Here is a 56,236-nt window from a genome sequence, read left to right on the forward strand (position 1 = left end):
CAGTTGCTGACGCTCGCCGGCTATGATCGCGGCGTGGTCGACGGCGTCATCATTGCCACCGTCGTGCCGCGCGCACTCCACAATCTGGAGGTGTTGGCGACGAAATATTTCGGCCGCGCGGCGCTGATCGCAGGGCGGGGTGCGGTCGAATGGGGCATCGCGATCGATGTCGACGAGCCTGCATCGCTCGGCGCCGACCGCGCGGTGAACACCATCGCGGCGCATGCGCTCCATGCGGGCGACCTGATCGTGATCGATTTCGGCACCGCGACGACGTTCGATCTGGTCGACTATTCGGGCGCCTACAAGGGCGGGATCATCGCGCCGGGCATCAACCTGTCGCTCGATGCGCTCGTCACGGCGGCCGCCAAATTGCCGCGGATCGCGATCGAAGCGCCCGAAGAGACCAGCGTGATCGGCCGTAACACGGCGTCGCAGATGCACATCGGCATCTATTGGGGCTATGTCGCGATGATCGAGGGGCTGGTACACCGCATGAAATCCGAAGTGGGCCGGCCGGTGAAAGTGATCGCAACCGGCGGATTGGCCACGCTTTTCGAAAAACAGACCGACGTGTTCGACGCGATCGAGCCCGATCTGACCATACAGGGGCTGGCGATGCTGTGGGATCGCGCCCATATCGAGACGGCAGCGCTCGCGCCGTGATGGCCCGCGGGCGCAAAATCATTTCCTAGAAAGCAAAGAATGACTCCCAAGAACGAACTTCTCTTCTGTGCGCTCGGCGGTTCGGGCGAAATCGGCATGAACGTCAATCTCTATGGCACCGAAGGCAAATGGGTGATGGTCGATCTCGGCATCACCTTCGCCGATCCGGGCTATCCCGGCATCGACGTGATCCTGCCCGATCTGCAATTCATCGAGGAACGGCTGGATGATCTGGTCGGCATCGTGCTGACCCACGGCCATGAGGATCATATCGGCGCGCTGCCCTATCTGGCCGAGGATCTGGGCGTCCCGCTCTATGCCACGCCCTTCACCGCGGGGCTGATCCGCGGAAAGCTGGAGGAGGAGGGCATCGCCAACCGCGTGAAGCTGCGCGTGATCGAGCCCGGCGCCGACTTCAAGGTGGGGCCGTTCGGTTTTCAGTTCGTGCCGATGTCGCATTCGATCCCCGAGGCCAATGCCCTGCTGATCGATACGCCGCACGGCCGCGTGTTCCACACCGGCGACTGGAAGATCGACGCCGCGCCGGTGATCGGCAACCCCGCCACCGCCGCCCAGCTCGCCGCGATCGGCGACGAGGGCATCGACGCGCTGGTGTGCGATTCGACCAACATCTTCAACGCCGAGGCCTCGGGATCCGAGAGCAGCGTGCGCAAGGGGCTGGCGGAATCGGTCGCCAAGGCCAAGGGGCGCGTGCTCGTCACCTCGTTCGCATCGAACGCGGCGCGGCTGGTAACGCTGGGCGAGGTCGCCAAGGAGACGGGACGCAAGCTGTGCGTCACCGGCCGTTCGCTCGATCGGATCCTGAAGGTTGGCCGCGCCTGCGGCTATTTCAAGGATTTCCCCGAGACGGTCGATCCCGAGACGGCGATGCGGCTGCCGCGCAACAAGGTGCTGATCGTGGCGACGGGCGGGCAGGGTGAGCCGCGCGCCGCGCTCGCGCGCGTGGCCGACGGCAGCCACACCATCACGCTCGAACAGGGCGACACGGTGATCTTCTCCTCCAAGCAGATCCCCGGCAACGAAGTGGCCATCGGCCGCATCCAGAACACGCTGGCCGGCCGGGGCGTGTTTCTCGTCACCGAGCGCCAGGCGCACGTCCATGTCTCGGGCCATCCGGGCCGCCCCGAACTCGCGCAGATGTACGATTGGATCCGGCCCGACGTGCTGGTGCCCGTGCATGGCGAGATGCGGCACCTGATGGAGCATGCGCGCTTCGGCAACACCGAGGGCGTGCCGCAGAGCTTCGTGCAGACCAATGGCGACGTGATCCGGCTGGCACCGGGCCCAGCCAAGAAAATCGGCACGGCGGCGATCGGCCGGCTGGTGCTCGACGGCGACGTGATCCTGCCCGCCGACGGCAATTCGATCAACGAGCGTCGCCGGATCGCGATCAACGGCCAGATCTCGGTCGCGCTGGCGACCCGGGGCGGCCAGTTGATCGGCGATCCCGAGGTGCGCGTGCAGGGCGTGCCGGTCGAGGAGGATCGCGCGGCGTTTCTGGTCGAGGCGGTCGATGCGGTGCGCGCCACGCAGCGCGGCGGCCCGCGCGACACCGAAAAGATGCGCGAGGCGATCCGGCTGGCGGTGCGCAAGGTCGCGGTGCGCTGGACGGGCAAGAAGCCGATCGTCGACGTCCTGATGATCCAGGCCTGAGGCGGGGCGGGCGGCGATGCGCTGGACGTCGGCGGTCGCGATCTACGTCCTGTTCTGGGCGTTCTCGGTGTTCCTCGTCCTGCCGTTCGGCGTCCGTACGACGGACGAGGTGGGCGGCGAACACATCCCCGGTCAGGCGGAGAGCGCGCCCCATGAGTTCGACATGAGGCGATTGGCGAAGCGCGTGACGTTGGTGGCGACGATCCTGTTCGTGCTGTTCCAGGTGAACTATCACTTCGAATGGATCACGCCGCTGTCGTTCGATTTCTTCGGGGCGCAGCGGGCGCTCGCCCGGTGACGGAAATGCCCGTCGCAGTTTAGAGCGGAGTGACATGAGCTTGATCGGATCACGAAATCCGTTCGTGCTGAGCTTGTCGAAGCACGCTTTCTGCGCGCGCCTTCGCATTCTGAACAGGCTCTTCGACTAGCTCGGGGCGGACGGAATAAAGTAACGCCATCAAACTCTAGCGGATTGATTTACGCGGATTTTACCTGTGACGGGCATGAAGGGCGGATGCGATGCTCCCTTCCGGTCCTGTTTGCCCTTCAGGGAGCGGTGACGATCAGCGGTCTGTTCGCGCTGGCCGTCCAGCCGGCGCCCGATGCGGCGCTGCTGGCGGTGCCTCTGTCCGACGCTGCGGCGGACGGGATCGTCCGCATCGCGACGCACCATGGCGCGCAATTGATCGGCACCGGGCCTTTGGCCGGCTGGATCGTGCTGCGCGGAGGCGATGACGGGTTGCGCGGCGCGCTCCGCAGGATCGGCGTATTGCTGGTCGCGGCGCCGCCGGCCGGTTGCGGAACGGGAACGCCGGCATGATCGCGCTTGCCCCCGATCCGGCCCTTGCAGATCTCACCGGGGTCGATCCCGTGATGGTCGATCGGCGCGCCCCGATCGCACCGATCGATCAACTGCGGCAGCGCGGGGTGGCGGGGATCGCGGTCGCGGGGTGGGCCACGCTCCTGGTGCTCGTCCTGACGAGCATGGCGCTCGGGCACGACTCGGCAGGCGGCGTCGCGCTGGTCGGATGCGCGCTCAATCTCGCGCCGAGCTGGGTCGCGCTGCGCGGCCGGTACGATGCCGAGGCCCGCGCGATCGTGGGAACGCTGGCCGCCTCGATGCCCGCGCTGCTCGTCTATGTGTTGCAGGGCCAGGCGTGGCAGATGGACGGGCACATGTATTTCTTCGTCGCGCTCGCCGCGCTGACGGTGCTGTGCGACTGGAAGCCGATCGCCATCGCCTCGACGCTGATCGCGGTCCATCATCTGCTGCTGGAATGGCTGGTGCCGAGCTGGGTGTTCGCCGGATCGGGCAATTTCGCACGCGTGTTGTTTCATGCGCTCGCGGTGATCCTCCAGTGCGGGATTCTGGGGTGCGTGACGCTTTGGCTGGAACGCCTGCTGAACGGCCAGGGGGCCGCAGTCGCGGCGAGCCGGGTGTCGGCGGCCGAGGCCGATGCCGAGCGGTTGATCGCGCGCGATGCGCTGCGTCAGGCGCGCGACGCGGAAGCCATGGCGCTGTCCGAGCGCAGCCGGTCCGACACGATCGAGGCCGACGCCAATCTGCGGCGCCGCGCCGAGGTCGAGGAGGTCGCCGCCCAGTTCGAGGCAAGCGTAGCGGGCGTGGTGGTGGCCATGGAGGCCGCCGCCGCGCAGCTCGAGGGGTCGGCGATCCATCTGAACGAGCTTGCGGGCGATGCCGGCCAACAGGCGAGCGCCGCGGCGGTCGGCGCGGCGGCGGCTACGGCCGACATCCGCCAGGTCGCGGCGTCGATCGCCGATCTCGGCCAATCGGTCGGGACGATCGCGATCGCGGCCGAGCGGCAGGACACGCTCACGCGCACCGCGCATGATTGTGGCCTCGGTGGCGGCGAGACGATCGCGCTGCTGCGCGAACAGGCGGAGCGGATCGGGACGTTTCTCGAGGAAATCCGGCGCATTGCCAGCAAGACCAACCTGCTCGCCCTGAACGCCACGATCGAGGCGGCACGGGCCGGCGAAGCGGGGCGCGGTTTTGCAGTGGTCGCCAACGAGGTGAAGTCGCTGGCCGGCGACGCCGCACGCGCGAGCGGGCAGATCGGAATGCTGCTGGAGACGATCCGCACCGGCGTCGGATCGTCGACCGCGGCGATGAAGACGGTGACCGGCGTCGTGGCCGAGGTGGCGCAGGCGGCGGGCGGGATCGCGCTCGCGACGATCGACCAGCGCGGCTATGTCGAGGCGATCGGCGAAAGCGCCGCGCGGGCGACCGCCAGCGCGGACCATATCGAGCAGCGCGTCGGCGGGGTGGCCGCCGTCGTCACCACCGCGGGCCTGTTATCGGCCGAGGTGCGGCGAAGCGCATCGGCGCTGTCGGCCAATGCGCGCGATCTCCGCTCGTCCACCGACCGCTTCGTGGATGCGCTGCGCGACGAGGCCTATCGCAGCCGTTCGATCGCCTGAGCCAGCGCCACGTACAATTTGCCCATATCGGACGAAAGCAGGGTAACGCCCAGCGGAGAGCCGTCGCGCTGCGCCAGCACGCCGCGCAGCATCGATTCGAAATCGTGGATGTAGCGGTTCACCGACTCGCGAAAGCCCGCATCGTCGTCGTAGAAGCGCGCGATGTCGCGCGCGTCGCCCGCGTCGAGGATCCGCACCGCACGCCGGGTGAACACCCCGCGGTCGCCCTTGAGATAGGCGGCCCAGGCGCTGTCGGACACCTCGATCGACAGGTTCTTGGTGATGTCGATCGAGGCAGAGTTGAGCGATTCGATCAGCAGCGAGGCGCGCCGCGCGAACGTATCGCGATCCGCCTCCTCGCGTTCGATCCGCGCATCCTCGACGCGCGTTTCGAGGATCGCGCTGTGATCGGCAATCGTCTGCACCTCGGCGGCGAGCCGCGCGGTCGCGCGTGTCGCCGCATCGACCGCGGCGTTCGTCGCATCGCCGATCGCGCGGACCTGACGCTCGACGGTGTCGCCGGTGACTCGGCGCATCGCCTGCGCGGCGGCGCCCTCCAACGCGGCGGCGGCCTCCGGGATCACGTCGGCGAGCGTCTCGCGCGCCTTGTCCGCCGCCGCCGACGCGGTGTCGCGGACGCGGAGCAGGGCGTCGATCAGCTTGGGCGCGGCCTCCTCCGCGAAGCGTTCGGTGCGCTCGATCGTCTCGTCCACCATATGGCCGATCGCGTCGGCCTTGCTGCGCCCGGTGGTCAGCGTCGTCAGCAGCGTGGCGGACAGGTGATCGAGCGTGCGGCGCTGCTCGCCGATCACGCCGGCGATTGCCTCGATCGCGTCGTGCGTGCTTTCCGCCGCCGTCACCAGCGCGAGCAGTTCGGGCCGCGCCTGCACCACGATCGCGCGGCTGGCGCCTACGCGCTGGTCGAGCCGTGCGAGTGCGTCGGGCAGCGTCTCGTCGATCTCGCGCGCCGCGGCGTCGAGCGCGATGAGCAAGGTTTCGGTCGTGCCGATCGTCCGCGTCGCCATCGTGTCGCCGACGCGCAGCGCTTCGGTCATCGCCTCCGCCGATCCGCCGAGCGCGCTGATCGAGGCCGCGAGCATCTGCGACCGGTCGATTCCCTGATGGTGGAGCGAATCGATCTGGCGTTCGACGCGCGCGATCCCGCCCTCGAGGTCGCCGACCATCGCGTCGCCGGCCACGCGCTGCGACTCTAGCCGCTCGCCGATCCGCTCGATCACCGCCTCGGCGGCAGTCATCCGCGCCGCGAGCGCCTCGGCACCGTCGCGCATCGCATGGTCGAGCGTCGCCTGATTGGCGCCCAGCATCGCGAGCATCGCATCGCCCTGAACGGCGATGCCGTGGCGCGCCTGGTCCACCGCATCGGCGGTGCGGTCCATCAGCGCGTCGACGGCGCTCGCCATGTCGCCGGTGACCGCTTCGAGCCGCGCGCCGGCCGTCTCGCTCGTCGCCTCCATGCGGACGATGTGCGCGGCCAGCCGCTGTGCCGCGCCGCCCGCCAGCGCCTCGGCCTCGCGCCCGCGTTCGGCGAGTGCCACGAGCTGTGCGTCGAGCGCGGCGGCATGTTCGCCCGCCGACAGCGCCGCCTGGTCGAGCGCGATGGTGACCGCTTCGATCTCGCCCTGCGCGCGCGGCAGCGAGGCGAGCAGCACGCCCAGACTGGCCTGCGCGTCGGTCGCGGCCGCCGTCAGCCGCGCGGTATGCGCATCGGCTTCGGCGATCTCCTGCCCGAGCGCGCGGCCGATCGTGGCGAAGCGATCCTGCGCGGCCTCGCCCGTTGCCATCAATTGCGTGATCTGTTCGGCCAGCGCGCGGCGGTTGCTATCGAGCGCGCGTGCGATCCCGGCCGCGCTCCGCTCCAGGCTTTCCGCTTCGGCACGCATGCCGCGGGCGGTCGCACTGAAACGCCGCGCCTCGGTCCGGCTCGTGCGCTGCGCCAGCAGCCAGAGAATGCCGATGAGCGCCGGAACGACCGCCAGCGCGGCCAGAAATTCGGTCAGCGCCACCGCATCGAGCGTCGCCAGCCGGCCGCGGCACAGCCAGATCATCGTGGCGACCCAGCCGAGCGCGAGCGATGCCGCGGCCAGCGGCGCGATCCACCGGGGCGAGGGCACGGATTCGGGTTCGTCGTACACCGGTTCGGCATAGGGCTCGTTCGCCAGATCGAGGACGGGATCGAACCGCGCGTCGGACATCGACGGCTCGCCCAGTTCGGCACGCATGTCCACGATCGTACGAACCCCCTGATAGCCCCGGCGGCGTTTACCATGAATTTCCGGGGCGGGGAACGCCTGCGCAACCATGCCTTAAGGCTGTCCGGTGCAGGATGCGGCGATGGCCTATGATCCCGGAGCAATCGATGCCGCGCTGGCGGCCGCGGTGGGCGATGCGCCCGCGCTGATCGCGGAGCTGCGCCTGGCGTTTCGTGACAGCGCCGAACTCGCGCTCGCGGCGATGGCGCACGCGGAATCGGGCGATGCGTGGCGCGTTGCCGCCTTTCGGCTGAAGGGGCTGGCCGCGAGCTTCGGCGCGGTGCGGCTGATGGCGCTGGCCGGTGAAGCGGCGGCAGCGCCGGTGCACGACCGTGCGGTGCTCGCGAAATTGAAACGGGCGGTGGCACGGCTGTAACGGCGGATCACGCGGGATCACGCGGCAGGGCGCATCGGACTCTATGCACCGCGGGCCGAAATGCTTAACAGCCGCTCCATGATTGCCGGCCTGCTGTTCGCGACCCACGATGCCGAAGATCGGCCCGCCACCCTTACCGCCACGCTGCCGTTCGGCGGCGTGACGTTGATCGAATATCAGGCGCGGCTGCTGATCGCGGCGGGGGCAGCGCAGATCGTCGTCGTCGTGTCGCGGCTCACCCCCGAATTGCTGGGCGCGATCAGCCGGATCGGTCGGCGCGGCGTCGCGGTCGATCCGGTGCGGTCGGCGGCGGAAGCGGCGGAGCGGCTCCATCCGCTGGCGCGCGTGCTGATGCTCGCCGACGGGCTCGTCACCAGCCAGGCCGCGGTGGCGTTGTTGGCAGGCGACGGGCTGGCGGCCGAAGGCGGCGATGCGTTGCTCGTGGTGGACGAAGACGACGCCGCGCACGGCTATGAGCGCGTCGGCGGCGGTCTCGCCTGGGCGGGCGCGGCGCGGCTGGATGCGGCGCGCATCGGCGAGGTCGCGGCGCTACCGCGCGACTATGATTTCCAGGCGACGCTGATCCGCGTGGCGGCGCAGACCCCGGCGCAGGTCATCGCGCTGCCCCGATCGGTGATGCGCGCCGGGCACGGCATCGAACAGGGCGCGCTGGGGCTCGATCGGCGGGGCCGTGCGGCATTGACGGCGACGGTGTCCGATCGGCGCGGCTGGTTCGACCGCTATGTCGCGGCGCCCGCGATGCGGCTCGCGCTGCCGCCGCTGGTGGCGCGGCGGATCGGCGGCGCGGTGGTCGGCGCGACCGCCGGCGCGATCGGGGTCGTCGGCCTGGGCGCGGTCGGACTGGGGTTTGTCGCGACCGGTCTGCTGCTGGCACTGGTCGGCAGTATCGGCCTCGCGCTCGGCGCGACCATCGGCGACCTGCGCGACGAGGCGAGCGCACCGGCGATGCGGATCGCCGCGGGGGTGTTGCCGGCACTCGCGGCTTTGCTGCTCGGCTTCCATCAGAGCGCCGTCAGCGGCGACGGCGCGGCGCGCGTGATCGCGCTGGCGCTGGTGATCGCGGGTGCGCTGGCGGAGCGCGCGATCCGGCCGGCGCGCCGCTGGCTCGCCTGGGGCAGCCCCGGCGGCTATCTGCTGATCGTGGCGCTCGCCACGCTTCTCGGGTTGCCCCGCGTCGGGCTCGCGCTGGCCGCGCTCTACGCGGCGGCGACGCTGGCGGGAGCGATCGAGGATTTGCGCACAAAGGCTTAGTGTCGTTTTAACGACGGAGCGGCTAGCAGGACGCATGTCGGTCGAACCAGACACCTCAGAGCCGCGCGGCGCTAGCGCCCCGGTCCGCGTGCGCGCCGCCCGATCGCGCGCCGATGCGCGGCTGTCCGGTGCGATCGCGGATTATTTCCTCGCCGATTTGGATCGGCTCGACGATCGGACGCGGGCGATGATCGCGCGGCTGCTGAATGCGCTCATCGAGGGGCTGGCGTTCGATATCCGCCGCCACGCCGCACGCCTGCTCGCCACGCGCGGTGCGCCCGCGCTGGGCGAGGCGGTGTTGAAGGCGCGCGGCGATATCGCTCAGCGGCTGACGCGCGCGGGGCTGCTGCGCGACCGTGCGCTGATGGACGAGCTGATCGCGCGCGTCCGCCAGGATCTGCTCGGCGACGCGCTGCCGTCGGCGGTGGGTGGCCCCGACGAGGCGAGCCTGCTCGTGCGGCTGATCGAGGGGCCGGATACGATCGTGGCGGCCACCGCGTCCGCGCTGCTCGCCGCCCAGTCTCGCCGGCGCTCGGCGAACATCGGCGGGACGGTCGCGCCGAACGAACTGCCCGCCGAGCTTCATCACCGCCTGGTCTGGTGGGTGGCGGCGGCGCTGCGCAGCGACGATGACGGCGCGATCGATCACGCGCTCGCCGAGGCGGCGCAGCGCAGCCTGGGCGCGCATGACGAGGGCGAGCGCGTCGAGGCGGTGGCGATGCGCCTAGCCGCGGCGATCGATGCCGCGCCCGAGGAGCTCCCCATGTTGCTGACCGACTCGATCGGCGATCGGCAGCCGGCGTTGTTCGCGGCGCTGCTGGGCCATGCGCTCGGCTATGATTACGACGCCGTCCGCGCGCTGATGATCGAGCCCGAGGGCGAGCGGCTGTGGCTGGCGCTGCGCGCGGTGGCGTGCGGGCGCGAGACGCTGGCACGCGTGGCGCTCGCGCTTTCCGAAGCCGATCCGCGCCGCGACATCGAGGCCTTCGCCGATGCGCTGGACGACATCGCCGCGGTGGACCCCCATGTCGCCCGCATGGCGCTGGGCCCGCTCGCGCTCCACCGGGACTTTCGCGAGGCGATCGACTCGCTCGCACGTTGTGAGACGCCATGAACGCACCGATCGCCCATCCTGTCGCGCATGCCGTAGTCGATGCCGATGGCCATCTGCTCGACGCCGATCCCGCCATCGTGACGCTGAACGCGCGCGCCGGCGGCACGGTGGGCGAGGCGCTGGCGGTGCCGCAGCTCGCGACGATCGCGCGGCTGGCGCGGCGGTTGGGGATCGTGGTGTCGCGCGGTGTGATCGTGTCGGACGACGAGGCGGATATCGATCTATGGGTGCGCGCGCAGCCGCAGGGCGACCTCATCCGGCTGTCGGTTAGCGGCTGGCGCGAGCTCCAGCCGTGGCGGAGCGTCCCGCGTGGCGCGCAGGCCGAACTGGATTTCCAGCATGCCGATGCCGACTGGCGCTGGGAGACGGACGCGGCGTTGCGCCTCACCTTTCTCAGCCTCGATGCGGGGCCGCGGCACGGCTTCGACGCACTGGCGCTGCTCGGCCGCCCGCTGACTGCGCTGTTCGCGCTCGACACCGATGATGGCGAGGCGATCCCGCTGATCGATTCGCTTGCCCGCCACCGGCCGCTCGATGCGCAGCCTGCGCGGCTGAAGGGTTCGGGGCGGCCCCTGGTCCTCTCGGCCGTGGTGCGGCAGGATGCGCACGGCGCGTTCGCCGGCTTTTCCGGGTCGGTGCGGATGGCGGAGACTGCGCCCGCCGCGCCGCCGCAGCCCGAGCCTGCGCCACTATCCACCACCTTCACCGAAGGGCTGGACAAGGTGCTGCGCTCCCCGCTCGCGCGGATCATCGCCAATGCGGACAGCATCAACGCGCAGGCCGACGGCCCGCTGCGCCAGGATTATGTCGATTACGCCGCCGATATCGCGGGGGCGGGGCGCCACCTTCTGGGGCTGGTCGACGATCTGGTCGATCTTCAGGCGATCGAGCGCCGCGATTTCGCGCTCCCCGTCGAGCCGATCGACCTGGCCGATGTGGCGCGCCGCGCAGCCGGCCTGTTGTCGGTGCGCGCCGCCGATGCCGGGGTGACGATCAGTCGCCCGGCGGCGGGCGACGGGCTGTCGGCGCAGGGCGATTTCCGCCGGACGCTCCAGATCCTCGTCAACCTGATCGGCAATGCGGTGCGCTATTCGCCACAGGGAGCGTCGGTCGACGTGGCCGTCGCGCGCACGCGCGGGCAGGCGATCGCGACGGTGACCGACCGGGGCAAGGGGATCGCGCCCGACGATCAGGCGCGGATCTTCGAGAAGTTCGAGCGGGTCGACACCAGCGAAGTCGGCGGCAACGGCCTCGGCCTCTATATCGCCCGGCGGCTCGCGCGCGCGATGGGCGGCGATCTCGATGTGGAAAGCGCGCCCGGCGAAGGCGCGCGCTTCACCCTCACGTTACCGGCGGCCGATCCGGCGCGCGGCGAGTATTAGCGCCAACCCGATCACCGCGAGTGCCGCACCGCGATCCGCCCACGCCCGCTGTTCGAGCATGAAGCTCGAGGCGGGCCAATGGACGTAACCCAGCCCCTGGCCGATCCAGAGCAATCCCATCAGCGTGGCCAGCACGCCGATGACGATCAGGATCGGCTGGAGGCGTGCCATCACCGCTTGTCCGCCGGCACATATTCGCGCTGCGTCGGGCCGGTGTAGAGCTGACGCGGGCGGCCGATCTTCTGGTCGGGATCGGTAATCATCTCGTTCCACTGCGCGACCCAGCCGACGGTGCGGGCGAGCGCGAAGAGCACGGTGAACATGGACGTCGGGAAGCCGATCGCCGACAGGATCACGCCCGAATAGAAATCGACGTTCGGGAACAGCTTCTTCTCGACGAAATAGGGATCGTTGAGCGCCAGTTCCTCGAGCTGCAACGCCACGTCGAACACGGGATCATTGACCTTCAGCTCGGCGAACACCTCGCGCACCGTCTGCTGCATCACGGTCGCACGCGGATCGTAATTCTTGTACACGCGGTGGCCGAAGCCCATCAGGCGGAACGGATCGTTCTTGTCCTTGGCGCGCGCGATATATTCCGGGATGCGATCGACCGTGCCGATCTCGCGCAGCATGTTGAGCGCGGCTTCGTTCGCGCCGCCATGCGCGGGGCCCCACAGGCAGGCGATGCCGGCCGCGATGCATGCGAACGGGTTCGCGCCCGACGATCCGGCGAGGCGGACGGTCGAGGTCGAGGCGTTCTGCTCGTGATCGGCGTGGAGGATGAAGATCCGGTCCATCGCGCGCTCGATCACCGGATTCACGACATAGGGCTCGGCGGGCACGCCGAACGTCATGCGCAGGAAATTGCCCGTGTAGCTGAGCGAATTGTCGGGATAGAGGAAGGGCTGGCCCAGGCTGTACTTGTAAGCCATCGCCGCCAGCGTCGGCATCTTGGCGATCAGCCGGTGCGAGGCGATGGTGCGCTGCACCGGATCGTGAACATCAGTCGAATCATGGTAGAAGGCGCTGAGCGCGCCGACCACGCCGCACATGATCGCCATCGGATGCGCATCGCGGCGGAACCCGCGGAAGAAGGTCGCGAGCTGCTCGTGCACCATGGTGTGACGCGTGATCGTGCCCGTGAAGGCGTCGAGTTCGTCGGCGGTGGGCAGTTCGCCGTTCAGCAGGAGGTGGCACACCTCCATGAAGTTCGACTTTTCCGCCAGCTCGCCGATCGGATAGCCGCGGTGGAGCAGCACGCCCTCGTCACCGTCGATATAGGTGATTTCCGAGCGGCAGCTCGCCGTCGAGGTGAAGCCCGGATCATAGGTGAACGCGCCGGTCTGGCCATACATCTTGCGGATATCGACCACATCGGGGCCGATCGTGCCCGACAGGACCGGATATTCGAAGTCCTTGCCGTCGAGGGACAGTTTGGCTGCGTCGCTCATGATCGTGATCCTTCCTCGCTTTACGGAGCCATCCGGTCGGCGATCCGGGCCAGGCTCTCGTCGCGCCCGAGCAATGCGAGCACGTCGAAGATGCCGGGCGACGTCCTGCGTCCCGTCAGCGCGACGCGGAGCGGCTGGGCAGCCTGGCCGAGCTTCAAGCCCCGCTCTTCCGCCACCCGGCGTACCGCGTCTTCGAGCGCCTCCGTATCCCAGTGGTGCACCGCGTCAAGCGCGGCGTGCAGCGCCCCCAGCGTCGCCGGCGCGTCGCCCTCCAGCAGCGGGGCCGCATCGGCATCGATCGCGAGCGGTCGCGTGGCGAAGAGGAAGGCGGCGCCGTCCGCCAGCGCGTTCAGATTGGCCGCGCGCGGCTTCATCGACGGCATCGCGCGGGCAAGCAGGTCGACCGTATCCGGCCGGCCGATCCGCGCGGCGACGAGCGTCGCGAGCCGCGAATCATCCGCCTCGCGAATATAATGGCCGTTGAGATTTTCGAGCTTCTTCAGATCGAAGCGCGAGGGGCTCTTGCCCACGCCCGACAGATCGAACCAGGCGATCGCCTGATCCCGGCTGATGATCTCGTCATCGCCATGCCCCCAGCCGAGGCGCAGCAGATAATTGTCCATCGCCTCGGGCAGGATGCCGAGTGCGTCGCGATAGGCGTCGATCCCCACCGCGCCGTGGCGCTTGCTGAGCTTTGCGCCATCCGATCCGTGGATCAGCGGGATGTGTGCATAGACCGGCTCGGGCCAGCCCATCGCGCGGATGATGGGCAATTGGCGGAACGCGTTGTTGAGATGGTCGTCGCCGCGGATCACGTGAGTCACGCCCATGTCGTGATCGTCGACCACCACTGCCAGCATATAGGTGGGCGTGCCATCCGAACGCAGCAGGACGAGATCGTCCAGCTCGGCATTCTGCACAGTCACCGCGCCCTGCACGCGATCGACGATCGTCGTTGCGCCCTCGGTCGGTGCCTTCAGGCGGACCACATAGGGCGCGCCATCGGGCGCTGCGTTTGGCGCGCGATCGCGCCACGGGCTTCGGATGCGCAGCGGCTTCTTTGCCGCCTCCGCCTCGGCGCGCATCGCGGTCAGTTCGTCCTGGGTCATGTAGCAGCGATAAGCATGACCGTTCGCGACCATCGCATGCGCGACCTCGGCATGGCGCTCGGCACGCGCGGCCTGATAGACGGGCGGCTCGTCGGGCGCGAGGCCCAGCCAGTCCATGCCGTCGAGAATGGCGTCGATCGCCTCCTGCGTGGAGCGTTTGCGATCGGTGTCCTCGATCCGCAGCAGGAACTTGCCGCCGTTCGCGCGCGCATAGAGCCAGTTGAACAGCGCCGTGCGGCCGCCGCCCAGATGCAGATAGCCCGTCGGCGACGGCGCGAAGCGGGTGACGACCGCGGCGTTGGGGGCGGCGGCGGACGGGGCTCCGCCAATCCCGGTATCGGTATCGGTTGCGCTCAAGCGCGCCTACTCCCAGACTGTTTGATCGATGGCCTCTTTCGCCGCGGCAGCCCCTAGCATGCGCGTTTCGCGCCGACAATTCGGCGCGGGGGCGGGCGATGCGCTCGAACGCTGGCTGGAGGCGGAGCGCGACCAGCTCGCCTTGTGGGTGCCGGTCGCGATGGGGGCCGGGGTGGCGGCGTGGTACGCGCTGCCCGATGCGGCGGCATGGACGGCGGCGGAGCTGGCGATGCTCGGTCTCGGCCTCATGGCGTTGGCGGTCGGCCGGGGCGGGCGCGCGGCGCGGGCGGCGGCGATCGCGCTGTTGATGGCGGCCTTGGGGGCGATGCTGATCTGGGCGCGCGCGGAGCGTGTCGCCGCCCCGGTGCTCGGCGCGCCCGCCATCGCCAGCTTCGCCGCCATGGTGGAGCGCGTCGAGCCGCTGCCAGCGCGCGACCTCGTGCGGCTGACGCTGGCGCCGCGCGCCGGTGCGACGGGCGTGGACGGCGAACCGGTCGCGCTGCCGGCGCGCGTACGCGTGAACCTCGCCACCGCCGACGCGCCCCGGGGCGTGACGCCGGGCGCGGTGGTGGCGCTGCGTGCGCGGTTGATGCCGCCGGCGCCCCCGACCGTGCCCGGCGCCTATGATTTCGCGCAAGCCGCCTGGTTCGCGCGGGTCGGCGCGACCGGGCGCGGCTTCGCGCCGGTGCGGGTGGTGGCGGCCGGGGCGCCGGGATCGGGGCTGCGCGCCAGCCTTTCGGCGCATATCGAATCGAAGATCCCCGGCAGCGCGGGCGGCATCGCCTCCGCACTCGCGACCGGCGACATGGGCGCGATCACGCAGGACGATTCGGATGCGATGCGTAAGGCTGGGCTGGCGCATCTGCTCTCGGTGAGTGGGTTGCACATCACCGCCGCGGTGGCGGCGACGATGCTGATCGTGATGCGGCTGCTCGCGCTCAGCCCGACGCTGGCGCTGCGCGTCCGACTGCCGATGATCGCGGCGCTGGCGGGCGCGGCGGCGGCAATCGGCTATACGCTGCTCACCGGCGCGGAGGTGCCGACGATCCGGTCCTGCGTGGCGGCCTTGCTGGTGCTGGCGGCTTTCGCACTCGGGCGGCAGGCGATGACGCTGCGGCTCGTCGCGACTGGGGCGGTGGTGGTGCTGCTCGCCTGGCCCGAGGCGGTGGCGGGACCGAGCTTCCAATTGTCGTTCGCCGCGGTCACGGCGATCATGGCGCTGCACGAACATCCGCGCATCCACGCGCTGTTCGGCCCGCACGAGGAGGCGCGGGGACGGCGGATGCTGCGCGAGGGCGGATCGCTGCTGCTTACCGGGCTGGTGGTCGAACTCGCGCTGATGCCGATCGCGGTGTTTCACTTCCATAAGGAGGGGGTGTACGGCGCGATCGTCAATCTGGTCGCGATCCCGCTGACCACCTTCGTCGTCATGCCGCTGGAGGCGCTGGCGCTGCTGTTCGACGGGGTGGGGCTGGGCGCGCCCTGGTGGTGGCTGACGGCGCGGTCGCTCGATCTGCTGCTGTGGATGGCGCGCGCCACCGCGGCGGCGCCGGGATCGGTCGCAGCCCTGCCGGCGATGCCGACCGGCGCCTATGCGCTGACGATCGTCGGCGGCTTGTGGATCGCGCTGTGGCGGACGCGGGTGCGGCGTCTAGGCGTCATCCCGCTTGCGATCGGCGCGCTCTGGGCGGTCACGACGCCCGCGCCCGATCTGCTGGTCACCGGGGACGGACGCCATGTCGCGATGCGCACGCCGGAGGGCGGCCTTGCGCTGCTGCGCGACCGCACCGGCGACTATACCGCGACGACGCTCGGCGAGAATGGCGGCGTGCTGGGGCTGCCCGAATTGCTGTCCGATCGGAGCGACGCCCGGTGCAGCCGCGACGCCTGCATCGTCGATCGTGTGGCGGCCGGCCGCCACTGGCGCATCCTCGCGACACGCAGCGGCTATCGGTTGGAGGCGCCCGAGCTGATCGCGGCGTGCGCGACGGCGGACATCGCGATCAGCGAGCGCTGGTTGCCCAAGGCGTGCCGCCCGCGCTGGCTGAAGCTCGACAAGCCAGTGCTCGTGAAAACCGGCGGCGTGGCGATCACGCTTGGGCGCGGGGGCGTGACCGTCCGCGATCCCGCCGATCGCCACCCCTGGCGCGACGCGCCGACGCTTACGGTCGTGCGCCGGGACCGTTGGCCCGCGCGGCACGGCTGGCGTGGCAGCGATCCGCGCGCCCGCAAAGGCCGTTCGCCTCAATCGTAGCGGCGCAGGATCCCCGACAGTTTGCCCTGTACGCGCACCTGCGCGGGCGCATAGCGCTGCGGATCATAGGCGCGATTTGCCGGGTCGAGCCGGACCATCGCGCCCTCGCGGCGGAAATATTTGAGCGTCGCCTCGCTGTCCTCGATCAGCGCGACCACGATCTCGCCGTCGCGCGCCGTCTCGGTGCGGCGGATGAGCGCGTAATCGCCGTCGAGGATCCCCGCCTCGACCATCGAATCGCCCGAGACTTCGAGTGCATAATGTTCGCCCGACCCCAAGAGCGCTGCGGGCACTGCGAGCATCGAGCTGCCCTCGAATGCTTCGATCGGCACACCGGCCGCGATCCGGCCGTGGAGCGGGATCTCGATCACGTCGTTGGCGGCCTGCGGCACCGGCTTCAGCTCGGGCGCCTTGGCGGGCTTGGTCGCCGCCTTCTTCTCCGGCCGTTCGGGCATGCGCAGCACTTCGAGCGCGCGCGCGCGGTTTGGCAGGCGGCGGATGAAGTTGCGCTCCTCGAGCGCCGAGATCAGCCGGTGAACGCCCGATTTCGATTTCAGGTCGAGCGCCTCCTTCATCTCCTCGAAGGATGGCGACACGCCGGTTTCGTTCAGGCGATCGTTGATGAAGCAGACGAGCTCGTGCTGTTTGCGCGTGAGCATGGCGATCCTCCGTCCAGAACAGACGCCGAACTTATACGGAACATAAAGATTGCCGTCAAGCGATGACGAGGATTTCCGCCGAGTCGCCGGCGCGGGCCGCCGGGGCATTCGCCGCGCGCACGATCAGGCAGTCCGCGCGCGCCAGCGTCAGCAGCATCGAACTGTCCTGGATCGACGACGCGTAGGCGAGCCCGTCGCGAAGCTGTCCGCGTAGATAATCGGTGCGCGCGTTGTTGGCCGGCAGATCCTCGCCGAGCGTCGTGCGAACGGTGGGCGGAAAGGGATCGGCCGCCCCGGCCAGATGCGCGACGAGCGGCTTCACGAACAGCACCGCGGTGACGAACGCCGAAACGGGATTGCCCGGCAGCCCGAGCAGCACGGCGTCGCCCAGCCGCCCCGCCATCATCGGCTTGCCGGGGCGAAGCGCGATCCGCCAAAAATCGATCGTTCCGCCCGCCGCCTCCAGCGCGGGGCGGACGAGATCGTGATCGCCGACCGACGCGCCGCCGGTGGTGACGAGCAGATCCGCTTCGACCGAGGCGAACGCATCGCGCAGCGCGTCGAGCCGATCGGGCAGGATGCCGAGATCGATCACGTCGACGGGCAGGTCCGCCAGCATCGCAGCGAGCATCGCGCCGTTCGACTCGGGCAGTTGCAGCCCCATAAGCGTCGATCCCGGCGGCACGAGTTCGTCGCCCGTCGCCGCCACCGCCACGCGGACCCGGCGCCTTACGTGCAGAATCCCGTGGCCGCTCGTCGCCGCCACCGCGATCCGCGCGGGCGTCAGCCGCTCGCCCGCCGCCACGAGCCGGTCGCCGATGGTGAAATCTAGGCCCTTGCGCCGCGTGTTGCGCCCTTCGGTCATCGGGCCTTCGCCGTCGAGCGTCACCCGGTCGCCGTCGCGCTCGGCCTCTTCCTGGATCAGCACCGTGTCCGCGCCTTCGGGCATGCCGGCGCCGGTGAAGATCCGCACCGTCTCGCCCGCGCCGACATGGCCGGCAAAGGGCCGCCCCGCCGCGCTTTCCCCGATCAGCCGCCAGGGGCCGGGCCGGTCCGCGAACCGGATCGCATAGCCGTCCATGGCGGACAGATCGGCAGCCGGCTGGGTGCGCAGCGCGGTCACGTCCTCCGCCGCCCAGCGGCCCGCTGCCTCGCGCAAGCCGACGCGTTCGGTCGGTAGGCGCGGCGACAGGGCGAAGAGCCGCGCCTGCGCCTCGGCGACGGGGACGAGCGTCACGCCTGCCAGTCCCCGGACTTGCCGCCGCGCTTGGCCAGCAGGCGGACGCCGTCGATCGTCATCGCCTTGTCCAGCGCCTTGGCCATGTCGTACACCGTCAGCAGCGCGACCGAAACGGCGGTGAGCGCCTCCATCTCGACCCCGGTCTTGCCGTCCGTCGCCGCGGTCGCGGTCGCGGTGACGCCGTCGTCGTCGAGCGCGAGATCGATCGACACGCGGGTGAGAGGCAGCGGGTGGCAGAGTGGCACGAGGTCGCTGGTGCGCTTGGCGGCCATGATGCCGGCGACTCGCGCCACCGCGAGCACGTCGCCCTTCTTCACCGCGCCCGCCGCGATTGCCGCGGCGGCGTCGCGTGTCATGGCGATCCGTCCGGTCGCCACCGCCTCGCGCGCGGTGGCCGCCTTGGCGCCGACATCGACCATATGCGCGGCGCCGTCGGCGTCGAGATGCGTCAGGCCGGTCATCCGATCAGCGCGCGCGTGGCCGCCTCGACGTCGTCGGCACGCATCAGCGCTTCGCCGACCAGGAAACAATGGATGCCGTGCGCGGCCATCGCGTCGAGATCGGCGCGGGTGGTGAGACCGCTTTCGGCGACGAAGGTGCAATCCTTGGGCGCATGGCGAACGAGATCATAGGTGCGCGCGAAATCGACGCTGAAGTCGCGCAGATCGCGGTTGTTCACGCCGATCAGCCGCGATTTGAGCTTCAGTGCGCGCTCCAGTTCGCGCGCGTTATGCACCTCGACCAGTATGTCGAGATGGCATTCGCGTGCCGAGGCCTCGATCTCCGCCAGCACGCCGTCATCGAGCGCGGCGACGATCAGTAGGATCGCGTCCGCGCCGAGCCCGCGCGATTCGGTCGCTTGCCAGGGATCGACCATGAAGTCCTTGCGGATCACCGGCAGCGAACAGGCGGCGCGCGCCTCGACCAGATCGGTGTCGCAGCCCTTGAACCATTCCTCGTCGGTCAGCACCGACAGGCACGCGGCGCCCCCGGCCTCGTAGGCGCGGGCATGCGCGGGCGGATCGAAATCGCTGCGGATCAGGCCCTTGGAGGGACTCGCGCGCTTGATCTCGGCGATGAGCGCCGGGCCGGACTTCGCATCGAGCGCGGCGCGAAAGCCGCGCACCGGGGTGGCGGCGGCGATGCGCTCGTCGAGCACCGACAGCGGCGTCGTCGCCTTGCGCGCGGCCACTTCGGCGCGCTTCGTCTCGAGGATTCGTTGCAGCATGTTCATCGGTAGGCGATCCATCGCTCGAGCAGCGCAAGCGCCGCCCCGTCATCCAACACCGCGCCTGCGGCTTCGGCTCCGGCGGCCAGCGAGCCGCTGTGCCCCGCCACCATCAATCCCGCCGCGGCATTCAGCAGCACCGCGTCGCGGTATGCGCCGCGCTCCCCCTCCAGCAGCCGGCGGAGCGCCGCGGCATTGTAAGCCGGATCGCCGCCGCGGATCGCGGCGATCGGGGTGCGGGGCAGGCCGGCATCCTCGGGCGCGACGCGCGCGGGCAAGGCGACGCGACCCACCGCGCGCACGACGCTGGGGCCGGCAGCCGACAGTTCGTCCAGCCCTTCCTCGCCCGAGACGACCAAGGCCGCCTCGGTGCCGAGCTGTTCGAGCGCGTCGGCATAGACGGCCACGTAATCGGGCCGCGCGATCCCGATCAGCTGGCGCGTGACGCCCGCTGGATTGGCGAGCGGGCCCATCAGGTTGAAGATCGTCCGCCGCCCGATGCGTTTGCGGATGGGGGTGATGCGCGCCATCGCCGGATGGTGGTTGGCCGCGAACAGGAACGCGATGCCGATGGCGTGGAGGCTCGCCTCGGCCGAAGCGCCGGCGCGTTCCATGTCGAGGCCGAGCGCCTCCAGCGTGTCCGCGGCGCCCGCCTTGCTGGAGGCGGCGCGGTTGCCATGCTTGGCCACCGGCACGCCGCACGCCGCGACGACGAGGCTGACCGCGGTGGAAACGTTCAGCGTGTGATGACCGTCGCCGCCGGTGCCGCACACGTCGATCGTGCCGGCGGGCGCCGTGATCGGGATCAGCCGGGCGCGCAGCGCACGCGCGGCCTCCGCGATCTCGATGCTGGTCTCGCCGCGGTCGGTCAGCCCGATCAGGAACGCGGCGATCGCGTCGTCCGAGGCGCGGCCCTCCAGCAGATCCTCGAACGCGGCGCGCGCGCTTTCGCGCGACAGCGGCGTCGTCGGATCGGGCAGCAGCGTGGTCACCGTCATGGCCTGGGCGTCAGTCGTTCGGGCAGCGTGTGCGCGATGCCCGCCAGCCGCAGGAAGTTCGCGAGCATCGCATGGCCGTGTTCGGTGGCGATGCTCTCGGGGTGGAACTGCACGCCGTGGATGGGCAGCGTCGCGTGGCGGAAGCCCATGACGATGCCGTCCACAGTGCGGGCGTTGACGACGAGCGTGTCGGGCGCGTCGTTCACGATCAGCGAATGGTAGCGCGTCGCGGTAAAGGGCGAGGGCAGGCCGGCGAACAGTCCGGTGCCGTCATGGTCGATCGGCGAGGTCTTGCCGTGCATCAGCCCGCCGCGCTCGACCCGGCCGCCGAAATGCTGGCCGATCGCCTGATGGCCGAGGCACACGCCCAGCAGCGGCCGGCCGCTGTCGGCGGCCGCAGCGACGAGGTCGAGCGAGATGCCCGCCTCGTTGGGCGTGCACGGCCCCGGCGACAGCAGAAATGCCTGGGCCCCCGAGGACAGCGCCTGCCCAGCGGACATCGCATCGTTGCGCACCACCTCGACCTCGGCCCCCAGCTCCATGAGATAGTGGACGAGGTTCCAGGTGAAGCTGTCGTAATTGTCGACGACGAGGATCATGGGGCGCGCTTGTAGACGAAGGCGCCGGGCGTGCAACGGCTGGTTGCGGTGGTGAAATCCGCACGCGCGCTGGCGGTGGTGGACGGCGCACCCATATTCGTTGCGGAGCTATGCGCGTTTTGCGACGTTACGCCTTCAAAGGAGAAGCTCATGTACCGGACCCTGCTCGCCGCCGCCCTCATTCTCGCCCCCGGACTGGCCGCCGCGCAGGACCAGCAGGCGGCCACCGGACAGCCGCCCAAGCGCATCCGGAGCGTGTCGCTGCTGCCCGACCAGAAATGCCCGGCTTCGACCGCGACCGAGGTTGTGGTGTGCAGCCCGATAGGCAACCCCTACCGCATTCCCAAGGCGCTGCGCGACACTGGTCCGATCGCCGCCTCCAACCAGAGCTGGGTGAACCGCACCGCGACCGCGGACCAGATCGGCCGAGTCGCCGGAGGCCTGCCGGACACCTGCTCCCCGGTCGGCACGGGCGGGCAGTCGGGCTGTTCGATCCTGCGCAACCAGGAATATGCCGCCGATCGTCGCGCGCAAAAAGCTGGCGCCGACAGCGTTCCTTGAGCTGCCGGATCTAACTTACTGGCCGAAGTTCGGATCGGCTGCCCGCGCGATCGCGTCGCGGGCGGCGGCCAGGATCGCACCCGCCTTCGCCTCGCACTCGCGCTGTTCGGAGGCAGGATCGCTGTCTGCCACGATCCCGGCGCCAGCCTGCGCATGGACGACGCCGTCCTTCACCACAGCGGTGCGCAGCACGATGCACGAATCCATCGATCCGTCGGGCGAGAAATAGCCGACGCCGCCGGCATAGGCGCCGCGGCGTTCGGGTTCGAGTTCGCCGATGATCTGACACGCGCGTACCTTGGGCGCACCGCTCACCGTACCCGCCGGAAAACCCGCGAACAGCGCGTCCAGCGCATCCTTCTGCGGCGACAGCGTGCCCACGACGTTCGACACGATGTGCATCACATGGCTGTAGAGTTCGACGGTATAGCTGTCGGTCACGCGCACGCTGCCGGGCGCGGCGGCGCGGCCGACATCGTTGCGGCCGAGATCGAGCAGCATCAGATGCTCGGCGCGTTCCTTGGGATCGGCGAGCAGGCTGGTGCGGTTCGCGTCGTCCTCGGCCGACGTGCGTCCCCGCGGCCGTGTGCCCGCGATCGGGCGGATCGTCACCTCGCCGTCGCGCACCCGCACCAGGATCTCGGGGCTCGACCCGATCAGCGCGAAGCCCGGCAGATCGAGATGGTAGAGGAAGGGCGAGGGATTGATCCGCCGGAGCGAGCGATAGAGTTCGAAAGGCGGCAGCGCGAAATCGGTGCTGAAACGCTGCGCCAGCACGACCTGAAAGATATCGCCCGCGACGATATAATCCTTCGCGCGCGCCACCATCTCGCCATAGCGACCGGGGGGAAGCGCCGGGGTATAGACCGGCTCCGCCAGCGGCGCGCGTACCGGCGGGGGCAGGGGCGTGTTCGCCAGCCGGGCGGCCAGCGCGTCGAGCCGCTCTTCCGCTTCGGCGACGATCGCGGCCGGGTCGCGCTGCGCATCGGGCCAGGCCGGCGCGACCGTGTAGAGCGTGTCGGCCAGCCGATCGAACACCAGCACGACCGAGGGCCGCACGAACATCATGTCGGGCAGGCCCAGCGGATCGGCCACGGGCTGTGGCAGCGTCTCGACCAGCCCAACCGTCTCATAGCCGAAATAGCCGACCAGGCAGGCGAGCGCGCCCGGAAGCCCCTCGGGCACCTCGGCGCGGCATTCGGCGACCAGCGCGCGCAAGGCGGCGAGCGTGGGAATGCCGGCCGGTTCGAAAGCACCGCGATCGGTCGCCCAATGGCGGTTGATCGCGGCGTTGTCGCCCTCGGCGCGGAAGACGAGATCGGGGGCGAGGCCGATCAGACTGTAGCGCCCACGCGTCGCGCCGCCTTCCACCGATTCGAGCAGGAAATCGCCGCGCCCGGGCTCGATGAGCTTCAGCGCCGCCGCGACCGGCGTCTCGGTATCGGCCACTGCGCGCCGCCAGAGCAGCGCCGGGCGGCCGCCCTGCAGCGCGGCGTGCGCGTCAGTTGGCAGCGGAGCCACCCTGGCCGAGCAGCCCGGCGCGCACGCGGGCGACCGCGGCGGCGTCGATCTTCACGCCCACCTGCGCGCGGACGGCCTTGGCGAACTGCTCGACATATTCGCGGCCCACGCCGCGCGCGAGGTCGCTGCGCGTGGCGAGCAGCATCGCCTGGTTGCCGGCCGCATCGCCCGGCACGATGGTGTCGAGCTTGATGACGTACCAGCCGGCGCCGTTCGGCGCCTCGAGCAGCTTGGCGCTGCCCTTGGCCATCGAGAACATCAGCGCGAGAGGCGGCGGCACGCCCTGGGGGTTGGCCGCCAGTTGCGCGCGCGACGCGGCGATCGGGCGCGACGGCGGCAGCGCCGTGCCGCTCTGCGCGAGCGCGGCCTGGAGCGGCGTGCCCTTGTTCACGCTGGCCAGCACCGTGCCCGCCACCTTGCGCGCGGCGATGCGGGCGCGGTCGGCCTGGATGTCGGCGGCGACCTGTGCCTTCACCTGCGCCAGCGGACGCGGCGCGGCGGGCACGATCCGGCCGAGCGCCACGACCGCGAAGCTGCCATCGGCGCCGGTCTGCACGAGCTGCGGCGCATCGCCGTCGCGCGCGGCATAGCCGGCGGCATAGACCTGCGCGAGCGTGGGGTCGGGCTTGGCCTCGGGATGATCGGGATCGACGCCCGTCTGGAGGACGCCGGGCGTGGTCTGCGGGCTGAGCTTCTGATCGGCGATCACCTCGTCGAACGTGGCGTTCTTGCCGAGCGAATCGTCGATCGAGTCGTGGATGGCGGATAGCGCTTGGAGCGTCTTGGTCTTGCCGAGTTCGGTCGCGAGCGCGTCGTGCGCCTGGGCGAGCGTCTTGCCCGGGTCCTGCCGCACCGCCTCGACGCGCGCGACCGTCCAGCCGAGCGCACCGCGGATCGGGCCGACCACCGCACCCTTGGCGGCGGCGAACACCGCATCCGCCACGGCGGGGGCGGTCGTGCCGGCATAGGCCGGTTTCGTCACGTCGGTCTGGGTGGAGGCTTCGAGCCCCGCCGCGCGGGCGGCGTCGGCGATCGGCGTGCCGGCCTTCACCTTGGCGGCGATGGCGTTGGCACCCGCCTGGTCGATCGTCACGACCTGGACGATCGTGCGCTTCTCGGCCGGCGCGAAGCGGGCCGCCTGCGCCTTATAGGCGGCAGCGATCTCGGCATCGGTGGGCGTCGCGCGCGTTTTCATCGCATCGGCGGTGATGACGGCATAGCGGATCACGCGGCGCTGCGGCACGGTGTAGCGCGCGGCGTTGCGCTGATAGAAGGCGGCGATCTCGCCGTCGGTCGGCATAGCGCCCTTGGCCATGGCGGCGGCGGGGACGAAGCCGATCGAACCGGCGCGCTTTTCGAGCAGCAGCGAGGCATAGGGCAGCGCCAGTTGCTGCGGCACCTGCGTCGCGCCCATGTTCGGTTGGATGAGCTGTTGCGCCAGCGTGTCGCGCGCGATGTCGCTGCGAATCTGCATGTCGGTCAGGTGGCGCTGCTGGAGCAACTGCTGATAGATCTGCGGCGAGAATTTGCCCGTGGGGCCCTGGAGGCCGGGGATGCTGGCGATCTGCCCGTCGACCGCGCGGCGGCTGACGACCATGCCCTGATCCGCGCCGAACTGATCGAGCGCGAGCGAGGTGATCGAGCGCTCCAGCGTGCCGTCGAGCCCGCCCTGCGTGACGAAGGTCGCCATGTCGAGCGTCGGCTGCTGCTGGCGGAACGTCTCCATCTCGTTCTGCACGCGCGCGCGCAGCTCGGCGGCGGTGAGCGTGGTCTTGCCCACCTTCGCCACGTCGTCCGCGGTCATCCCGCCCGCGCCGTTGGTGCGCAGCCCGGTCACGTCGCCCGCCGCGAACGCCAGCGCGATGACCCCGAGCACGATGAAGGTGACGACGATGCCGGCCTTGGAATTGATGATGCGGCGAAAGAAACCGAGCATGGACGACCGATCGTGATGGAGAATGCCCCGTCGCTTTAGGGGGCAGGGCAGCGGGCTTCAAGCGGGCGCCTGCATGCGCTACCGGGCAGACTTGAACGAGAAGGGGATGGGAATGGCGCGTCGCAAGCTGGTGGCCGGCAATTGGAAGATGCATGGATCGCTCGGCAGCCTGTCGGAGCTGGACGGCGTGGCGGCGGCGGCGCGGCAGGCGCCGGGCATCGACGTCGCGGTGGCGGTGCCCTTTACGCTGATCGCGCCCGCCGCGTTGCGCGTGCCGGGCTTGGCGATCGGCGCGGAGGACGTGCACGAGGCCGAGCGGGGCGCACATACCGGCTGCGTCTCGGCGGCGATGGTGAAGGAGGCAGGCGCCACCTTTACGCTCGCGGGGCATAGCGAACGCCGCGCCGATCAGCACGAGACCAGCCACGACGCCTGGGCGAAGGCCGCAGCGGCGCACCGGGCGGGGCTTCGCGTCATCCTGTGCTGCGGCGAGACCGAGGCGGAGCACAATGCCGGCCGCGCCGAGCGCGTCGTCCAGTCGCAGATCGAGAAATCGGTGCCCGACGATGCGGATGGCGACTGGTTCACGCTCGCCTATGAACCGCGCTGGGCGATCGGCACCGGCCGCACGCCGACGCTGGAGCAGATCGGGGCGATGCACGCGATCGCGCGCGCCAAGCTGGCCACGATGATCGGCGATCGCGCACAGGCGGTGCGGATTCTCTATGGCGGATCGGTGACCGGCGACAATGCGGGCGCGATTCTTGCGGTCGAGCATGTCGACGGCGCGCTGGTCGGCGGCGCGAGCCTCACCGCGGCGAAGTTCGTGCCGATCATCGCGGCGGCGGCCGACGCCTAGGCCGCCGCCGCCGCCACGCTCAGCCATAGCGCGCCTTCAGCACCGCGAAAGCGGCGCGCAGGCCGTAAGCTTCGCCACCCTTGGGCCGGCCGGGCTTTGCGGTTGGGCGCCAGGCGAAGACGTCGAGATGCGCCCAAGGGATGGTGGCCGGCACGAAGCGGCGCAGGAACAAGGCGGCGGTGATCGCGCCGGCAAAGCCGCCATCGGGCGCGTTGACGAGGTCCGCGACGTCCGATTTCAGCAGCTCGTCATAGCCGTCCCATAAGGGCATCCGCCACAGGGGATCGGTCTCGGCCGTGCCCGCCGCGATCAGTTCGGCGGCCAGCGCCTCGTCATTGGCGAAGGTAGGCGGCAGGTCCGGCCCGAGCGCCACGCGCGCGGCGCCGGTGAGCGTGGCGTAGTCGAGGATCAGCGCGGGCTTGTCCTCCACCGCCCTGGCCAGCGCGTCGCCGAGCACCAGCCGCCCCTCGGCATCGGTGTTGGTGTTCTCGACGGTGAGCCCCAAGCGCGTCTTCAGCACGTCGCCAGGGCGGAAGGCGTCGCCGGCGATGCTGTTCTCGACCGCGGGGATCAGCAGGTGCAGCCGCACCTTCAGCCGCGCGGCCATTACCAGCCCGGCGAGCGCCAGCGCATGCGCCGCGCCGCCCATGTCCTTCTTCATCAGGCGCATGCCGGCCGAGGGCTTGATGTCGAGCCCGCCGGTGTCGAAGCACACGCCCTTGCCGACGATCGCGATCCGGGGATGTTCGGGGGCGCCCCATTCGAGTTCGATCAGGCGCGGCTCGCGGCCCTTGCCGGCGGCCTGCCCCACCGCCTGGATCATCGGATAGCCCTGCACCAGCGCGTCGCCGCGCGTGACCGTGACGGTCGCGCCATGGCGTTTCGCCAGCGCCTCCGCCTCGGCCTCCAGCGTGCCGGGCCCCATGTCGGACGCGGGGGTGTTGACCAGATCGCGCACCAGCGCGGTCGCCTGCGCGATCCGCACGCTTTCGTCGATCGCGGCCGGATCGGTGGTGAGCAGCACGCGCGGCCCCGCATCCTCCGCCTTGCGATAGCGGTCGAAACGGTATTGGCCGAGCATCCAGCCGAGCGCGCCCGCCGCCGCGTCGCCGCCCGTCAGCCGGTAACGCCCTTCGGGCAGCGCCTCGGGCAATTTGGCGAGGCTCCACGGCCCCGCCTCGGCGATCGCGGCGACCATGTGCCAGTCCGTATCGCCGGCGATCAGGATGTGGCTGCCCGGCTTGCCGGTGAAGCGCTGCGCCGCCACCGCCATGCGGGTGGCCGCCGGCTGCCGCGCGAGCCAGGTGTCGAACTCGGCCGCCGTGACGATCTCGATCGCATGCGCGCTATGCCCGCGATCGGGCTGGAGGAGGGTGGCGTAATCCATCGTCAATTCACCGGGCTCAGCAGAAATTGTTCGTAGCGGCCGGACCCGCCGGGTTCGGCATAGGTGGCGAGCGCGAAGCTTCGGTCGCCATAGGTGACGCGGTAGTTGCGGTTGACGAAGCCGCCGCGCAGCCGGGGCTTGCCGCGCTGTTCGAAGACGCCGGGCACCCCCAGCGGCGCGAGGCTGGTGCGATAGTCGCCGAGCGTCACCGGGGTGAAGTAATAGTTCGCATCGTCGGTCAGGCGGGTGCGATCGAGCGTGCCGTTCGTCAGTTGCGCGAGCAGCGCCTTGGCCCCCGTCAGCGCGGCCGCGTCGCCGGCGTCGGGCGCGGGGGGCGGCAGCACGACGGCGGCGATCCCGCTGGCAATGGCGGTGAAGGCGTCGCCCGACCAGCTGTTGGTCAGCACCACGATCGCCGCCTTGTCGTCGGGATAGACGATGTTTTCGCTGAGAAAGCCGACCGCCTCGCCGCTATGCTCCACGATCCGCCGGCCGTCGCGCGTGCCGATCGAGACGCCGAGGCCATAGCCGGTGGTCGTGCCGTCGGCCAGCTTCACCGGCGTTTCCTGCGCCTGCCAGTCGGCGGGGGTGAGCAGCGTGCGGTCGAGCCGCGCGATATCCCATTTCGCCAGATCGGCGGCGGTCATCGCCAGTTCGCCCGCGGCATAGAGCCAGCCGCGCGCGGGCGGCTGCACGGCGCGCACCGGACCCAGCGCGGCGCGGCCATAGCCCTGCGGATAGGCCTTGCCGATCGCCAGATCCTGGTCGATCGGCGTCATGCCCAGCGGCTTGAAGATATGGGTTCGCAGAAAGGCGAGCAGCGGTTCGCCCGAGACCTTCTCGACGATCAGGCCGGCGACGACATAGCCGGTGTTCGAATATTGCCACTGCGTGCCGGGCGCAAAATCGAGCGGCTTCTTCGCCCAGCGATCGACGATGCCCTGCGGCGAAACCGGCGTCGCCATCGCCTTGAAGCTGTAATCCTGCGGCCAGTAATCCTGCAGCCCGGAGGTGTGGCTGAGCAGTTCGCGGATCGTGATCGTGTCGCCGCCGCTGATGCCGGGCAGATATTTGGCGACGGTGTCGTCGAGGCTCAGCTTGCCCTGGTCCGCCAGCAGCAGCACCGCGGCGGCGGTGAATTGTTTGGAGATCGACGCGATCTGGAACGGGAGCCGCGCATCGGCCTGCGGGATCGCCTCGGACGCCTTGCCATAGGCCCTGGCCAGCACGATCCGGCCGCCGCGCACCACCGCGATCGACACGCCGGGCGTGCCCGTCTTCGCCAGCGCGGTCGCGACGACGCCGTCGATCCGCGCGGTTTCGGCCGGGGTGAGCTGCTGCGCCGTGGCGGGCGCGGCGAGGACGAGAAGCCCGGCCAGCGCGAGGCGAAGTGGAGGAAGTGGAGGCGTGCGGCGGGTTTTCCACTTCGCGGCGGGGGACGGGGCGGATCGACGGGGCTGGGACGCGTTCATCGCGCCAGTCTGGCATGGGATGCGCCTGTAGGACAGACCCCGCGCGCGGGTTTCCCGGCGAAGGCGGGGTGATAGACACGAGGTCTGATTGGACGACGTTTTGTACGGATTGGTCCGGTCATGCGCCCGCCGATGCTCACGTCGATGGTTGGCGGCCGGATGTCGCAGAGCGTTGGCTCAGTCCCGACGTCCGGTTAGCGCTGTACGTCTTAGTTTGGTGGAAAGCGGAACGGCCGCTTTGGAGCGACCGATGCCGTTAATTACCGTTGCGTAGAACCCGGTCCGGCTTCACGATGGCATTCTGATCTACGTGCATCCCCTTGCAGCGAGCGGCGGTTATGTCGTCCGCCCATCGTTGATAGTATCGCGGATCGTCGGGAGGTCCGACATTGCAGGCGGCTGGCTCTTTATGACGGCAGCCCCCTAAGGCTATCGCCACAGCCGCTAGCGGAAGCATGAACCAACGTCGCATTTGAGAATGATCGCATCATACTCCGTTCGTCTGCAAGTGGGCGTTTGCCGCCCGGCAGCTTTTACCCCCGCGAGAAAGAGTTGAGCCAGTTGGTATCGAATGGCATCGACCCATCGCCGCCAACCCGACCGCTCATATGGTCGCGAGACGATAAGGACGACAGAGGGCGTGTGTCGAACGGTTGGTAGAAAAGTGTCGCTCCATCCGATGTCATGTTTATAGCCGGCGAGGGCTGGGGCCCACTCGGGAAGGTCCATGCAACATGCGCGGCGCGTCGTCACGATCGTGCTCCAACTGGGCCCCGGCCTTCGCCGGGGAACAACAGAACTACACCGGCACGCCGTACAGATCGTGGTCGTCGGCATGCTCGATCGCGACGGGCACGATGTCGCCCACCGCCAGATGGCCGGCGTCGCGCAGGAAGACCTCGCCGTCGATTTCGGGCGCATCGGCCTGGCTGCGGCCGGTGGCGCCGCCCTCGTCGTCCACCGCATCCACGATCACCGGCAGCGTCCGGCCGATCTTGGCGGCGAGCTTGGCGGCCGAGATCGCGGCGGTCTTTTCCATGATCCGGGCGTAGCGTTCTTCCTTCACCGCCTCGGGCACGGGATCGGGCAGCAGGTTCGCGCTGGCGCCCGCCACGGGTTCGAAGCGGAACGCGCCGACGCGGTCGAGCTGCGCCTCGTCCAGCCAGTCGAGCAGATACTGGAAATCGGCCTCGGTCTCGCCGGGGAAGCCGACGACGAAGGTGGAGCGGATCGCGATGTCGGGCGCGATCGTGCGCCAGCGATGGATCCGCTCCAGCACCTTGGCATCGTTCGCCGGGCGCTTCATCCGCTTCAGCACCGCAGGCGCCGCATGCTGGAACGGGATATCCAGATAGGGGAGCACCAGCCCCTCCGCCATCAGCGGGATCACCTCGTCGACATGCGGATAGGGATAGACGTAATGGAGCCGCACCCAGGGCGCGATCCGGCCCAGTTCGCGCGCCAGATCGGTCATGTGCGGCACGACCTCGCGGCCCTTCCACGGGCGCGGGGTGCGGCGGATGTCGATGCCGTAGGCGGAGGTGTCCTGGCTGATGACCAGCAGCTCCTGCGTGCCCGCGGCGACCAGCTTTTCCGCCTCGCGCAGGATCGCGTCGGGCCGGCGGCTGACGAGATCGCCGCGCAGCGACGGGATGATGCAGAAGGAGCAGCGATGGTTGCACCCCTCCGAGATCTTCAGATAGCTATAGTGGCGCGGCGTCAGCTTCAGCCCGGCATCGGGCACCAGATCGAGATAGGGCGACAGGCCCGGCGGCGCCGCTTCGTGCACCGCCTCCACAACCTGCTGATATTCGTGCGCGCCGGTGATCGCGAGCACCTGGGGGAAGCGCGCGCGGATCGCCTCGGCTTCCTTGCCCATACAGCCCGTGACGATGACGCGGCCGTTCTCGGCCATCGCCTCGCCGATCGCCTCGAGGCTTTCCTCCTTCGCCGAATCGAGAAAACCGCAGGTGTTGACGAGCACGACGTCGGCGCCGGCATAGTCGGCGGACATCGCATAGCCGTCCGCGCGGAGCTGCGTCAGGATGCGTTCGCTGTCGACGAGATTCTTCGGGCAGCCGAGCGAAACCATGCCGACTTTCGGCGGGGAGGGGAGGATGGTGGCCATGGGAGGCGCCGCACATAGGCGATCGGTGGCGATTTTGCCACTCTCGCTTCACTTCATGGGGCAGGCGGCGGCGTTGGCCGCAAACCGCCTGGCCGATCGATCGACAGCGGTGCGATCGCGCGCCATGGAAAGCGGCGTCTGGAGGAGCGGGATATGCGTGCGATCGGCCTGATGTCCGGAACCTCGCTCGACGGGATCGATGCGGCGTTGATCGAGACCGATGGCGAGCGGCAGGTGATGCCGATCGCCTTTCGCGGCGAGCCCTGGTCGGATGCGGCGCGCGCCGAACTGGCCGAGGCGACGCGGATGGCGCTCACCTTCGAACGGCCGCGCGCCAGCCCGCCGATCGTCGCGGCGTCCGATCTCGTTACGCGGGCGCACGTGTTCGCGGTGCGCAAGCTGATCGCCGAGGCGGGGCTGACGCCCGCCGATATCGACGTGATCGGCTTTCACGGCCAGACGATCGCCCACCGCCCCGATCGCGGCTGGACCTGGCAGATCGGCGACGGCGCGCAGATGGCGAACGCCTGCGCGATCGTCACCGTCTCCGATTTCCGCTCGGCCGACGTGGCGGCGGGGGGGCAGGGCGCGCCGCTGCTGCCGGTCTATCACGCCGCGCTCGCCGCGGATCTGGCGGGGCCGGTGGCGGTGCTGAACCTGGGCGGCGTCGCGAACGTCACCTGGATCGGCGACGGCCGCGTGATCGCGTTCGACACCGGGCCCGCCAACGGGCTGATCGACGATTGGGTGGGGCAGGCGACGGGCGCGCGGTTCGATGCGGAGGGCGCGCTCGCCGCCACGGGGCGCGTGGACGAAAGCGTGCTGGGCGCGATGCTCGACCACCCGTTCTTCGCCGAGCCCGGCCCCAAATCGCTCGATCGCGGCGACTTCACGATCCAGCCGGCGCGCGGGCTGTCGGCGGGCGATGGCGCGGCGACGCTGACCGCCTTCACCGCCGCCGGCGTGGCGATCGCGATCGACCAGTTGCCGCAGCGCCCCGTGCGGCTGCTGGTGGCGGGCGGCGGCCGGCACAATCCGACACTGCTGGCAATGATCGCCGCGCGCACCGGGCTGACGCCGGAGCCGACCGACACGCTCGGATGGAATGGCGATGCGCTGGAGGCGGAAGGCTTCGCCTATATGGCGGTGCGCACGCTGCGCGGGCTGCCGATCAGCTTTCCGGGCACCACCGGCGTGCCGAGCGCGATGCCGGGCGGCGTCGTGCACCGCCCGGGTTGAGCCGCGTGTCCCCGCCCCGGAATGCCGGGGCGGCGGAGAAGGATCAGGCGGCGTCCGCCTTCTTGTCGGGCTTGCCCTTGAGTGCCGGCTTCTTGCCCGGACCCTTGCGCTTGGGCGGCTTCTCGCCGGCGGCCTTGCGCGCCAGCACGGCGGGCACCGCCACCGCGGCGGCGATCCCGGCGACCACCGCCGCGCCGAGCGCGATGGTCACGGCCGGATGTGCGCCGGCCGCATGCTTCACCGCACGTGCGCCGTCCTTGGCCTTGTCCACTGCGCCGTCATGGGGCGCGTCGTCGTGCCGCGGCGCGGGCTTTCTTCCATCCTTGTGCTCGTGGCCATGCTCGGGTTCGTGCTCGGGATGCGGATGGGCCTTGGCATGCGGCATGGCGGATGCGGGAATGGACGACATGGGGACGCTCCTGATACGATGGGTGGCCGGATACGATGGTTGGGCGACAACCTGCGGGTAACACAGGTTGTTCCGCGCGGCGAACTCACCGTTTGCGCGTCAGCTCGCGCATCGCCGCGTCCAGCCCGGCGAGGCTCAGCGGATACATGCGATCGGCCATCAGGTCGCGGATGATCCGGATGCTCTGCGAATAGCCCCATTGCTCGCGCGGGATCGGGTTCAGCCACACCGCGGCGGGATAGGTGGTCGTCAATCGGTGAAGCCAGGTCGCGCCCGATTCCTCGTTCATATGCTCGACCGAGCCACCGGGATGCGTGATCTCATAGGGGCTCATCGACGCGTCGCCGACGAACACGCACTTATAGTCATGGCCGTATTTGTGGAGCAGATCGGCGGTCGGCGTGCGCTCGGCGAAGCGGCGCCGATTGTCCTTCCACACGCCCTCATAGGGGCAATTGTGGAAGTAGAAGAATTCGAGATTCTTGAACTCGCTGGTCGCGGCCGAGAACAGCTCCTCGCACAATGTCACGAACGGATCCATCGATCCGCCCACGTCGAGAAACAGCAGCAGCTTCACCGCATTGCGCCGCTCGGGCCGCATCCGCACGTCGAGCCAGCCCTGGCGCGCGGTGCCGTCGATCGTGCCGTCGATGTCGAGCTCGTCCGCCGCACCCTCGCGCGCGAAGCGGCGCAGGCGGCGCAGCGCCACCTTGATGTTGCGCGTGCCGAGTTCGCGGCTGTTGTCGAGGTTGCGGAACTCGCGCTGGTCCCAAACCTTCAACGCGCGCTTGTGCGTGCTTTCGCCGCCGATCCGCACGCCCTCCGGATTGTAGCCGCCATTGCCGAAGGGCGAGGTGCCGCCGGTGCCGATCCACTTGCTGCCGCCCTGATGGCGCTCGCGCTGCTCCTCAAGCCGCTTCTTCAGCGTCTCCATGATCTCGTCCCACGACCCGAGCGATCGGACCTTGGCCATCTCCTCCTCGCTCAGGAACCGTTCGGCGATCGCCTTCAGCCAGTCGGCGGGGATCTCGGCACCCTCCGGCCCAAAGCGGGTGGCGATGCCGCGGAACACCTTGGCGAACACCTGGTCGAACCGGTCGAGCAGCCCCTCGTCCTTCACGTACACGGCGCGCGAGAGGTAGTAGAAATCCTCGGGCGTACGGCCGATCACCTCGGCGTCGAGCGCCTCCAGCAGGAGCAGATGCTCCTTGAGGCTGGCCGGGATGCCCGCCGCGCGCAGTTCGTCGAGAAAGTCGAGGAACATCGGATTACTTCACGCCCCCCGCCATGGCGGCGGCGACCGGCACGACGGGCAGTTCGATCGCGCTCGCCTGGGCCGGGCCATGATAGACCGCGATCGTCGCCTTGCGGTAATCGCCGGGCTTCGCGTCGAAGATGTTGGGCACGAAGGTTTGCGGGTTGCGGTCGTAGAGCGGGAACCAGCTCGACTGGACCTGCACCATGATGCGGTGGCCGGGCAGGAACACATGGTTCACGTTCGGCAGCACGATGGCATAGCCGAGCGGCCGGTTGGGCGTGATCGGCACGGCATGTTCGGGGCTCTGGCGGTAACGCCCGCGCAGGATGTCCATCGCGACCGCGAGCTGATAGCCGCCCATCTCCGGCTTGGCGGGATATTCGGCCGGGTAGACGTCGATCAGCTTGGCGACGAAATCGCCGTCGGTGCCGGTCGTGCTGGCGATCAGATCGACCACCGGCGCGCCCGAGATGGCGACGGCCTCCTTCAGCACGGGCGTCTCGTAGCTCAGCACGTCGGTCCGGTCCGAGAAGGGCCGCTGATCGTCCACCAGCCACTGCCGCCAGGTCGATCCGGTCGCATAGGTCGGGCGGATCGGGCGGATGCGATAGGGGATCGGCTTGGCCGGATCCGAGACGTAATCGTCATGGCCGTTCGCCGTGGGGGCGGTGGGGGCGAGGCCCCCGGCGGGCTGGAACCAGTAACGCTGCATCGGCGCGGCGCAGGTGCCCATGCCCGCGCAGACGGGTGGCCAGGCGGCGAGCCTCTGCCACCGGTTGGCGCCGGTCTGGAAGGCGAGCACGGGGGGCAGATCGGCGGCCGGCGCGCCGGGCTTCAACTGCGCGTCGAGGAACGGCAGCAGGATGTTGGTGCGAAACCACAAGGCGGTATCCGAATCGAAGCGGATCGCGCCCAGCGTCGATCCATCGCCGTTCCAGCCGCCATGCGCCCAGGGGCCGATCACGAGATGTTCGAGGCCCGCCGGCGCCACCTTGGCCAGCGCCTGATAGGCGGCGACCGCGCCGAACATGTCCTCCTGATCCCATTGCCCCGCCACCCAGAGCGTGGGGACGGTCTGCGGCAGACGCGGCAGGATCTCGTCGAGCGCCTGCGCCTTCCAGAACGAATCATAGGCCGGATGATCGTGCATCCGCCGCACCCAGCCGAGCTGGTCGAGCCCGCGGCTCTTCACGAAATCGCTGGCCGAGCCCGCGCGCAGGAAGGTGTCGTAATCGTCATACGCGTCGCGCCACAGATCGGCGCCGCTGCCCTTCACGCTGTCCTGGCTGAAATAATAGTCGTAGCCGATCAGCCGGAACGCACCGCCGTGGAAATCATCGTCGTTGTGATAGGTGTTGATGACCGGGTTCATCGGCACCGCCACCTTCAGCGCCGGGTGCGGGTTGACGAGGGCCATCGCCGCCATCATCCCGTCATAGCTGGTGCCGATGATGCCGACGCGGCCGTTGTTGCCGGCGACGTTCTTCACCAGCCAGTCGATCGTGTCGTAGGCGTCGGTCGAATGATCGACCTTGGTGCCGTTCAGCGGGCCGATCAGCGGCCGTTCGTTGACGTAATCGCCGCCCGATCCGTATTTGCCGCGAACATCCTCGTACACGCGGATATAGCCCGCATCGACGAGCGTCGAATCGAAGCCGCGCGCGAGCATGTCGGCATGGCCGCTCTCGTTGTGGCTCAGCTCGCTTTCCGCGCCATAAGGGGTGCGCTGGAGCACGATCGGCGCGTCGGTGAGCCCCTTCCGGCGCAGGATCACGGCGTGCAGCTTCACTCCGTCGCGCATGGGGATGTCGACCGACTGTTTGTCGAAATCGAAGCCGGCATCGGCGGTCTTGAACGTCTTGGGGATGTCGGCGGGCAGCGACTGCGCGCCCGCGGCACCCGCCAGCAGCAGCGCCGTCGCCGCGATCGTCAGCCTTGCCCGCATGTGCCGTCCTCGAACCAGTGTCAGACGAACGCCGTGACACAGGGACGGTGGTGGAAACAAGCGTCAGCGCACCGCGTAACGCCCGCCGCCGGGAACATAGGCATCGATCAGCGCACCGACATCGTCGGGCGCGCGGCCGGACAGGCCCTCGACGGGGCGGGAGTGGCCATAGACGAAGCCCTCGACCGGATAGACCGTGCTGCCGAGACCGTTCGAATCGCGGAACCAGACCTTCACGTCGGACCAGTCGTTGCCGGGCGACACGTCGAACAACGTCACGTCCTGTTCGGTATGGCCGCGTTCGCCGTTCTGGCGCGACCAATTGGCATGGGTGAGCATCACCACGCGGCGTTCGACGATCCGGCTGACCACCGCCACATGGCCGAGGGGGAGGCGGCCGCTGCGCGCGAAGACGATGACTGCGCCGACGCGGGGCCGATGCCCGCGGTCGTAGCGGCCTTCCGCCTGGCTCCACCATGTCCAGGCATCGCCATAGATGTCGATGCCCGAGGCCGCGCGCGCGAACGGCACGCATTGCCCGACATAGCCGAGGAGCGAGGCCGCCGACGCGGCGGGGGTGGCCGCGGTGGCCAGGAGGAGCGCGATTTCGGTAAGCCACTGTCGCATCACGCTTGTGTAGAGGCGCCGACCTCACCGCCCGGTTGCCGATCGTGGTTAACGATGCGTTGCGGGCGGAACCGCGACGCGCGCTGCGTGTTCAATCCCGCGAGCCCGGTGACCGTCCGCCCCCTCCCCCCAAAGGCCGGCGGTCACCGGGTTTCCTGTCAGTATCGAGGATCGGCGCGTTGCCACCAGCCAACAAGGATCAGCGCGAACGCGTGGCCGCGATCGGCAAGGCCCTGCGCAAGGGCATCGCCACGCCGACCGACACGCTCATCACCGGCGACATCCCGCTGCTGCTCACGCGATTGTCGCAGGTGTCGCGGCCATCTCCCCACGACGCGAGCGAAGACGAGGGCTGACGGGGGGGCGCCGTCAGGGCCGGTTCGTCTGACGCTTGGCCATGAAGGCCAGGCGTTCGAACAGCATCACGTCCTGCTCGTTCTTGAGCAAGGCGCCATGCAGCGGCGGGATCGCCTTGGTGGGATCGCGGTTCTGCAGCACCTCGAGCGGCATGTCCTCGTGCAGCAGCAGCTTCAGCCAGTCGAGCAGTTCGGACGTGGAGGGCTTCTTCTTCAGGCCCGGTACGTCGCGCACGTCGTAGAACATGTCCATCGCGCGGGTGACGAGCAGCTTCTGGATGCCGGGGAAATGCACCTCGACGATCCGCTGCATCGTCTCGCGATCGGGGAACTTGATGTAATGGAAGAAGCACCGGCGCAGGAACGCGTCGGGCAGCTCCTTTTCGTTGTTGCTGGTGATGACGACGATCGGCCGCTCCACCGCGCGCACCGTCTCGCCCGTCTCGTACACATGGAACGCCATGCGATCGAGTTCCTGGAGCAGGTCGTTCGGGAATTCGATATCGGCCTTGTCGATCTCGTCGATCAGCAGCACCGGGGGCTTGTCGCGGGTAAAGGCCTCCCACAGCTTGCCGCGGCGGATATAGTTGCCGATGTCGTGGACGCGCGCGTCGCCCAGCTGCCCGTCGCGCAGCCGCGCCACCGCGTCATATTCGTACAGGCCCTGCTGCGCCTTGGTGGTGGACTTGACGTTCCATTCGATCAGCTCGGCGCCGACCGCCTCGGCGATCTCATAGGCGAGCACCGTCTTGCCGGTGCCGGGTTCCCCCTTCACCAGCAGCGGCCGGCGCAGCGAGACGGCGGCGTTGACCGCGACCTTCAGATCGTCGGTCGCGACATAATTCTCGGTGCCTTCGAAGCGCTTCATCGCCGAAACTCCCTGCGGATCTGTCGTCCGCGATAGGGGCTGCGGGCCCGCGCGTGCAAGCCTTGTGCGGGATCTATGCCCGGTCGCGCGCGCTGCAGCGCGCGTCGAGCAGGTCCCAGAAGCCGCGATGTTGTGCAAAGAGCTGCTGCGCGCCGAACACGATCGCGCGTTCGCACGCCGGGGTGTCGCCCAGCCCGGCGATCACCATCGCGGTTTCGGCATCGTCGGGCAGGCGCTCGGCGGGCGGCGTTTCGCCGAAGCGTTCGGCGGCGCGGTCGAGCACCCGGCGCGTCGCATGCCAATCGAGCATCAGCGCCGCCACCGCCCCCGTCGCGCAGCCCCCGCGATCGGAGCCCGCCAGCATTTCGAGCGCATGGCGCTGGGCGGCGAACGCCCCTTCGGCGACCGCCTGGCCGGGGGTGGAGGGCAGGGGGCCGACCGCCGCGGTCAACCGGGTGAGATAGGCGCGTTCGTTGGCGAAGGCGCGCGATGCCGCCTCCAGCCAGTCATGCGCCGCACGCTGCGCGCCGCGGTTCAACGCCGCGTCGATCATGCCGGGATGGCGGCCGTGCACCACGCACAGCCCATGCACCGCATCCGCCAGATCGCGCTGTTCGACACGGCCGTCGAGCAGCGCGCGCACATGCGCATGATTGGCGACGCCGTCGGTCTCAGCGAGGCGCAAGACCAGATCCCAGGCATTCGCCTGCCGCGCGGAAGTTGCTGTGTCCGAGTTCATCGTGTCGTTCCTGATGTGCCGCGGCTTTTTTCGAGGGCGCCGCGCTGGGTCGGGGCGATCCTCCTCCCTCCCGTCTAACCGAAGCACGTAAAGACGGGGTTTATGCCGCGTTTACCCGATCGGCGCTGGCGTCGCGGACTTTACGCGGTGCGCACCGCCCGCGATAAGGCGCGCGAGCGGAAGCCAATTCCGCGGCTGGAGACGAACGGATGCGCGCATGGATGCTGGCTATGGCTCTCGCTTCGGTGGGGAGCGCCGCTTTGGCCGCTGACGTGCCGCCCATATCCCAGCCGCTGACGCTCGACCGCGTATTCGGCAATCCCGATCTGTCGGGCACGCAGCCGCGCGCGCTGCGCCTGTCGCCCGACGGCACGCTGCTCACCGCGCTGCGACCGCGCGCCGACGAGCGCGAGCGGCTCGACCTGTGGGCCACCGACACGCGCACCGGCGCCGAGCGGATGCTGGTCGACAGCCGCAAGGTGGGCAGCGGCGCCGAACTCTCCGAAGCCGAGAAGATGCAGCGCGAGCGGGCGCGGATCGGCGGCTCCAAGGGGATCGTCGCCTATGACTGGGCGCCCGACGGCAAGACGATCCTCGTGCCGCTCGATGGAGATCTGTATCTGGCGTCGCTGGACGGCACCACGCGCAAGCTGACCGATACGCCGGGCGGCGCGCTCAACCCCGTCGTGTCGCCCGGCGGCCGCTATGTCAGCTTCGTGCGCGATCAGAATCTCTGGGCGATCCCGCTCGCCGGCGGCGCGGCACGGGCGATCACCACCGGCGGCGCGGGCACCGTCCATTTCGGCGAGGCGGAGTTCGTCGCGCAGGAAGAGATGGACCGCCGCACCGGCTATTGGTGGTCCCCCGACGAAGCGCACATCGCGGTCGAGCGGTTCGACGACAAACCCGTCCACGTCTTCACGCGCACCGCTATCGGCGCGTCGGGCACCAAGGTGTACGACCAGCGCTATCCCGCTGCGGGAACGCCCAACGCGCTGGTCGAGCTCTATGTGATGAAGCCGGATGGCAGCACGCCGGTGAAGGTGGATCTCGGCACCGATCCCGACATCTATCTGGCGCGCGTCGACTGGCTGCCCGACGGCTCGGCGCTGCTCGTCCAGCGCGAGAGCCGCGACCAGAAGAAGCTGGAGATGCTCCGCGTCGATCCCACCACCGGCAAGAGCGTGGTGCTCTTCACCGAGAAATCGGGGGCCAAGAGCTGGCTCAACCTGTCCGACGCCTATCGCCCGCTGAAGAATGGCGGGCTGATCTGGCGTTCGGAGCGTGACGGCTATGGCCATCTCTATCTGTTCGCCAAGGGCCGCTGGACTCAGCTCACCAAGGGCAAATGGGTCGTCACCGGGCTCGTCGGCGTGGACGAGGCCAAGGGGCGGTTGTTCTTCACGGGCAACAAGGACGACGTGCTGGAGCAGCAGCTCTATTCGGTCGACATCGCGCACCCCAATGTCATCACGAAGCTGACCGAGGCGGGCTGGTGGAACGGCGCGACGATGGATGCGGCGGCCAGCCGCCTGATCGTCTCGCGCTCCAGCCCCAACCAGCCGACGCAAAGCTATCTGGCGGATGCGGACGGCAAGCGCCTGTCGTGGATCAACGAGAATGCGGTCGTGGCGGGCCACCCCTATTACCCCTATCTCGCCAGCCATCAGCCGACCAAGTTCGGCACGTTGAAGGCCAAGGACGGCACGACGCTCTATTACGAGATGATTACCCCGCCGCTCGTGCCAGGGAAGAAATACCCCGTGTTCTTCCAGCACTATGGCGGCCCCGGCACCGGCCAGCAGGTGACCCGCGGCTGGCAGGGCGCGCTGCCGCAATATCTGGTGAGCCAGGGCTGGATCTTCTTCCAGATCGACAACCGCGGCTCGTACAACCGCGGCAAGGCCTTCGAGGACCATATCTACCACGCGATGGGCACGGTCGAGGTGGAGGACCAGCTTGCCGGGGCGAAGTTCGTCAAGGCGCTGCCCTTCGTCGATCCCGACAAGGTGGCGACGTTCGGCTGGTCCTATGGCGGTTACATGTCGCTGAAGATGCTGGAGAAGACGCCGGGCGTCTATGCCGCCGCCGTTTCCGGCGCGCCCGTTACCGACTGGCAGCTCTACGACACGCATTACACCGAACGCTATCTGGGCGATCCCGCGAAGGATCCGCAAAGCTATGCCACGTCGCAGGCGTTCCAGGACGCGAACCTCATCAAGGATCCGCTGCTGCTGATCCACGGCATGAGCGACGACAACGTCTTCCTCGACAATTCGCTGAAAGTGGTGGCGCGGATGCAGGCCACCGACACGCCGTTCGAGATGATGTTCTATCCGGGCTACACCCACCGCGTCGGCGGGCCGGGGATCAGCGAGCATCTCTGGAACACGATCCTGAACTTCCTCGATGCCAAGGTGAAGGACAAGCCGGCCATGGCCCGCGCCCCGCGCCCCGCGCGGTAACGCGCGCGTGCGGTTCCTCGCGACCTTTCACCTCTGGCCGTTCCTCGACACGGTCGTCAGCTATCTGGCGGCGTTCGTCTTCGGCACGCTGATCGGCGCGGAGCGGCAATATCGCCAGCGCACCGCAGGGCTGCGCACCAACGCGCTCGTCGCGATCGGCTCGGCGGCGTTTGTCGATCTCGGCCAGCGGCTGGGCGGTGACGTCGAATCGATCCGGGTGATCGCCTATGTCGTCTCGGGGATCGGCTTCCTGGGCGCGGGCGTCATCATGAAGGAGGGGATGAAACTCCGCGGGCTGAACACCGCGGCCACGCTCTGGTGTTCCGCCGCGGTCGGTTCGATCGCGGGCAGCGACATGCTGGCGGAGGCGGCGCTGCTCACGCTGTTCGTGCTGGTGGCCAACACCGCGCTTCGGCCGCTGGTCGATGCGATCAACCGCGTGCCCATGGTGGGCCGCACGATCGAGGCGACCTATAGCGTGACCGTCACCGCCGCGGCGCTGGACGCCGGACCGATCGGCGACCTGCTCGTCGAACATCTGGAGGCCGCGCAACTGCTGGTGGCCGAACTCGACGTGATCGAGCGCGGCGAGGACCGGGTGGAGATCGCCGCCACGCTGGTGGCGACCAACGTGGCCACCAGCGAACTGGACGCGATCACCGATCATCTCGCGCGGGTGCACGGCATCGTTCACGCGACCTGGCAGGCGCGCACGCACGATTAGCAAAGCGGTTGGACGCCGCCGCGCAATGACGCTACCGGCGCGCATCATATCGGGAGAATGTCATGGGTTACCGGGTCGTGGTCGCGGGAGCGAGCGGCAATGTCGGACGCGAGATGGTCAACATCCTCGCCGAGCGCGAATTCCCGCTCGACGAGATCGCCGTGCTCGCCTCGTCGCGCAGCCAGGGCGACCAGATCGAATATGGCGACACCGGCAAGATGCTCAAGATCCAGAATATCGAGCATTTCGATCCCGCCGGATGGGACATGGCGCTCTTCGCGATCGGCTCCGAGGCGACCGCGGTCTATGCGCCGAAGTTCGCCGCGGCCGGGTGCACCGTGATCGACAATTCGTCGCTCTACCGGATGGACCCGGATGTGCCGCTGATCGTGCCCGAGGTGAACGCCGCGGCGATCGACGGCTACAAGGCGAAGAACATCATCGCCAATCCGAATTGCTCGACCGCGCAGATGGTCGTCGCGCTGAAGCCGCTCCACGATGCCGCCACGATCACCCGCGTGGTGGTCGCGACGTACCAGTCCGTTTCGGGCGCGGGCAAGGCGGGGATGGACGAGCTGTTCGAACAGAGCCGCAACATCTTCGTCGGCGACCCCGCGACCGCGAACAAGTTCACCAAGCAGATCGCGTTCAACGTGATCCCGCATATCGACAGCTTCCTGGACGACGGATCGACCAAGGAGGAATGGAAGATGGTCGTCGAGACCAAGAAGATCCTCGACCCCAAGATCAAGGTGACGGCGACCTGCGTGCGCGTGCCCGTCTTCGTCGGCCATAGCGAGGCGCTGAACATCGAGTTCCGCGACGAACTGTCGGCCGAGGACGCCAAGCGGATCCTGCGCGAGGCGCCGGGGATCATGCTGATCGACAAGCATGAGGACGGTGGATACATCACGCCGATCGAGGCTGCGGGCGACGACGCCACCTATGTCAGCCGCGTCCGCGAAGATCCGACCGTGGAAAGCGGCCTGTCGCTCTGGTGCGTCAGCGACAATCTGCGAAAAGGCGCGGCGCTGAACGCGGTGCAGATCGCCGAACTGCTCGGGCGGCGGCATCTGAAGAAGGCGTGAGGGCAAGGGGCCGTCACGGTCGATCGTCGGCCGACGGCCCCCGAGCGGCGGTTGCGCGCCATGGGGCGAAGCGCCTATCGCGCGCGGATCATCCCAGCCGAGACCCGTGATGGAACCCAGTTCGACCCGTTTCTTCGACAGCTTCGACGGCACCCGGCTCGCCTGGCGCGAGATGGGCGAGGGGCGGCCGGTGGTGCTGATCCACGGCTATTTCTCCGACGCCGCGACCAACTGGATCCGCTATGGCCATGCGGCGGCGATCGCGGCGAAGGGCTTTCGCGTCGTCATGCCCGATCTGCGCGCGCATGGCGAAAGCGCGAAGCCGCACGACCCCGCGGCCTATCCGCGCGATGCGCTGACGCGCGATGGCCATGCGCTCGTGGCGCATCTGGGGCTCACCGATTATGATCTCGGCGGTTACTCGCTGGGCGCGCGGACGGTGTCGCGGATGCTGGCGACGGGGGCCACGCCGCGGCGCACGATCTTCTCGGGCATGGGGCTGGAGGGGCTGATCGACACCGGCCGCCGCGCCGGGCATTTCCGCAACATTCTCACCCATCTCGGCCAGCATGCGCGCGGCACCCCCGAATGGCTGGCCGAGGCCTTCCTGAAGACCACCAAGGGCGATCCCGTCGCGCTGCTGGGCATTCTCGACACCTTCGCCGACACGCCGCTCGCCACGATCGAAGCGTTCGTCCAGCCAGCGCTCGTGGTGTGCGGCGCGGAGGATGCGGACAACGGCTCCGCGCCGGCGCTGGCCGACGCGCTGCCCGATGCGCGCTATGTCGAAACGCCGGGCGGGCATATGAGCGCGGTGACGAAGCCCGAACTGGGGCGGGCGATCGCCGCCTTCGTCTCCGCCTAGGGCGTGATGACGTCACGTTGATCCGGTCGCCCTGAGCTTGACGAAGGGCCTGTGCCGCATGCGAAGCCGCGCGTGGAGAGCGTGCTTCGACAGTTTCGGGACGAACGGATCTGGAGACCGGATCAACCTAAGGTCATCAAACCCTGTGGCTTATTCGGGCACCGTGCCTTCGTCGGCGATCCCGGCTTCGAACGATCTGGACGAATCGCTGCCATCCGCCTGATGCGCGCCCTTGCCTGCAGGTGGGGGCGGCGGTGTCTCGGCCTTGGGCTTGGGCGTGCTGCCCTTGAGCGTGAAGAGCGCGGCGGCGGCAGCACCGGCAGCGGCGAGGCCGCCCGCGATCGCGGCGGCGCCCCATTTGCCGCCCAGCTTCTCGGTCGCTCTGGCCGCGCCGGACTTGGCCGCCGGCTTGGCGGGGGTGCGCGGAGTCGCGCGCTTGGTGGAGCGCGGCTTCGGCGTCTTCGCGGCCGCTGGCTTGGTGGTGGCGGGCTTGGCGGCCGGTTCCGATGCGGCGGCCGCCGTGGTCGGGGCCTTTGCGGCGGATGGCTTGGCGGTCGCTGTGCGTGGCGCGGCTGCCTTTACGCCGGTCTTGCGCGGCGCGCGCCGCGGCGCGGTGGGCTTGGGCGTGACCGACTTGGGCGTGTCGTCCGTCGGCGGTTCGGGGGTGTCGGCCATCATGCTACTCCCTGATTGATTGCGCATCCGAAACGCACCACCCGCCCATCGGGTCCGGATCAGCGGAACGGCGGCTCGTCGAACGCCCGCAGCTTGCGGCTGTGGAGCTTGGGGCCTTCGCGGCGCAACTGCTCGCACGCTTCGATCCCGATCCGCATGTGTTCGCTGATCGCGCGTTCGTAGAATCGGTTCGCCTGGCCCGGCAGCTTCAGTTCGCCGTGCAGCGGCTTGTCGGACACGCACAGCAACGTCCCGTAAGGCACGCGAAACCGGTAGCCCTGTGCCGCGATCGTCGCCGATTCCATGTCGATCCCCACGGCGCGCGACAGCGAGAAGCGCAGCGCCGAGCGCGAATAGCGCAGTTCCCAGTTACGGTCGTCCGTCGTCACGATCGTGCCGGTGCGCAGGCGGCGTTTCAACTCGTCGCCCGACTGGCCCGAGACGATCTCGGCGGCCTTGGCCATCGCCACCTGCACCTCGGCGATGGCGGGCACCGGGATCTCGGGCGGCAGCACGTCGTCCAGCACATGATCGTCGCGCAGATAGGCGTGCGCCAGCACGTAATCGCCGATCCGCTGGCTGGGGCGCAGCCCGCCGCAATGGCCGATCATCAGCCACGCCTCGGGCCGCATCACCGCCAGATGATCGCAGATCGTCTTGGCGTTGGAGGGGCCGACGCCGATGTTCACCAGCGTGATGCCGGTGCCGTCCGCTGCCATCAGGTGATAGGCGGGCATCTGGTGGCGCCGCCACGCGCTGTCGCTGATGAGCGCGTCGGGATCGTCGCCCGCGCGCATCATCACCCCGCCCGCGCCCGACAGCGCGGTGTAGCGCGATCCGTCGCCCAGTTGCGCCACCGCCCAGCGAACGAATTCATCGACATAGCGGTGATAGTTGGTGAACAGCACGAAGCGTTGCGTATGCTCGGCAGGCGTGCCCATATAGTGCCGCAACCGCGCCAGGCTGAAATCGGTGCGCAACGCGTCGAACAGCGCGAGCGGCCGGGTGTCGTCGTTCGCGATCCACAGGCCGTCGGCGATCTCGTCGCCGATATGCGCCAGTTCGGTCGCGGGAAAATGCCGCGCGAGATCGGCGGCGGACACCTGATCGAGGCTGAGCGCATGGCCGGGATCGAGCACATAGGGGAAGGGGATTTCCTGCCGCCCTTCGACCGCCTCTACCGCAACGTCGTAATCCTCCATCAGCAGCGTCAGTTGCTCGATGAGATAATCGGCGAACAGGCCGGGCTTGGTGACGCTGATCCGGTAGTCGCCCGGCGTCACCAGCCGCCCGAACGAGCGCATCGGCGCCGGGCGGCTGTCCTGCCCGCGATAGGTGAGGCGGATTTCGGGATAGGCGAAGCTGCCGTCCGAGCGGGCGATCGGATCGGGCACGGTGCCGGTAGTGAGATAGGCGGTGAGCGCCGCTTGAAGGCGCTCCACCGAGGCGCGGTAGAGACGGTCGAGTTCGGCGACGATCCGGGATGCGGAAACCATCGCGGATCGTTACGCGCGCCACATGACGCTGGCAAGACGGGGGACAAGTCGGGCGCCGGCTGCGGCCGACGCCCGATCGGCTCAGATCTCCTCGAGCAGATGCTCGGCCGAGCTCACCTTGAATTCGCCCGGTGCCTCCACGTTCAGCTGGGTCACCACGCCGTCCGTCACCAGCATCGAATAACGCTGGCTGCGCGTGCCGAGGCCGAAGCTGGAGCCATCCATCGTCAGGCCGATCGCCTCGGCGAAGGTGCCGTTGCCGTCCGCCAGCATCGTCACGCCGTCAGCGTCGTTCTGCTTCGACCAGGCGCCGAGCACGAAGGGATCGTTCACCGCGGTGCATGCAATCTCGTCCACGCCCTTGGCCTTCAGCGCATCGGCCTTGTCGAGATAGCCCGGCAGGTGCTTGGCCGAGCAGGTGGGGGTGAACGCCCCCGGCACCGCGAACAGCGCGACGGTGCGGCCGGCGAAATAGCTGTCGGTATCGACCTGATCGGGGCCGTCGGGCGTCACCTTGACGAGGGTGGTGGAAGGAATGCGGTCGCCGACGCTGATCGTCATGAGGAATCTCCGTGGTCGCCGCGGGGTGGTGCGGCGGCGCCTAGTTCGGGCGCGCGGCGTCGCTTTGCAAGCGCTCGCCGCATGGCCGAGGCAGGGCAGGCGGTGATTCGACGGCAGCGAGCTACGCCAGCCGCCAGTCCCAGCCGAGCGGATCGCCGTCCATCACCTCGACGCCATCGGCGATCAGCCGGTCACGGATCGCATCGGAGCGCCGGAAATCCTTGGCGGCGCGCGCTTCGCGGCGTTCGGCCAGCGCCGCGGCGATATCGGCCTCGTCGATCGTCGCCTGCGCCGGGCGGACGCGCAGCGCCGCGCGCGTGAGGTTCGCCAGATCAAGCCCCAGCACGGCGTCGAAATCGGCCAGCGCAGCCATGCGGTCGGCCGCGGCGATCCGCTTGTCGGCCAGCATCGCATCCAGCACCGGCAGCGCGCGCGGGGTGGCGAGATCGTCCGAGATCGCCGCGTCGAGCTGCGCGCGATAGGCGTCGGCGCTCCCTGTCGCGGGGCCCGGCGGCCGGTCGCGCAGCGCCGCCACCGTTTGCGCGAGCCGCTTCAGCCGCGTGGTGGCCGCGGCGAGATTATCCCACGAGAAATCCAGCTCCGACCGATAATGCGCCTGAAGGCACATCAGCCGATAGGCGAGCGGGTGGAAGCCGCGATCGACCAGCGTCTTGAGCGTCAGGAAGTCGCCGGCGGATTTCGACATCTTTCCGGTGGCTTGCACCAGGAAGTTGTTGTGCATCCACAGGTTGGCGCCGGTGTCCGCGCAGCCGCAATGCGCCTGGTTTTGCGCGACCTCGTTGGGATGGTGGATCTCGCGGTGATCGATCCCGCCGGTGTGGATGTCGAAGCGTTCGCCGAGATATAATTTGCTCATCACCGAGCATTCGAGATGCCAGCCGGGCGCGCCGCGGCCCCAGGGCGAATCCCATTCCATCTGCCGGTTCTCGCCCGGCGCGCTCGTCCGCCAGATCGCGAAATCCTGCGGATGGCGCTTGCCCGCCACCGCCTCGATCCGCCCCTCGCGCGCGTCGTCGCCGGAGCGTGCGAGGCGCCCGTAATCGGGCACGGTGCTGGTATCGAAATACAGGCCGTCGGGCAGGCGGTAGCAATGCCGATCCGCGATCGCCTCGGCGAACGCGATCATCTCGGCAATGTGGTCGGTCGCCAGCGGAAAGCGCGCGGGCGGCCGGATGTTGAGGTCGGTGAGATTCTGCTTGAAGGCTTCGGTGTAATGCTTTGCGATCGCCCAGATATCCTGGTTCGCCGCGCGCGCCGCGGCCTCCATCTTGTCGTCGCCGACATCCGCATCCGAGGTGAGATGGCCGACATCGGTGATGTTGATGACGTGGGTGAGCGTGCCCCAGCCCATCGCGGCGGCTTTCCACGTCAGCGTGCGCGACAGCGTGTCGGTGAAGACATAGGCGCGCAGATTGCCGACATGCGCGTAATTGTAGACGGTCGGCCCGCACGAATAGACGCGCAGGTCGGCGGGATCGATCGGCGCGAACGTCTCGGTCGCGCGGGTGAGGCTGTCGTAGAGGGTAAGGGGCGTCATCGGCATGGCCATAGCGGGCCGCCGCGGCGCCCGCAAAGGGGCCCCGGCCAGACAGGGGGGACTGGCCGGGGCAGCGCGGCGACAGGGGGGACGCCGCGCATCTCGTGTGGCGGCTAGCGCGCGATGCCGATCACCGCGGTGGCGGTATAACCGGCGGCGACGCTGCCGCTGAAGCTGGGGGTCTGCACCGCGATCTGCGCGGCGGTGTTGTCGCCGAAGACATTGTCGTTTGCGGTGGTCACGCTGGCGAAATTGGTCTTGCTCGACGGATAGGTGGTGGTGTCGGAGAACACCGTGTTGCACACCGCGGCCGGCATCGCGAACTGGCTGGTGAGCAGCGCATATTTGCCGCTCGTCGCCGCGGTCAGGCTTGAATACACCTCGAAATGCATGTGCGGGTAGCGGCCCGAATAGCAGCCCGGGAAGATCGTCGTGAAGCTCACCTGCCCCGACGCGTTCGTCACCTGGACGCCGCGCAAATAGCTTTCGGCGGGCGCCGAATAGAGCGAGTAATTGCCCTGCCGGTCGCAATGCCAGAGATAGATGGCATAGCCAGCGAGCGCGCCGCAGCTCGCATTCACGTCGACCAGCGTGAGCGTGAGCGTCACCGCCACGCCCGTTGCGACCGTCGTCGTGCTGATGAAGCTCGAGCGGATGTCGCTGCGCACGATGCCCGATACCGGCAGGATGTTCGAGGTGGAGCCGCTGGCGGTGTTGGTGCCGTCGGCGGGATAGGGGCCGGCGGTTTCCGTCGGGTCGGCGATGCACGCACCCGTCGTGGTCGTCGTGGCGGTGGCCGTGGGCGTTGCGGTCGGCGTGGCGCTGGCGGTCACGACGCTGACGCTGCTGCTCGTCTCCGTCTCGCCGCTGCTGCCGCCGCCGCAGCCCGCCACCAGTGCGGCGGTGCCGGCACCGGCGAACCAGCGGAGCGCACGGCGACGCTCGATCAGCCGGTCCATGACGCCCAGATCATGCGCGAGGCCGTGGTCGTGGTCGTCGTCGTCGTGGTGATGCATGATGGGCCCCCGGGGCGTTGCTGTCCCGATCGGCTATCATGGCCCCGCATTTCGCCGCGATGTCGGCGCGCTGCACGAATGTTTCGCGATGTGTCAGTCGGACAGGGGCAGCGTCACGCGGGCGATCGCCCCGGTAACGCCGTTCTCCAGCGTCGCGGTGCCGGCGTGGCGCGTCGCGATCGACCGGACGATGGCGAGGCCGAGGCCGGTGCCCCCGGTCGCGCGGTTGCGCGATTTCTCGCCGCGGACGAACGGATCGAACAGCCGATCGGCTGCGGCGGGATCGATTCCCGGTCCGTGATCGGCGATGGTCACCACCACCGATCCGCTCTGCAGCGCCCAGGCGACATCGGCGCGATCGCCATAGCGCACCGCGTTCTCGATCAGGTTGGCGAAGAGCCGGCGGAGCGCGACGGGTTCGCCGCGCACCCGCACCCGGGCCCCCGGCACGATCGCGACCGGAGCACCACCCGCCGCCATATCGTCCACGAGCGAATCGAGCAGGCTGCCCAGATCGACTCGCAAGGCGGGCCGCTCGCCCGATTCGTCGCGCGCGAAGGCGAGCGTCGCGGCGATCATCGCGCGCATCTCGTCGATATCCGCCGAGGCGCGGCCATGCGCGGGCTCGGGCAGTTGCTCGATCCAGAAGGCGAGGCGGGCGAGCGGCGTGCCCAGATCATGCGCGATGCCGCCGAGCATCGCGGTACGCGCCTCCGCATGGCCGGCCAGCCGCGCGTGCATCGCCTCCACCGCGCGCGTGAGTTCGCGCACCTCGCGCGAGCCGCCATGGGGAAGCGGCGGCAGCGCGGCGCCCGCGCGCGCCTGTTCGGCGGCGCGCGCCAGCCGCCGCAACGGCCGCGAGATCGCACGCGCGAGCGCGAAGGCGGGGATGGAGAGCGCAAGGACGGCCGCGAGCATCGCCGCCATCGTCACCCAATGCCACCGCGTGAGGAACGGGCGGTGCGCGCTCTGGATCACGCGCCAGCCCTGACCCGTGTGAAGCGCGATGGTGAAATCGCCGACCAGGAACGAATCTGCGGCGAACCGGTCGTCCTCGGCGAACACGCGCACGTCCGCCGGTACGACGCCCAGCAACGCCGCGATCGCAGCCTGCCGGCGCGGATCGGCACGTTCGCCGTCGCGGGGTAGGGGCGGGGCTGCGCGCGTCGCCAGCCGCAGGTCGATCGTGCGCGCGGGTGGGCGCATCCGATCCGGCGTCCCGGGTAAGTCAGGCGGCCCGGCCGGCCCGAGTGGCGGCCGCATCTCGGAATCGCGCCATGGATCGGCGGCCACCGCATCGGCGACCTGCCCGGTGCGCAGCGCGCGCGCCACCCCGGCCAGCGCATAGGGGCGCGGCATCGGCGGCGGCCCGCTGAAGGTGACCGCGATGAACACCGCGGTGGCCACCAGCACCGAGGCGATGACCAGCGCGAAGATCGGCCATACGATCGTCCGGCCGCCGGCTGCTCCCGTCACGCCCGCTGGCTCAGCGGCGCTCGACATCGGCCGTGAACATATAGCCTTCGTTGCGGACGGTGCGGATCAGGTCATCGCCGCCGCCGGCGCCGTCGCGCGCCAGCTTGCGACGCAGCCGGCTGATCTGCACGTCGATCGCGCGATCGAAATGCTCGGCGTTGCTGCCGCGAGAATGGTCGAGCAGGAAATCGCGGCCGAGCACCCGGCGGGGATGTTCGACCAGCGTGATGAGCAGCCGGAACTCCCCGTCCGACAGGTTGATGACCACGTCGTCGGGATCGAAAAGCTGCCGCGCCACCGCATCGAGCCGCCAGCCGGCGAAGCGCAGCATCGGCCGCGAGACGCCCACGGGAACGGCGGCTTCGCCCCGATTGGGGCCGCGGCGCAGCACCGAGCGCACGCGGGCGAGCAGCTCGCGCGGGTTGGCGGGTTTGGCGATATAATCGTCCGCGCCCATCTCCAGCCCGACGATCCGGTCCACCTCTTCGCCGATCACCGAGAGGATGATGATCGCCGGGCTGGTCGAGCGGTCGAGCGAGCGGAGGATGCTGAGCCCGTCCTCGCCGGGCATCATGACGTCGAGCACCACCAGCGCATAACGATGCCGGGCGAGCGCCGCGCGCATCGCGCCGCCGTCTTCCGCGGTATCGACGATATAGCCGTGCGCGGCGAGGAACCCGGCGGTGAGTTCACGGATGCCGGGATCGTCGTCGACGATCAGAAGGCGGGTTTCGAGATCCATGGCGGCATCGGGTCCGGCCTGAACGGAAAGGGGCGCTTGCATGAAGCGGGCGTGGCGCCCTTGCGTATCGCGGACATTGCAGTCCTGCAAACTTCCTCTTTCGGGTGACAGGTGTGGCGGTTGCGCCACAGGCGGCGGTTTTCCTTGAAACCGCGTCGCGGCGCTGGTAGGCGCAGCGTTCACACGCCGCGGAGGGCTTCGCGGCGGCTATAGCTATTCGACCGGAGCTTCACGGGTTTATGCAGATCATCGTTCGCGACAACAATGTCGACCAGGCGCTGCGGGCGCTCAAGAAGAAGCTGCAGCGCGAGGGCGTCTATCGCGAGATGAAGCTTCGCCGGCATTACGAGAAGCCGAGCGAAAAGCGCGCCCGCGAGCGCGCCGCCGCGGTGCGCCGCGCCCGCAAGATGGACCGCAAGCGCGCCGAGCGCGACGGCGCCCGGTAACACCGGCGCCCGCACCGCCGCGCGATCCGGCGCGACGGTGCGGTCTTTGCGACCATATTGGGGCTGCGCCACGGGCGTGGCTCCGGCAGCCTCGGGATCGACTCATGTCCACCGTCACCGCCGTTCCGCTTCGGCCCGTCAAGCGCAGCTATCTGATCTATCTGTGGATCGGCATCGCGCTGGCGGTGATCGGGGCGGTGGCTCTGGCGCAGCAGAGCGATCCGGCGCTGCTGCGCGAATCGCGCGGCAGCAACGTGGTGACGACGGCATCGGGCCTGAAATATCAGGTGCTGGCGCCGGGTGCGGCCACCGGCCCCAAGCCGACCGACGCCGATGTGGCGCTGGTGAACTACGAGGGCCGGCTGATCGACGGCAAGACCTTCGACAAGTCGCAGCAGCCGACTCCGATGCCGGTGTCCGCCGTCGTGCCCGGCTTTTCCGAAGCGTTGAAGCTGATGGGCAAGGGGGCGAAATACCGCTTCTGGCTGCCGCCGTCGCTCGGCTACGGCCCGAACGGTGCGGGTCCCATTCCGCCCAATGCCACTTTGGTGTTCGACGTCGAGCTGATCGATTTTCTGCCCGCCGCCGTCGTCCAGCAAATGCAGGCGCGCCAGCGGATGATGCAGGGTGCGGGTGGCGGCATGCCTGGCGGCGCGATGCCCGGCGGCGCCGTGCCGGGTGGTGCTCCCGCCCCCGGCCAGCCCTGAGCGGACGATCCTGAGCGGACGATCCTGATCGGATGAGCGGGGCGCTCCACCTGGGTGGAGCGCCCCGTTTTCGTTTTACGCGACGCCGTCAAACGTTGATGGCATGAGCTTGATCCCACCAAGAGATCCGTTCGTGCTGAGCCTGTCGAAGCATGCTCTCCACAGGCGTGCCTTTGCCGTCGGAACGGCCCCTTCGACGCGCTCGGGGCGAACGGATCGAATTAACGTCTTCGGCTCTAGCTCGCGAGGCGCAGCCGCCCGGTAGGTGCGGGCTGATCGGGCCAGATGCCGCGCGTGTCGAGCACCGCGATGCCGGCGCGTTCCTCGGCGGGCACCGACCGGAACACGTCGTGATCGACGAGCACGATCATCGTCGCGCAGGTCTCGATCGCCAGATCGATATCGGCGAGCGTCGCGCCCGTGCCCGCGAACGCCGCTGGCAGCGTGGCGGCATAGGGCTCCACCACGCGCACGCGTTCGCCGAAGCGTTTGGCCAACGCCAGCGAGACCTTCAGCGCGGGGCTTTCCCGGAAATCGTCGATATTCGCCTTGAACGCGAGGCCCAGGCACGCGACCGGACCGGGTGTCGCCTCGATCAGCGCGGCGGCGCGCGCGATCACATGATCGACCTTGGTGTCGTTCACTTCGCGCGCGGTGCGGATCAATGGCGTGTGCGCCGGATCGGCATGCACCAGGAACCAGGGATCGACCGCAATGCAATGCCCGCCGACGCCGGGGCCGGGCGACAGGATGTTGACGCGCGGATGACGGTTGGCCAGGCGGATCACGTCCCACACGTCCACCCCCATCGTGTCCGCCACCAGCGAGAGTTCGTTGGCAAATGCGATGTTGACGTCGCGATAGGCGTTCTCGGCCAGCTTGGTCATCTCGGCGGCGCGCGCCGTGGTGGTGACGCAGGCACCGCGCACGAAGCGGCGGTAGAAGGCCAGCGCCTTCCTCGCGCATCGCGGCGTGATCCCGCCGATCACGCGATCATTGTCGATCAGCTCGACCAGGATGCGGCCGGGCAGCACGCGTTCGGGGCAATAGGCGATCGCGATATCCGCCTGCTCGCCGGTGCGGCCGGGGACGCGCAGATCGGGGCGCAGCGTCGCCAGCAGATCGCGGACCTGTTCGGTGGTGCCGATCGGCGAGGTCGATTCGAGGATGACGGTGTCGCCCGCCTTCAGCACCGTCGCCACGCTGGTGGCGGCCTGAAGGACATAGGCGATGTCGGGGCGGTGATCGTCGGCAAAGGGCGTGGGCACCGCGATCACGAATATGTCGGCCGGCGCGATGGCGGTCGACGCGCGCAGGCTGCCGCGCGCGACCACGCCCGAGACGAGGCCGTCGAGATCGACCTCCTCGATATGCACGCGGCCCGAATTGACGGTGTCGACCACGCTCTGCGTGACGTCGACGCCGAGCACGCGCGCGCCGGTCCGCGCGATCACCGCGGCGGTGGGCAGGCCGATATAGCCGAGGCCCAGCACCGTGACGGTCAGTTCAGTATCCGAAATCATCCGCCACGATCCTTGCGATACGCGCCGCGGCGTGGCCGTCGCCGAACGGGTTATGGGCGCGGGCCATCGCGGCATAGGCCGCCTTGTCGTCCAGAAGCGTGAAGACTTCGGAAACGATCCGATCGGGGTCGGTGCCCACCAGCCGCGCGGTGCCGGCGGCGATCCCTTCCGGGCGTTCGGTCGTCTCGCGCATCACCAGCACGGGCTTGCCGAGCGCGGGCGCCTCCTCCTGCACGCCGCCCGAATCGGTCAGCGCCAGATCGCATAGCGACAGCGCGCGGACGAAGTGCGGGTAATCGAGCGGCGCGATCCGTGCGACGTTCTGCCGGTCGCCGAGCACGGCATCCATCACGCGGCCGACTTCGGGATTGGGGTGCATGGGGAACAGCACCGCGAGATCGTCGCGCGCGGCGATCCGCCCGATCGCCTCCGCGATCCCCGCCATGCCGTCGCCGAAATTCTCGCGCCGGTGCGTGGTGACGAGCACGATGCGTTTGCCCGCGAACCGCGCGGCGATCGCCTCCAGGTCGCCGGCGATCGCGGGATCGGCCGCGATCCGCGCGCGCGTCCAGTCGAGCGCGTCGATCACCGTGTTACCGGTGACGTGCACGGTCGCAGGGTTCAGTCCCTCGGCGATCAGCGCGGCGGCGGCGGTGTCGGTGGGGGCGAAATGCCGGTCGGCGATCGGGGCGACGATGCGGCGGTTCACCTCCTCGGGCCAGGGGTGATAGATGTCGCCCGAGCGCAGCCCCGCCTCGACATGGCCGACCGGCACGCGGCGGTAATAGGCGGCGAGCGCGCCGGCCATCGCGGTGGCGGTGTCGCCCTGCACCAGCACCCGGTCGGGCCGCTCGGCATCCATCACCTCGCCCAGCCCGGTGAGCAGCCGCGCGGTGAGCCGGTCGAGCGATTGCCCCGGCTCCATCACGTCCAGGTCGATATCCGGCATGAGATCGGCGATGCGCAGCACCTGATCGAGCAGCCCGCGATGCTGCGCGGTCACGCAGGTGCGCACCCGCAGCCCCGGCGTCGCCGCAAGCGCGCGCACCACGGGAAACAGCTTGATCGCTTCCGGACGGGTGCCGAAGATGACGAGAACGGTCTTGGTCATCCGCCTGCCTTAGCCGCCGGTGTTTAAACCCGGGTCAATGCGCATCAAATTGCGTGCGCCGTCTATGGGCGATAAGCGGTCGCGAGACAATTTGCCGAGATGGGTAGCGAATGACGATCAAGCGTGTGCGCAAGGCGGTGTTCCCGGTGGCGGGTCTCGGTACGCGCTTTCTGCCTGCGACCAAGGCGATGCCCAAGGAGATGCTGACCGTCGTCGACAAGCCGCTGATCCAATATGCGGTCGAGGAAGCGCTGGCGGCGGGGATCGAGCAGATCATCTTCGTCACCGGCCGCGGCAAATCCGCGCTCGAGGATCATTTCGACATCTCCTACGAGCTCGAGGCGACGATGCGCGCGCGGGGCAAGTCGCTCGGCGCGATCGAGGGCATCCGGATGCCGCCGGGCTCGCCCGTCTATATCCGCCAGCAGGAGCCGCTCGGGCTCGGCCATGCGGTGTGGTGCGCGCGCCATATCGTCGGCGACGAGCCGTTCGCGGTGCTGTTGCCCGACGAGCTGATGGTCGGCACGCCGGGCTTCATGGCGCAGATGGTCGAGGCCTATGACCAGGTGGGCGGCAACGTCATCGGCGCGCTCGAGGTGGCGGCGTCGGAGACCGACAAATACGGCATCATCGCACCGGGCGAGCGGCGCGGCCGGCTGACCGAGGTGACGGCCCTGGTCGAGAAGCCGGCGGCGGGCGCGGCGCCGTCCAACCTGATGATCCCCGGGCGCTACATCCTCCAGCCCGAGGTGATGCGCATCCTCGACGGCCACGAGACCGGTGCGGGCGGCGAAATCCAGTTGACCGACGCGATGGCGCAGCTGATCGGCCGCCAGCCTTTCCACGGCTTCACTTTCGACGGCCGGCGCTTCGATTGTGGGGACAAGGCAGGCTATATCCACGCCAATCTGGCGCTGGCGTTGGCGCGCGACGATATCGGCCCCGACGTCCGCGCGTTCGCGCAGGCGCTGCTGGCCTAACTGCCACAGCCCGCGCAGCCGGGGTCCTTGGGCAGACGCAAGGTCCGGAAGCGGAGCGCGAGCAGGTCGACGAGCAGCAGCTTGCCCGCGGCTTCGTCGCCGAAGGGTGCGATCGCGCGCATCACCTCCAGCGCAGCGAGGCTGCCGAGGATGCCGGTGACGGGCCCGAGCACGCCGTCCTCGGCGCAGCTCGTCTCGGCGCGTTCGGGAGTCTCGCCGACGAAGCAGCGATAGCAGGGCAGGACGGGTTCCCAGCCGCGATAGACGCCCAATTGTCCCTCGAACTGCCCGACGGCGGCGGACACGAGCGGGATATGTGCGGCGAACGCCGCATCGGCGACGGCGAAGCGGGTGGCGAAATTGTCGCAGCCGTCGAGCACCACGTCGACACCGGCCAGCAGCGT

The 56,236-nt window shown here is 69.3% G+C and carries 53 protein-coding genes (2 of these 53 cut by a window edge); 21 read left to right on the top strand and 32 right to left on the bottom strand.

The window, feature by feature from the left end; all coding sequences use genetic code 11:
* The 5 genes from L8H00_RS09000 to L8H00_RS18830 all read left to right on the top strand — a co-directional run.
* A protein-coding gene (locus L8H00_RS09000) for a type III pantothenate kinase (RefSeq protein ID WP_242096951.1) crosses the window boundary here: on the top strand, positions 1-666 show its 3' portion. It extends 132 nt beyond the left edge of the window; only the last 666 of its 798 coding nucleotides appear in the window; the start codon falls outside the window, past its left edge; its stop codon occupies positions 664-666.
* A gap of 39 nt (positions 667-705) precedes the next feature.
* Complete coding sequence (locus L8H00_RS09005; RefSeq protein ID WP_242096952.1) at positions 706-2,340, top strand: ribonuclease J; 1,635 nt, start codon at positions 706-708, stop codon at positions 2,338-2,340.
* A 16-nt stretch (positions 2,341-2,356) separates the two neighbouring features.
* Positions 2,357-2,638, top strand: a complete 282-nt coding sequence (locus tag L8H00_RS09010) for a DUF1467 family protein (protein ID WP_242096953.1) — start codon at positions 2,357-2,359, stop codon at positions 2,636-2,638.
* A gap of 258 nt (positions 2,639-2,896) precedes the next feature.
* Positions 2,897-3,160, top strand: a complete 264-nt coding sequence (locus L8H00_RS09015) for a hypothetical protein (RefSeq protein WP_242096954.1) — start codon at positions 2,897-2,899, stop codon at positions 3,158-3,160.
* Positions 3,157-4,782 (top strand): methyl-accepting chemotaxis protein, encoded by a 1,626-nt coding sequence (locus tag L8H00_RS18830; RefSeq protein WP_277924336.1) that lies wholly within the window; start codon positions 3,157-3,159, stop codon positions 4,780-4,782. The genes L8H00_RS09015 and L8H00_RS18830 overlap by 4 nt, the downstream gene beginning before the upstream one ends.
* On the opposite strand, the gene L8H00_RS09025 is transcribed toward L8H00_RS18830, so the two are convergent.
* Complete coding sequence (locus L8H00_RS09025) at positions 4,758-7,022, bottom strand: hypothetical protein (RefSeq protein WP_242096955.1); 2,265 nt, start codon at positions 7,020-7,022, stop codon at positions 4,758-4,760. The two genes, L8H00_RS18830 and L8H00_RS09025, sit on opposite strands and share 25 nt — an antisense overlap.
* Positions 7,023-7,134: 112 nt before the next feature.
* On the opposite strand from L8H00_RS09025, the gene L8H00_RS09030 reads away from it, so the two are divergent.
* From L8H00_RS09030 to L8H00_RS09045, 4 genes are all read left to right on the top strand, one after another.
* Positions 7,135-7,428, top strand: coding sequence for an Hpt domain-containing protein (locus L8H00_RS09030; RefSeq protein ID WP_242096956.1), 294 nt, complete (start codon positions 7,135-7,137; stop codon positions 7,426-7,428).
* A 78-nt stretch (positions 7,429-7,506) separates the two neighbouring features.
* A complete protein-coding gene (locus tag L8H00_RS09035) occupies positions 7,507-8,700 on the top strand; it encodes a hypothetical protein (protein ID WP_242096957.1) in 1,194 nt (397 codons plus the stop codon).
* Between the two features lie 34 nt (positions 8,701-8,734).
* Positions 8,735-9,814 carry a DUF2336 domain-containing protein gene (locus L8H00_RS09040; RefSeq protein ID WP_242096958.1) on the top strand — a complete coding sequence of 360 codons (1,080 nt, stop codon included), beginning with the start codon at positions 8,735-8,737 and terminating at the stop codon, positions 9,812-9,814.
* Positions 9,811-11,196: a HAMP domain-containing sensor histidine kinase gene (locus L8H00_RS09045; protein WP_242096959.1), complete on the top strand. Its 1,386-nt coding sequence runs from the start codon at positions 9,811-9,813 to the stop codon at positions 11,194-11,196. The genes L8H00_RS09040 and L8H00_RS09045 overlap by 4 nt, the downstream gene beginning before the upstream one ends.
* Here the strand turns inward: L8H00_RS09045 and L8H00_RS09050 are convergent.
* Genes L8H00_RS09050 through gltX form a run of 3 tightly spaced genes read right to left on the bottom strand, consistent with a single transcriptional unit; the run spans position 11,161 to position 14,089 of the window.
* On the bottom strand, positions 11,161-11,367 hold the full coding sequence (locus L8H00_RS09050) for a hypothetical protein (RefSeq protein WP_242096960.1): 207 nt from the start codon (positions 11,365-11,367) through the stop codon (positions 11,161-11,163). The two genes, L8H00_RS09045 and L8H00_RS09050, sit on opposite strands and share 36 nt — an antisense overlap.
* Positions 11,367-12,650: a citrate synthase gene (locus L8H00_RS09055; RefSeq protein WP_242096961.1), complete on the bottom strand. Its 1,284-nt coding sequence runs from the start codon at positions 12,648-12,650 to the stop codon at positions 11,367-11,369. The genes L8H00_RS09050 and L8H00_RS09055 overlap by 1 nt, the downstream gene beginning before the upstream one ends.
* A 20-nt stretch (positions 12,651-12,670) precedes the next feature.
* Complete coding sequence (gene gltX, locus L8H00_RS09060; RefSeq protein ID WP_242097071.1) at positions 12,671-14,089, bottom strand: glutamate--tRNA ligase; 1,419 nt, start codon at positions 14,087-14,089, stop codon at positions 12,671-12,673.
* 85 nt (positions 14,090-14,174) lie between these two features.
* Here gltX and L8H00_RS09065 point away from each other — a divergent pair, with 85 nt between their 5' ends.
* Positions 14,175-16,370 carry a ComEC/Rec2 family competence protein gene (locus tag L8H00_RS09065; RefSeq protein WP_242096962.1) on the top strand — a complete coding sequence of 732 codons (2,196 nt, stop codon included), beginning with the start codon at positions 14,175-14,177 and terminating at the stop codon, positions 16,368-16,370.
* Here the strand turns inward: L8H00_RS09065 and lexA are convergent.
* Genes lexA through L8H00_RS09100 form a run of 7 tightly spaced genes read right to left on the bottom strand, consistent with a single transcriptional unit; the run spans position 16,361 to position 21,246 of the window.
* Positions 16,361-17,029 carry a transcriptional repressor LexA gene (lexA, locus tag L8H00_RS09070; protein WP_242096963.1) on the bottom strand — a complete coding sequence of 223 codons (669 nt, stop codon included), beginning with the start codon at positions 17,027-17,029 and terminating at the stop codon, positions 16,361-16,363. The genes L8H00_RS09065 and lexA overlap by 10 nt on opposite strands.
* A 55-nt stretch (positions 17,030-17,084) precedes the next feature.
* Positions 17,085-18,266: a gephyrin-like molybdotransferase Glp gene (gene glp / locus L8H00_RS09075; RefSeq protein WP_242096964.1), complete on the bottom strand. Its 1,182-nt coding sequence runs from the start codon at positions 18,264-18,266 to the stop codon at positions 17,085-17,087.
* Complete coding sequence (gene moaC / locus L8H00_RS09080; protein ID WP_242096965.1) at positions 18,263-18,730, bottom strand: cyclic pyranopterin monophosphate synthase MoaC; 468 nt, start codon at positions 18,728-18,730, stop codon at positions 18,263-18,265. Before moaC ends, glp begins: the two co-directional genes overlap by 4 nt.
* Entirely contained in the window at positions 18,727-19,503 is a 777-nt protein-coding gene (gene trpC, locus L8H00_RS09085) for an indole-3-glycerol phosphate synthase TrpC (RefSeq protein ID WP_242096966.1), read from the bottom strand. The genes moaC and trpC overlap by 4 nt, the downstream gene beginning before the upstream one ends.
* On the bottom strand, positions 19,500-20,495 hold the full coding sequence (gene trpD / locus L8H00_RS09090) for an anthranilate phosphoribosyltransferase (protein WP_242096967.1): 996 nt from the start codon (positions 20,493-20,495) through the stop codon (positions 19,500-19,502). Before trpD ends, trpC begins: the two co-directional genes overlap by 4 nt.
* Positions 20,492-21,094 carry an aminodeoxychorismate/anthranilate synthase component II gene (locus tag L8H00_RS09095; protein ID WP_242096968.1) on the bottom strand — a complete coding sequence of 201 codons (603 nt, stop codon included), beginning with the start codon at positions 21,092-21,094 and terminating at the stop codon, positions 20,492-20,494. The genes trpD and L8H00_RS09095 overlap by 4 nt, the downstream gene beginning before the upstream one ends.
* Positions 21,091-21,246 carry a hypothetical protein gene (locus L8H00_RS09100; RefSeq protein ID WP_242096969.1) on the bottom strand — a complete coding sequence of 52 codons (156 nt, stop codon included), beginning with the start codon at positions 21,244-21,246 and terminating at the stop codon, positions 21,091-21,093. Before L8H00_RS09100 ends, L8H00_RS09095 begins: the two co-directional genes overlap by 4 nt.
* On the opposite strand from L8H00_RS09100, the gene L8H00_RS09105 reads away from it, so the two are divergent.
* Positions 21,245-21,655: a hypothetical protein gene (locus tag L8H00_RS09105; protein WP_242096970.1), complete on the top strand. Its 411-nt coding sequence runs from the start codon at positions 21,245-21,247 to the stop codon at positions 21,653-21,655. The genes L8H00_RS09100 and L8H00_RS09105 overlap by 2 nt on opposite strands.
* Positions 21,656-21,670: 15 nt before the next feature.
* On the opposite strand, the gene trpE is transcribed toward L8H00_RS09105, so the two are convergent.
* Together trpE and L8H00_RS09115 are read right to left on the bottom strand one after the other, a co-directional pair.
* Positions 21,671-23,176 (bottom strand): anthranilate synthase component I, encoded by a 1,506-nt coding sequence (trpE, locus tag L8H00_RS09110; RefSeq protein ID WP_242096971.1) that lies wholly within the window; start codon positions 23,174-23,176, stop codon positions 21,671-21,673.
* Positions 23,157-25,112, bottom strand: a complete 1,956-nt coding sequence (locus tag L8H00_RS09115; RefSeq protein WP_242096972.1) for a peptidylprolyl isomerase — start codon at positions 25,110-25,112, stop codon at positions 23,157-23,159. The genes trpE and L8H00_RS09115 overlap by 20 nt, the downstream gene beginning before the upstream one ends.
* A gap of 112 nt (positions 25,113-25,224) precedes the next feature.
* On the opposite strand from L8H00_RS09115, the gene tpiA reads away from it, so the two are divergent.
* Positions 25,225-25,971, top strand: coding sequence for a triose-phosphate isomerase (gene tpiA, locus L8H00_RS09120; protein WP_242096973.1), 747 nt, complete (start codon positions 25,225-25,227; stop codon positions 25,969-25,971).
* Positions 25,972-25,990: 19 nt separating this feature from the next.
* Here tpiA and L8H00_RS09125 read toward each other — a convergent pair whose 3' ends face one another.
* The 3 genes from L8H00_RS09125 to rimO form a co-directional block, all read right to left on the bottom strand.
* Positions 25,991-27,358 carry a leucyl aminopeptidase family protein gene (locus L8H00_RS09125; RefSeq protein WP_242096974.1) on the bottom strand — a complete coding sequence of 456 codons (1,368 nt, stop codon included), beginning with the start codon at positions 27,356-27,358 and terminating at the stop codon, positions 25,991-25,993.
* A gap of 2 nt (positions 27,359-27,360) precedes the next feature.
* Entirely contained in the window at positions 27,361-28,830 is a 1,470-nt protein-coding gene (locus L8H00_RS09130) for a serine hydrolase domain-containing protein (RefSeq protein WP_242096975.1), read from the bottom strand.
* A gap of 799 nt (positions 28,831-29,629) precedes the next feature.
* Positions 29,630-30,958, bottom strand: coding sequence for a 30S ribosomal protein S12 methylthiotransferase RimO (gene rimO, locus L8H00_RS09135; RefSeq protein WP_242096976.1), 1,329 nt, complete (start codon positions 30,956-30,958; stop codon positions 29,630-29,632).
* A 153-nt stretch (positions 30,959-31,111) separates the two neighbouring features.
* Here rimO and L8H00_RS09140 point away from each other — a divergent pair, with 153 nt between their 5' ends.
* Positions 31,112-32,197 carry an anhydro-N-acetylmuramic acid kinase gene (locus L8H00_RS09140; RefSeq protein ID WP_242096977.1) on the top strand — a complete coding sequence of 362 codons (1,086 nt, stop codon included), beginning with the start codon at positions 31,112-31,114 and terminating at the stop codon, positions 32,195-32,197.
* 43 nt (positions 32,198-32,240) lie between these two features.
* Here L8H00_RS09140 and L8H00_RS09145 read toward each other — a convergent pair whose 3' ends face one another.
* The 4 genes from L8H00_RS09145 to L8H00_RS09160 all read right to left on the bottom strand — a co-directional run bounded on the left by L8H00_RS09145 (position 32,241) and on the right by L8H00_RS09160 (position 36,436).
* Complete coding sequence (locus tag L8H00_RS09145) at positions 32,241-32,606, bottom strand: hypothetical protein (RefSeq protein WP_242096978.1); 366 nt, start codon at positions 32,604-32,606, stop codon at positions 32,241-32,243.
* Positions 32,607-32,691: 85 nt separating this feature from the next.
* Positions 32,692-33,870, bottom strand: coding sequence for a VWA domain-containing protein (locus L8H00_RS09150; RefSeq protein ID WP_242096979.1), 1,179 nt, complete (start codon positions 33,868-33,870; stop codon positions 32,692-32,694).
* Between the two features lie 4 nt (positions 33,871-33,874).
* Complete coding sequence (locus tag L8H00_RS09155) at positions 33,875-35,809, bottom strand: CocE/NonD family hydrolase (protein WP_242096980.1); 1,935 nt, start codon at positions 35,807-35,809, stop codon at positions 33,875-33,877.
* Between the two features lie 63 nt (positions 35,810-35,872).
* Positions 35,873-36,436 carry a CHAP domain-containing protein gene (locus tag L8H00_RS09160; protein WP_242096981.1) on the bottom strand — a complete coding sequence of 188 codons (564 nt, stop codon included), beginning with the start codon at positions 36,434-36,436 and terminating at the stop codon, positions 35,873-35,875.
* A gap of 179 nt (positions 36,437-36,615) precedes the next feature.
* On the opposite strand from L8H00_RS09160, the gene L8H00_RS09165 reads away from it, so the two are divergent.
* Positions 36,616-36,792, top strand: coding sequence for a hypothetical protein (locus L8H00_RS09165; RefSeq protein ID WP_242096982.1), 177 nt, complete (start codon positions 36,616-36,618; stop codon positions 36,790-36,792).
* A gap of 13 nt (positions 36,793-36,805) precedes the next feature.
* Here L8H00_RS09165 and L8H00_RS09170 read toward each other — a convergent pair whose 3' ends face one another.
* Complete coding sequence (locus L8H00_RS09170) at positions 36,806-37,660, bottom strand: MoxR family ATPase (RefSeq protein WP_242096983.1); 855 nt, start codon at positions 37,658-37,660, stop codon at positions 36,806-36,808.
* A 73-nt stretch (positions 37,661-37,733) separates the two neighbouring features.
* Complete coding sequence (locus L8H00_RS09175) at positions 37,734-38,399, bottom strand: hypothetical protein (protein WP_242096984.1); 666 nt, start codon at positions 38,397-38,399, stop codon at positions 37,734-37,736.
* Between the two features lie 209 nt (positions 38,400-38,608).
* Between L8H00_RS09175 and L8H00_RS09180 the strand changes: the two genes are divergently transcribed.
* The 4 genes from L8H00_RS09180 to L8H00_RS09195 all read left to right on the top strand — a co-directional run bounded on the left by L8H00_RS09180 (position 38,609) and on the right by L8H00_RS09195 (position 43,541).
* The gene (locus tag L8H00_RS09180) at positions 38,609-40,864 is read left to right on the top strand and encodes a S9 family peptidase (RefSeq protein ID WP_242096985.1); all 2,256 of its coding nucleotides are present in this window, start codon (positions 38,609-38,611) and stop codon (positions 40,862-40,864) included.
* 7 nt (positions 40,865-40,871) lie between these two features.
* A complete protein-coding gene (locus L8H00_RS09185; RefSeq protein WP_242096986.1) occupies positions 40,872-41,588 on the top strand; it encodes an MgtC/SapB family protein in 717 nt (238 codons plus the stop codon).
* A gap of 62 nt (positions 41,589-41,650) precedes the next feature.
* Positions 41,651-42,676 (top strand): aspartate-semialdehyde dehydrogenase, encoded by a 1,026-nt coding sequence (locus L8H00_RS09190; RefSeq protein WP_242096987.1) that lies wholly within the window; start codon positions 41,651-41,653, stop codon positions 42,674-42,676.
* Positions 42,677-42,785: 109 nt separating this feature from the next.
* Entirely contained in the window at positions 42,786-43,541 is a 756-nt protein-coding gene (locus L8H00_RS09195) for an alpha/beta fold hydrolase (RefSeq protein ID WP_242096988.1), read from the top strand.
* A gap of 150 nt (positions 43,542-43,691) precedes the next feature.
* Here L8H00_RS09195 and L8H00_RS09200 read toward each other — a convergent pair whose 3' ends face one another.
* The 7 genes from L8H00_RS09200 to L8H00_RS09230 all read right to left on the bottom strand — a co-directional run bounded on the left by L8H00_RS09200 (position 43,692) and on the right by L8H00_RS09230 (position 51,065).
* Positions 43,692-44,216, bottom strand: a complete 525-nt coding sequence (locus L8H00_RS09200) for a hypothetical protein (RefSeq protein ID WP_242096989.1) — start codon at positions 44,214-44,216, stop codon at positions 43,692-43,694.
* Positions 44,217-44,275: 59 nt separating this feature from the next.
* Entirely contained in the window at positions 44,276-45,712 is a 1,437-nt protein-coding gene (locus L8H00_RS09205) for an AMP nucleosidase (protein ID WP_242096990.1), read from the bottom strand.
* An 81-nt stretch (positions 45,713-45,793) separates the two neighbouring features.
* Positions 45,794-46,273, bottom strand: a complete 480-nt coding sequence (locus L8H00_RS09210) for a peroxiredoxin (protein ID WP_242096991.1) — start codon at positions 46,271-46,273, stop codon at positions 45,794-45,796.
* A 121-nt stretch (positions 46,274-46,394) separates the two neighbouring features.
* The gene (gene cysS, locus L8H00_RS09215) at positions 46,395-47,837 is read right to left on the bottom strand and encodes a cysteine--tRNA ligase (protein WP_242096992.1); all 1,443 of its coding nucleotides are present in this window, start codon (positions 47,835-47,837) and stop codon (positions 46,395-46,397) included.
* A gap of 107 nt (positions 47,838-47,944) precedes the next feature.
* On the bottom strand, positions 47,945-48,847 hold the full coding sequence (locus L8H00_RS09220; protein WP_242096993.1) for an intradiol ring-cleavage dioxygenase: 903 nt from the start codon (positions 48,845-48,847) through the stop codon (positions 47,945-47,947).
* Positions 48,848-48,940: 93 nt separating this feature from the next.
* Positions 48,941-50,323 (bottom strand): ATP-binding protein, encoded by a 1,383-nt coding sequence (locus L8H00_RS18970; protein ID WP_242096994.1) that lies wholly within the window; start codon positions 50,321-50,323, stop codon positions 48,941-48,943.
* 10 nt (positions 50,324-50,333) lie between these two features.
* Positions 50,334-51,065: a response regulator gene (locus L8H00_RS09230; protein WP_242096995.1), complete on the bottom strand. Its 732-nt coding sequence runs from the start codon at positions 51,063-51,065 to the stop codon at positions 50,334-50,336.
* 239 nt (positions 51,066-51,304) lie between these two features.
* Here L8H00_RS09230 and rpsU point away from each other — a divergent pair, with 239 nt between their 5' ends.
* Entirely contained in the window at positions 51,305-51,511 is a 207-nt protein-coding gene (gene rpsU / locus L8H00_RS09235) for a 30S ribosomal protein S21 (protein WP_088331195.1), read from the top strand.
* 104 nt (positions 51,512-51,615) lie between these two features.
* Positions 51,616-52,218 (top strand): FKBP-type peptidyl-prolyl cis-trans isomerase, encoded by a 603-nt coding sequence (locus L8H00_RS09240; protein WP_242096996.1) that lies wholly within the window; start codon positions 51,616-51,618, stop codon positions 52,216-52,218.
* Positions 52,219-52,454: 236 nt separating this feature from the next.
* Here the strand turns inward: L8H00_RS09240 and wecC are convergent, their stop codons facing one another.
* Positions 52,455-53,741: a UDP-N-acetyl-D-mannosamine dehydrogenase gene (wecC, locus tag L8H00_RS09245; protein ID WP_242096997.1), complete on the bottom strand. Its 1,287-nt coding sequence runs from the start codon at positions 53,739-53,741 to the stop codon at positions 52,455-52,457.
* Entirely contained in the window at positions 53,725-54,852 is a 1,128-nt protein-coding gene (gene wecB, locus L8H00_RS09250; protein ID WP_242096998.1) for a UDP-N-acetylglucosamine 2-epimerase (non-hydrolyzing), read from the bottom strand. The genes wecC and wecB overlap by 17 nt, the downstream gene beginning before the upstream one ends.
* Positions 54,853-54,962: 110 nt before the next feature.
* Here wecB and galU point away from each other — a divergent pair, with 110 nt between their 5' ends.
* Positions 54,963-55,832 (top strand): UTP--glucose-1-phosphate uridylyltransferase GalU, encoded by an 870-nt coding sequence (galU, locus tag L8H00_RS09255; RefSeq protein ID WP_242096999.1) that lies wholly within the window; start codon positions 54,963-54,965, stop codon positions 55,830-55,832.
* Here the strand turns inward: galU and moeB are convergent.
* A protein-coding gene (gene moeB, locus L8H00_RS09260; protein ID WP_242097000.1) for a molybdopterin-synthase adenylyltransferase MoeB crosses the window boundary here: on the bottom strand, positions 55,829-56,236 show its 3' portion. 351 nt of this gene lie beyond the right edge of the window; 408 of the gene's 759 nt are visible here — the last part of the coding sequence; the start codon falls outside the window, past its right edge — the gene reads right to left on this strand; it ends in the stop codon at positions 55,829-55,831. The genes galU and moeB overlap by 4 nt on opposite strands.

It is taken from the genome of Sphingomonas sp. CROZ-RG-20F-R02-07 (assembly GCF_022662335.1).
Taxonomy (GTDB): Bacteria; Pseudomonadota; Alphaproteobacteria; order Sphingomonadales; family Sphingomonadaceae; genus Sphingomonas.

Bases quoted from the DNA above. Each gene is read 5' to 3' on its own strand.
- L8H00_RS09005 (WP_242096952.1), top strand. From the start codon at position 706: ATGACTCCCAAGAACGAACTTCTCTTCTGTGCGCTCGGCGGTTCGGGC.
- L8H00_RS09010 (WP_242096953.1), top strand. From the start codon at position 2,357: ATGCGCTGGACGTCGGCGGTCGCGATCTACGTCCTGTTCTGGGCGTTC.
- L8H00_RS18830 (WP_277924336.1), top strand. From the start codon at position 3,157: ATGATCGCGCTTGCCCCCGATCCGGCCCTTGCAGATCTCACCGGGGTC.
- L8H00_RS09025 (WP_242096955.1), bottom strand. From the start codon at position 7,022: ATGCGTGCCGAACTGGGCGAGCCGTCGATGTCCGACGCGCGGTTCGAT.
- L8H00_RS09030 (WP_242096956.1), top strand. From the start codon at position 7,135: ATGGCCTATGATCCCGGAGCAATCGATGCCGCGCTGGCGGCCGCGGTG.
- L8H00_RS09035 (WP_242096957.1), top strand. From the start codon at position 7,507: ATGATTGCCGGCCTGCTGTTCGCGACCCACGATGCCGAAGATCGGCCC.
- L8H00_RS09040 (WP_242096958.1), top strand. From the start codon at position 8,735: ATGTCGGTCGAACCAGACACCTCAGAGCCGCGCGGCGCTAGCGCCCCG.
- L8H00_RS09045 (WP_242096959.1), top strand. From the start codon at position 9,811: ATGAACGCACCGATCGCCCATCCTGTCGCGCATGCCGTAGTCGATGCC.
- L8H00_RS09050 (WP_242096960.1), bottom strand. From the start codon at position 11,367: ATGGCACGCCTCCAGCCGATCCTGATCGTCATCGGCGTGCTGGCCACG.
- L8H00_RS09055 (WP_242096961.1), bottom strand. From the start codon at position 12,650: ATGAGCGACGCAGCCAAACTGTCCCTCGACGGCAAGGACTTCGAATAT.
- L8H00_RS09065 (WP_242096962.1), top strand. From the start codon at position 14,175: ATGCGCGTTTCGCGCCGACAATTCGGCGCGGGGGCGGGCGATGCGCTC.
- lexA (WP_242096963.1), bottom strand. From the start codon at position 17,029: ATGCTCACGCGCAAACAGCACGAGCTCGTCTGCTTCATCAACGATCGC.
- moaC (WP_242096965.1), bottom strand. From the start codon at position 18,730: ATGACCGGCCTGACGCATCTCGACGCCGACGGCGCCGCGCATATGGTC.
- trpC (WP_242096966.1), bottom strand. From the start codon at position 19,503: ATGAACATGCTGCAACGAATCCTCGAGACGAAGCGCGCCGAAGTGGCC.
- trpD (WP_242096967.1), bottom strand. From the start codon at position 20,495: ATGACGGTGACCACGCTGCTGCCCGATCCGACGACGCCGCTGTCGCGC.
- L8H00_RS09095 (WP_242096968.1), bottom strand. From the start codon at position 21,094: ATGATCCTCGTCGTCGACAATTACGACAGCTTCACCTGGAACCTCGTC.
- L8H00_RS09105 (WP_242096970.1), top strand. From the start codon at position 21,245: ATGTACCGGACCCTGCTCGCCGCCGCCCTCATTCTCGCCCCCGGACTG.
- L8H00_RS09100 (WP_242096969.1), bottom strand. From the start codon at position 21,246: ATGAGCTTCTCCTTTGAAGGCGTAACGTCGCAAAACGCGCATAGCTCC.
- L8H00_RS09115 (WP_242096972.1), bottom strand. From the start codon at position 25,112: ATGCTCGGTTTCTTTCGCCGCATCATCAATTCCAAGGCCGGCATCGTC.
- tpiA (WP_242096973.1), top strand. From the start codon at position 25,225: ATGGCGCGTCGCAAGCTGGTGGCCGGCAATTGGAAGATGCATGGATCG.
- L8H00_RS09125 (WP_242096974.1), bottom strand. From the start codon at position 27,358: ATGGATTACGCCACCCTCCTCCAGCCCGATCGCGGGCATAGCGCGCAT.
- L8H00_RS09130 (WP_242096975.1), bottom strand. From the start codon at position 28,830: ATGAACGCGTCCCAGCCCCGTCGATCCGCCCCGTCCCCCGCCGCGAAG.
- rimO (WP_242096976.1), bottom strand. From the start codon at position 30,958: ATGGCCACCATCCTCCCCTCCCCGCCGAAAGTCGGCATGGTTTCGCTC.
- L8H00_RS09140 (WP_242096977.1), top strand. From the start codon at position 31,112: ATGCGTGCGATCGGCCTGATGTCCGGAACCTCGCTCGACGGGATCGAT.
- L8H00_RS09145 (WP_242096978.1), bottom strand. From the start codon at position 32,606: ATGTCGTCCATTCCCGCATCCGCCATGCCGCATGCCAAGGCCCATCCG.
- L8H00_RS09150 (WP_242096979.1), bottom strand. From the start codon at position 33,870: ATGTTCCTCGACTTTCTCGACGAACTGCGCGCGGCGGGCATCCCGGCC.
- L8H00_RS09155 (WP_242096980.1), bottom strand. From the start codon at position 35,809: ATGCGGGCAAGGCTGACGATCGCGGCGACGGCGCTGCTGCTGGCGGGT.
- L8H00_RS09160 (WP_242096981.1), bottom strand. From the start codon at position 36,436: ATGCGACAGTGGCTTACCGAAATCGCGCTCCTCCTGGCCACCGCGGCC.
- L8H00_RS09170 (WP_242096983.1), bottom strand. From the start codon at position 37,660: ATGAAGCGCTTCGAAGGCACCGAGAATTATGTCGCGACCGACGATCTG.
- L8H00_RS09175 (WP_242096984.1), bottom strand. From the start codon at position 38,399: ATGAACTCGGACACAGCAACTTCCGCGCGGCAGGCGAATGCCTGGGAT.
- L8H00_RS09180 (WP_242096985.1), top strand. From the start codon at position 38,609: ATGCGCGCATGGATGCTGGCTATGGCTCTCGCTTCGGTGGGGAGCGCC.
- L8H00_RS09190 (WP_242096987.1), top strand. From the start codon at position 41,651: ATGGGTTACCGGGTCGTGGTCGCGGGAGCGAGCGGCAATGTCGGACGC.
- L8H00_RS09195 (WP_242096988.1), top strand. From the start codon at position 42,786: ATGGAACCCAGTTCGACCCGTTTCTTCGACAGCTTCGACGGCACCCGG.
- L8H00_RS09200 (WP_242096989.1), bottom strand. From the start codon at position 44,216: ATGGCCGACACCCCCGAACCGCCGACGGACGACACGCCCAAGTCGGTC.
- L8H00_RS09205 (WP_242096990.1), bottom strand. From the start codon at position 45,712: ATGGTTTCCGCATCCCGGATCGTCGCCGAACTCGACCGTCTCTACCGC.
- L8H00_RS09210 (WP_242096991.1), bottom strand. From the start codon at position 46,273: ATGACGATCAGCGTCGGCGACCGCATTCCTTCCACCACCCTCGTCAAG.
- cysS (WP_242096992.1), bottom strand. From the start codon at position 47,837: ATGCCGATGACGCCCCTTACCCTCTACGACAGCCTCACCCGCGCGACC.
- L8H00_RS09220 (WP_242096993.1), bottom strand. From the start codon at position 48,847: ATGCATCACCACGACGACGACGACCACGACCACGGCCTCGCGCATGAT.
- L8H00_RS09230 (WP_242096995.1), bottom strand. From the start codon at position 51,065: ATGGATCTCGAAACCCGCCTTCTGATCGTCGACGACGATCCCGGCATC.
- rpsU (WP_088331195.1), top strand. From the start codon at position 51,305: ATGCAGATCATCGTTCGCGACAACAATGTCGACCAGGCGCTGCGGGCG.
- L8H00_RS09240 (WP_242096996.1), top strand. From the start codon at position 51,616: ATGTCCACCGTCACCGCCGTTCCGCTTCGGCCCGTCAAGCGCAGCTAT.
- wecC (WP_242096997.1), bottom strand. From the start codon at position 53,741: ATGATTTCGGATACTGAACTGACCGTCACGGTGCTGGGCCTCGGCTAT.
- wecB (WP_242096998.1), bottom strand. From the start codon at position 54,852: ATGACCAAGACCGTTCTCGTCATCTTCGGCACCCGTCCGGAAGCGATC.
- galU (WP_242096999.1), top strand. From the start codon at position 54,963: ATGACGATCAAGCGTGTGCGCAAGGCGGTGTTCCCGGTGGCGGGTCTC.